General features: G+C 36.8%; 40 protein-coding genes and 1 tRNA gene (1 of these 41 cut by a window edge). 21 read left to right on the forward strand and 20 right to left on the reverse strand.

Annotated elements, in window-relative coordinates:
• The 5 genes from ACFS6I_RS04200 to ACFS6I_RS04220 form a co-directional block, all read right to left on the reverse strand.
• Positions 1–593 carry the 5' portion of a M20/M25/M40 family metallo-hydrolase gene (locus ACFS6I_RS04200; protein WP_380918371.1) on the reverse strand. It extends 1,012 nt beyond the left edge of the window, so only the first 593 of its 1,605 coding nucleotides appear in the window; the start codon lies at positions 591–593; the stop codon falls past the left edge of the window.
• Between the two features lie 263 nt (positions 594–856).
• The gene (gene typA, locus ACFS6I_RS04205) at positions 857–2,656 is read right to left on the reverse strand and encodes a translational GTPase TypA (protein WP_132843429.1); all 1,800 of its coding nucleotides are present in this window, start codon (positions 2,654–2,656) and stop codon (positions 857–859) included.
• Positions 2,657–2,734: 78 nt separating this feature from the next.
• The gene (gene kbl, locus ACFS6I_RS04210; RefSeq protein ID WP_183916417.1) at positions 2,735–3,925 is read right to left on the reverse strand and encodes a glycine C-acetyltransferase; all 1,191 of its coding nucleotides are present in this window, start codon (positions 3,923–3,925) and stop codon (positions 2,735–2,737) included.
• A gap of 115 nt (positions 3,926–4,040) precedes the next feature.
• The gene (locus ACFS6I_RS04215) at positions 4,041–5,288 is read right to left on the reverse strand and encodes an ABC transporter permease (RefSeq protein ID WP_132771686.1); all 1,248 of its coding nucleotides are present in this window, start codon (positions 5,286–5,288) and stop codon (positions 4,041–4,043) included.
• A gap of 137 nt (positions 5,289–5,425) precedes the next feature.
• On the reverse strand, positions 5,426–5,854 hold the full coding sequence (locus tag ACFS6I_RS04220; RefSeq protein ID WP_132843423.1) for a DUF2147 domain-containing protein: 429 nt from the start codon (positions 5,852–5,854) through the stop codon (positions 5,426–5,428).
• Positions 5,855–6,057: 203 nt separating this feature from the next.
• Between ACFS6I_RS04220 and ACFS6I_RS04225 the strand changes: the two genes are divergently transcribed.
• Positions 6,058–6,405 carry a phage holin family protein gene (locus tag ACFS6I_RS04225; protein WP_021190846.1) on the forward strand — a complete coding sequence of 116 codons (348 nt, stop codon included), beginning with the start codon at positions 6,058–6,060 and terminating at the stop codon, positions 6,403–6,405.
• Positions 6,406–6,551: 146 nt separating this feature from the next.
• Here the strand turns inward: ACFS6I_RS04225 and ACFS6I_RS04230 are convergent, their stop codons facing one another.
• The 3 genes from ACFS6I_RS04230 to ACFS6I_RS04240 form a co-directional block, all read right to left on the reverse strand.
• On the reverse strand, positions 6,552–7,895 hold the full coding sequence (locus ACFS6I_RS04230) for a PepSY-associated TM helix domain-containing protein (RefSeq protein ID WP_380918375.1): 1,344 nt from the start codon (positions 7,893–7,895) through the stop codon (positions 6,552–6,554).
• A gap of 88 nt (positions 7,896–7,983) precedes the next feature.
• Positions 7,984–9,393: a hypothetical protein gene (locus ACFS6I_RS04235; protein WP_183916422.1), complete on the reverse strand. Its 1,410-nt coding sequence runs from the start codon at positions 9,391–9,393 to the stop codon at positions 7,984–7,986.
• 14 nt (positions 9,394–9,407) lie between these two features.
• Positions 9,408–11,849, reverse strand: coding sequence for a TonB-dependent receptor (locus tag ACFS6I_RS04240; RefSeq protein ID WP_380918377.1), 2,442 nt, complete (start codon positions 11,847–11,849; stop codon positions 9,408–9,410).
• A gap of 153 nt (positions 11,850–12,002) precedes the next feature.
• Here ACFS6I_RS04240 and ACFS6I_RS04245 point away from each other — a divergent pair, with 153 nt between their 5' ends.
• Positions 12,003–12,902, forward strand: a complete 900-nt coding sequence (locus tag ACFS6I_RS04245) for a helix-turn-helix transcriptional regulator (RefSeq protein ID WP_380918378.1) — start codon at positions 12,003–12,005, stop codon at positions 12,900–12,902.
• 300 nt (positions 12,903–13,202) lie between these two features.
• Here the strand turns inward: ACFS6I_RS04245 and nagB are convergent, their stop codons facing one another.
• From nagB to ACFS6I_RS04260, 3 genes are all read right to left on the reverse strand, one after another.
• Positions 13,203–15,122 (reverse strand): glucosamine-6-phosphate deaminase, encoded by a 1,920-nt coding sequence (gene nagB, locus ACFS6I_RS04250; RefSeq protein ID WP_132771692.1) that lies wholly within the window; start codon positions 15,120–15,122, stop codon positions 13,203–13,205.
• 136 nt (positions 15,123–15,258) lie between these two features.
• Positions 15,259–16,410 (reverse strand): methionine aminotransferase, encoded by a 1,152-nt coding sequence (locus tag ACFS6I_RS04255; RefSeq protein ID WP_380918380.1) that lies wholly within the window; start codon positions 16,408–16,410, stop codon positions 15,259–15,261.
• Between the two features lie 285 nt (positions 16,411–16,695).
• Complete coding sequence (locus ACFS6I_RS04260; protein ID WP_380918382.1) at positions 16,696–17,448, reverse strand: DUF2490 domain-containing protein; 753 nt, start codon at positions 17,446–17,448, stop codon at positions 16,696–16,698.
• A gap of 571 nt (positions 17,449–18,019) precedes the next feature.
• Between ACFS6I_RS04260 and ACFS6I_RS04265 the strand changes: the two genes are divergently transcribed.
• Entirely contained in the window at positions 18,020–18,703 is a 684-nt protein-coding gene (locus ACFS6I_RS04265; protein WP_380918384.1) for a peroxiredoxin family protein, read from the forward strand.
• Between the two features lie 51 nt (positions 18,704–18,754).
• On the opposite strand, the gene radA is transcribed toward ACFS6I_RS04265, so the two are convergent.
• On the reverse strand, positions 18,755–20,140 hold the full coding sequence (radA, locus tag ACFS6I_RS04270) for a DNA repair protein RadA (RefSeq protein WP_380918386.1): 1,386 nt from the start codon (positions 20,138–20,140) through the stop codon (positions 18,755–18,757).
• A 97-nt stretch (positions 20,141–20,237) separates the two neighbouring features.
• Here radA and ACFS6I_RS04275 point away from each other — a divergent pair, with 97 nt between their 5' ends.
• From ACFS6I_RS04275 to ACFS6I_RS04285, 3 genes are read left to right on the forward strand one after another with little or no spacing between them, the layout of a single operon-like run.
• Positions 20,238–20,738 (forward strand): RNA polymerase sigma factor, encoded by a 501-nt coding sequence (locus ACFS6I_RS04275; RefSeq protein WP_132844881.1) that lies wholly within the window; start codon positions 20,238–20,240, stop codon positions 20,736–20,738.
• Complete coding sequence (locus ACFS6I_RS04280) at positions 20,738–21,355, forward strand: hypothetical protein (RefSeq protein ID WP_380918388.1); 618 nt, start codon at positions 20,738–20,740, stop codon at positions 21,353–21,355. Before ACFS6I_RS04275 ends, ACFS6I_RS04280 begins: the two co-directional genes overlap by 1 nt.
• Positions 21,356–21,387: 32 nt before the next feature.
• Positions 21,388–21,666, forward strand: a complete 279-nt coding sequence (locus ACFS6I_RS04285) for a DUF1294 domain-containing protein (RefSeq protein ID WP_380918390.1) — start codon at positions 21,388–21,390, stop codon at positions 21,664–21,666.
• Here the strand turns inward: ACFS6I_RS04285 and ACFS6I_RS04290 are convergent.
• Both ACFS6I_RS04290 and ACFS6I_RS04295 read right to left on the reverse strand, forming a co-directional pair.
• Positions 21,663–22,820, reverse strand: a complete 1,158-nt coding sequence (locus ACFS6I_RS04290) for a dipeptidase (protein WP_380918392.1) — start codon at positions 22,818–22,820, stop codon at positions 21,663–21,665. The two genes, ACFS6I_RS04285 and ACFS6I_RS04290, sit on opposite strands and share 4 nt — an antisense overlap.
• 5 nt (positions 22,821–22,825) lie before the next feature.
• Complete coding sequence (locus tag ACFS6I_RS04295) at positions 22,826–24,595, reverse strand: serine hydrolase domain-containing protein (protein ID WP_380918394.1); 1,770 nt, start codon at positions 24,593–24,595, stop codon at positions 22,826–22,828.
• Between the two features lie 105 nt (positions 24,596–24,700).
• Between ACFS6I_RS04295 and xseA the strand changes: the two genes are divergently transcribed.
• Positions 24,701–25,969: an exodeoxyribonuclease VII large subunit gene (xseA, locus tag ACFS6I_RS04300; protein WP_380918396.1), complete on the forward strand. Its 1,269-nt coding sequence runs from the start codon at positions 24,701–24,703 to the stop codon at positions 25,967–25,969.
• Positions 25,959–26,174, forward strand: coding sequence for an exodeoxyribonuclease VII small subunit (gene xseB, locus ACFS6I_RS04305; RefSeq protein WP_132771700.1), 216 nt, complete (start codon positions 25,959–25,961; stop codon positions 26,172–26,174). Before xseA ends, xseB begins: the two co-directional genes overlap by 11 nt.
• On the opposite strand, the gene ACFS6I_RS04310 is transcribed toward xseB, so the two are convergent.
• A complete protein-coding gene (locus ACFS6I_RS04310) occupies positions 26,175–26,870 on the reverse strand; it encodes a FadR/GntR family transcriptional regulator (protein ID WP_380918398.1) in 696 nt (231 codons plus the stop codon).
• A 303-nt stretch (positions 26,871–27,173) separates the two neighbouring features.
• Between ACFS6I_RS04310 and ACFS6I_RS04315 the strand changes: the two genes are divergently transcribed.
• Genes ACFS6I_RS04315 through ACFS6I_RS04345 form a run of 7 tightly spaced genes read left to right on the forward strand, consistent with a single transcriptional unit; the run spans position 27,174 to position 36,835 of the window.
• Positions 27,174–28,097 carry a dihydrodipicolinate synthase family protein gene (locus ACFS6I_RS04315; RefSeq protein WP_380918400.1) on the forward strand — a complete coding sequence of 308 codons (924 nt, stop codon included), beginning with the start codon at positions 27,174–27,176 and terminating at the stop codon, positions 28,095–28,097.
• Between the two features lies 1 nt (position 28,098).
• Positions 28,099–29,214 (forward strand): kelch repeat-containing protein, encoded by a 1,116-nt coding sequence (locus ACFS6I_RS04320; RefSeq protein ID WP_380918402.1) that lies wholly within the window; start codon positions 28,099–28,101, stop codon positions 29,212–29,214.
• A 21-nt stretch (positions 29,215–29,235) separates the two neighbouring features.
• On the forward strand, positions 29,236–30,465 hold the full coding sequence (locus ACFS6I_RS04325; RefSeq protein ID WP_380918404.1) for an MFS transporter: 1,230 nt from the start codon (positions 29,236–29,238) through the stop codon (positions 30,463–30,465).
• A 10-nt stretch (positions 30,466–30,475) separates the two neighbouring features.
• Entirely contained in the window at positions 30,476–32,521 is a 2,046-nt protein-coding gene (locus tag ACFS6I_RS04330) for a GDSL-type esterase/lipase family protein (protein ID WP_380918406.1), read from the forward strand.
• Between the two features lie 5 nt (positions 32,522–32,526).
• Complete coding sequence (locus ACFS6I_RS04335) at positions 32,527–33,720, forward strand: AGE family epimerase/isomerase (RefSeq protein WP_380918408.1); 1,194 nt, start codon at positions 32,527–32,529, stop codon at positions 33,718–33,720.
• Positions 33,710–35,659 (forward strand): family 20 glycosylhydrolase, encoded by a 1,950-nt coding sequence (locus tag ACFS6I_RS04340; protein ID WP_380918410.1) that lies wholly within the window; start codon positions 33,710–33,712, stop codon positions 35,657–35,659. Before ACFS6I_RS04335 ends, ACFS6I_RS04340 begins: the two co-directional genes overlap by 11 nt.
• Before the next feature lie 18 nt (positions 35,660–35,677).
• A complete protein-coding gene (locus ACFS6I_RS04345) occupies positions 35,678–36,835 on the forward strand; it encodes a sialidase family protein (protein ID WP_380918412.1) in 1,158 nt (385 codons plus the stop codon).
• A gap of 74 nt (positions 36,836–36,909) precedes the next feature.
• Here the strand turns inward: ACFS6I_RS04345 and ACFS6I_RS04350 are convergent, their stop codons facing one another.
• From ACFS6I_RS04350 to purD, 4 genes are all read right to left on the reverse strand, one after another.
• Complete coding sequence (locus tag ACFS6I_RS04350; protein WP_380918414.1) at positions 36,910–37,623, reverse strand: pirin family protein; 714 nt, start codon at positions 37,621–37,623, stop codon at positions 36,910–36,912.
• A gap of 153 nt (positions 37,624–37,776) precedes the next feature.
• Complete coding sequence (locus ACFS6I_RS04355; protein ID WP_380918416.1) at positions 37,777–38,517, reverse strand: aspartate/glutamate racemase family protein; 741 nt, start codon at positions 38,515–38,517, stop codon at positions 37,777–37,779.
• 439 nt (positions 38,518–38,956) lie between these two features.
• Positions 38,957–39,028 (reverse strand) — tRNA-Glu (locus ACFS6I_RS04360).
• Positions 39,029–39,117: 89 nt separating this feature from the next.
• The gene (gene purD / locus ACFS6I_RS04365) at positions 39,118–40,392 is read right to left on the reverse strand and encodes a phosphoribosylamine--glycine ligase (RefSeq protein WP_132771710.1); all 1,275 of its coding nucleotides are present in this window, start codon (positions 40,390–40,392) and stop codon (positions 39,118–39,120) included.
• 174 nt (positions 40,393–40,566) lie between these two features.
• Here purD and ACFS6I_RS04370 point away from each other — a divergent pair, with 174 nt between their 5' ends.
• The 6 genes from ACFS6I_RS04370 (at position 40,567) to ACFS6I_RS04395 (ending at position 48,675) form a co-directional block, all read left to right on the forward strand.
• Complete coding sequence (locus ACFS6I_RS04370; protein ID WP_380918418.1) at positions 40,567–43,182, forward strand: carboxypeptidase-like regulatory domain-containing protein; 2,616 nt, start codon at positions 40,567–40,569, stop codon at positions 43,180–43,182.
• Positions 43,183–43,292: 110 nt separating this feature from the next.
• Positions 43,293–44,060, forward strand: coding sequence for an enoyl-CoA hydratase/isomerase family protein (locus ACFS6I_RS04375; RefSeq protein WP_380918420.1), 768 nt, complete (start codon positions 43,293–43,295; stop codon positions 44,058–44,060).
• A 110-nt stretch (positions 44,061–44,170) separates the two neighbouring features.
• Entirely contained in the window at positions 44,171–44,854 is a 684-nt protein-coding gene (locus ACFS6I_RS04380) for a hypothetical protein (protein ID WP_380918422.1), read from the forward strand.
• Positions 44,855–44,932: 78 nt separating this feature from the next.
• The gene (locus tag ACFS6I_RS04385) at positions 44,933–46,666 is read left to right on the forward strand and encodes a phospho-sugar mutase (protein WP_380918424.1); all 1,734 of its coding nucleotides are present in this window, start codon (positions 44,933–44,935) and stop codon (positions 46,664–46,666) included.
• 8 nt (positions 46,667–46,674) lie between these two features.
• The gene (locus tag ACFS6I_RS04390) at positions 46,675–47,217 is read left to right on the forward strand and encodes an NUDIX hydrolase (protein WP_380918426.1); all 543 of its coding nucleotides are present in this window, start codon (positions 46,675–46,677) and stop codon (positions 47,215–47,217) included.
• A gap of 144 nt (positions 47,218–47,361) precedes the next feature.
• Positions 47,362–48,675: a hypothetical protein gene (locus ACFS6I_RS04395; protein WP_021189151.1), complete on the forward strand. Its 1,314-nt coding sequence runs from the start codon at positions 47,362–47,364 to the stop codon at positions 48,673–48,675.
• Positions 48,676–48,722: 47 nt separating this feature from the next.
• Here ACFS6I_RS04395 and ACFS6I_RS04400 read toward each other — a convergent pair whose 3' ends face one another.
• Complete coding sequence (locus ACFS6I_RS04400; RefSeq protein ID WP_380918428.1) at positions 48,723–49,553, reverse strand: N-acetylmuramoyl-L-alanine amidase; 831 nt, start codon at positions 49,551–49,553, stop codon at positions 48,723–48,725.
• Positions 49,554–50,071: the final 518 nt, after the last annotated feature.

The following is a 50,071-nucleotide window of genomic DNA, read 5'->3' on the forward strand; positions in this document are numbered from 1 at the left end:
TTCATCCGATCAATAGATTCCTTGGTCCCATACTCTTCCCAGTTATGATCCGGACGACCGGTTGGCTGTGGCATTGAAATCATCACAAATTTACCTTTAACAGAAGGGAGCCACTTATGAAATGATAAGGAATCCTTTACATCTGGTAGGCTAATAACTTCCGCTTGTATACTTTTCCCTTTTGTACTCGGGCTCCATGCAAGTTGTGTTCCCGCCAATGATTTGACACGGGGTGTGATCATATCGATATGTGAAATACCGCGCTCCCATCCTCTCCATTCTCCAAATTTTTGATTTTGAGCTGTAATTCCCCAACTTTCAAATTTGGCAAGTGCCCATTCATTTGCACGGGTCATGCCTGGAGTCCCCACTAAGCGGGGGCCAACTACATCTAACAGTTCAAACGCAAGCGATTCTAGCTGAGAATTATGATTGGCTTCTGCTACGATTTTTTGCACAATAGGCTCTAATACCTGCGACCCCTGCTGCGATCGATTTTGTGCAAATCCATGATCTAGAGCAAAAAAGGTAAAAAATAAGGCGTAACCTAAGACTCTTTTTGATAAAATATACGTGAGATTAGTTCTTTTCATAAAAATACAATATGTAGGGATTTTTAATAAGGCTGATTAAAAATCGAAATTTATATTGACATTAGCTACTTTGCATTGATTTTATTACAAAAAAGATAGATTATTGCCGAGCTAATTGATCTAGAAAATCTAAAAAGAATTCCAGTAAGACTTCTTCAAAACAGATAAAGGAGGATTTACAACCACTTTATGAAAAAGGGATATTACAAAAAAAGCCTCCGATTTCTCGAAGGCTTTTCAATTATTTTGATTCTAAGATAAGCTTAGAATTTTTTGTTCACTTTACGTTCACCTTCTGTTAAGTAGATCTTACGTAAACGGATAGACTGAGGAGTAACCTCAATATATTCGTCACCTTGGATATACTCCATTGATTCCTCTAAAGAGAATTTGATAGCTGGTGCGATACGCGTATTATCATCAGTACCAGAAGCACGCATATTCGTTAATTGTTTCGCTTTAACGATATTGATTGTTAAATCATTATCACGGATATGCTCTCCTAAAATTTGTCCTTCATAGATATCTACTCCTGGATCAACGAAGAATTTACCACGATCTTGTAATTTATCGATAGAATAAGCTGTTGTAGTACCTTTATCTAAAGAGATCAATACACCATGTTGACGTCCAGGGATTGTACCTTTCCAAGGCTCGTAACCTTTCAAACGGTGAGCCATAACAGCTTCACCAGCAGTAGCAGTCAATACGTTGTTACGTAAACCGATGATACCACGAGAAGGGATTTCGAACTCTAAGTGTTGCATTTCACCTTTAGTCTCCATAATCAATAACTCACCTTTACGTTGTGTTACCAATTCGATTACTTTACCAGAAACTTCAGCAGGAACATCTACTACCAATACTTCGACTGGCTCACATTTCTTACCATCAATTTCTTTCAAGATAACTTGTGGCTGACCTACTTGCAATTCGTAACCTTCGCGACGCATTGTTTCGATCAATACAGATAAATGGAGAATACCACGACCATATACTAACCATGCATCAGGAGATTCAGTAGGAACTACACGTAATGCTAAGTTTTTCTCTAATTCTTTTTGTAAACGATCATGGATGTGACGAGAAGTAACTAATTTACCTTCTTTACCAAAGAAAGGAGAGTTATTAATCGTGAACAACATGTTCATTGTAGGCTCATCAATATGAATAACCTCTAATTGCTCTGGGTTTTCGAAATCCGCAATAGTATCACCGATATCAAAACCTTCGATACCAACTACAGCACAGATATCACCACAAGCAACTTCTGTAACACGACGACGACCTAAACCTTCAAACGTATGTAACTCTTTTACACGAGATTTAACGATTTTACCATCGCGTTTCATCAATGAAATAGGTTGGTTTTCTTTAATTGTTCCACGTGCAACACGACCAATAGCGATACGACCTACGAAAGTAGAGTAATCTAAAGATGTGATTTGCATTTGCAAAGTACCTTCATTAAAAGGAGATGGTGGGAAGTGAGAGATGATTGCATCTAACAATTCAGATACATCTTCTTTAGGCTCTTTCCAATCTGTTGACATCCAACCATTTTTAGAAGAACCGTATAATACTGGAAACGCCAATTGCTCTTCAGTAGCATCTAAGCTAAAGAATAAATCAAATACATTTTCATATACTTCTTCAGGACGACAGTTTTCTTTGTCTACTTTATTAACAACTACTAAAGGTTTCAAGCCTAAAGCTAAAGCTTTTTGTGTAACGAAACGAGTTTGAGGCATAGGACCTTCAAAAGCATCTACTAATAACACAACACCATCAGCCATCTTCAAGACACGCTCAACCTCACCACCGAAATCGGCGTGACCAGGAGTGTCAATAACGTTGATTTTCACACCTTTGTATTGAACAGAAACGTTTTTAGCAACGATTGTAATACCGCGTTCACGCTCTAGATCGTTATTATCTAGAATTAAATCACCTGTACCATCATTATCTCTAAAAAGATTTGTGAAGTGTAAGATTTTGTCTACCAACGTAGTTTTACCGTGATCGACGTGAGCGATAATCGCTATATTTCTAATATTTTGCATCCAGCAAGTAAATTTGTTTTAAATTCAGGGTGCAAAGATAAGTATTTTGCATCATAAATTCATATAACTATGTGTATTTTATTTGATTACAGCTAAATCTTTTCCAACTTTTATGAATGCTGCTATTGCTTTATCCAAATGACTGATCTCATGACCTGCCGAAATCTGAACACGGATACGTGCTTTTCCTTGTGGAACAACAGGGTAATAGAAACCAATTACATAGATTCCTTCTGCCAACATTCTGGTTGCAAATTCTTGTGCTAATTTTGCATCATACAGCATAACAGGTACAATAGGGTGAAATCCCGGCTTAATATCAAAACCTGCCGCTGTCATTTTTTCGCGGAAATAAGCTGTATTTGCTTCTAATTTGTCACGCAAGTCTGTTGTCTCACTTAGCATGTCTAAAACTGCCACAGAAGCTCCTGCAATAGCTGGCGCTAAAGTATTAGAGAACAAGTATGGACGAGAACGCTGACGTAACATATCAATAATTTCTTTACGACCAGAAGTAAAACCACCAGATGCACCACCTAATGCTTTACCTAATGTTCCAGTAATGATATCAACGCGATCAATTACATTATATAATTCATGCGTACCACGTCCAGTTTTACCAATAAAACCTGTACAGTGTGACTCATCGATCATCACTAATGCTTCATATTTATCTGCTAGATCACAGATCTGATCTAATGGGGCTACCGAACCGTCCATAGAGAATGCTCCATCTGTAACGATAATACGGTGACGCGCGCCAGAAGCCGCTTGTAACTGAGCTTCTAAATCTGCCATATCCGCGTTTTTATAACGGAAACGTTGTGCTTTACACAAACGGACACCATCGATAATAGATGCATGATTCAATTCATCTGAAATGATCGCATCTTCTGCACCTAATAAAGGTTCGAATACGCCGCCATTGGCATCAAATGCAGCCGCATATAAAATAGTATCTTCTGTCCCTAAAAATTTAGAAATTTTTGCTTCCAACTCTTTGTGAATATCCTGTGTTCCACAAATAAAACGTACTGATGACATTCCATATCCATGTGAATCAATTGCTTTTTTTGCTGCTTCAGTTACTTTAGGATGTGATGATAATCCTAAATAGTTATTTGCACAAAAATTGATGACTTCTTCACCAGTGCTTACTTTAATATCAGCACCTTGAGGCGTAGTAATTACGCGTTCTTCTTTATACAAACCAGCTTCTTTGATAGCTGCTAATTCTTTCTGCAATGCAGGTTGAAGAGTTTTATACATAATAATTCAAAATTTTCTACAATAATAAGATTTTATAAGAGCATTTACTCCACTTATAAATGAAGTTTATGTTATTAATGCCTCAAAAGTATGTGAAACCGTTTGCACAATTTTACTATTCATAACGCAATGCCTCTACAGGATCTAATTTTGAAGCTTTTGATGCAGGATAATAGCCTGAGAGCATACCCACCAGAACACAAACAGTAAAACCTAATATGATCCAATTCCAAGGAACAATAAATGATGCACCCAATTGTAATGCTAGCAGGTTGCCGATGACGATGCCCAATATAATTCCTGCGGCCCCACCAATTAAACAGATAACAACTGCTTCTATTAAGAACTGTTTACGTATCACCGAAGGGGTTGCTCCAATTGCCTTACGAATTCCAATCTCACGTGTCCGCTCTGTTACAGAAACCAGCATAATATTCATTAAACCGATGGAAGCTCCTATTAATGTGATTAATGCAATCACGATTGCTCCCATTGTAATGATAACCATATTTTGAAGTAAGATCTGTGCAACCGCATCAGATTTCGTGATTTCAAAATCAGATGTTTGTTTAGCTGTCAACCCACGTATATTACGGAACACAATAGTAGCCTCTCCTACTGCGGCTTCTAAGCGGACCGGATCATTAACCGATATCGTAATGGTATAAGAAGGCTCAACACCACCCATTACTGTTCTTGCTTTTACCAAAGGTATCAAACAGGCCTTATCAGCGCCCATACCAGCGCTTGATCCCTTATTTTTTAATACTCCGATTACTTGATAGCGCACCCCACCGATTGTCATAAATTCACCTATCGGATTGATGGTGCCTTTAAATAATTTTTGATATATCTCATCACCGATAATGACAACAGGACTTCCTTTATAAACTTCCTGATTCGTAAAATTACGACCAATAGACAAGTTATATCCGGATGTTTTTAAATAGGATTCATCAGATCCGATGACACCGATATTAGGATTTGTTTTTTCTGATTTATATTTTGCTGTTGCTGCCCATGAAACATTCACATTGAGCGAGGTGACCGCGTCAAACTTATATTGTTCCTTAAAGCTGACCGCTTCTCGGTATGTAATGGACGAATATACCTTCGACTGCTCACCGCTATTTCCAATACGGACATTCAGACCGCGATTTCGAATATTAAATGAATTGGACCCCATTGAAGAAAAGGAGTCTGTTAAAGACGATTTAATCGCATCTATAGATGTTAAAACACCTATAAGTGCCGTAATGCCTATTGCGATAATCAGTGCTGTCAGAAATGTGCGCAACTTATTGCCTACAATGGATTGGAGAGCAAGTTTTATATTCTCTGAATAGGACATTTTAACAGCCATAGCAATTCTATCGTTAATATTTAGATTGCTGAAATTACTGCTATTAAATTAATTTTACAATGTTTTTAATAATTAAAGCCCCTAAAATAAAAAGCGCCCTTATAAATAAGTAGCGCTTTTTATTTTTAACCACAGCTTTAGTTCACCCTTTTCCATGATTCGGTACGTCCAAATAAACTGACGCCCACATAGCCCCTGATATCTAACTTATCTGTTCCTTGTAAGGTCATTTTACAGCTATAGGTTTTTCCTGTTTTTGGATCATATATTTTACCGTCTTGATAGACATTACCATCTTTTGAAAAGTTGGTCAAAATCTCTAAGCCCTGAACCTGTCTGCTTTGCAAACTTTTATCTGGATTTTTAATATCCTTTTTAATATTTCCCTGTGCATCATTTGGCTCTTTCAACCAATATAGTTTACCAAAATACTTTTCACCCTTTTTGTAGATTTCTATTCTACCCTCTCCACTGGGATTCTGCCATTTTCCAATAATTGGGTCAGATTGTGCAAAAATTAATACTGACGTAAATACCAGCATCAGTGTCATGATCATCTTTTTCATATTGTCTCTGTTATAATTGTTTATGTGAATTTACAAAATTTATATTATGCAAGCATAACATATATGCAATTAATTATATTAAACACATTAAAGTACCAAAAGTTTAATTTGGGAGAGACGAATAGCAAACGATCGTTTGGGAGTACAATTTGGCACCGCATTTGATGATAATTTTGTAAGATTAACTTAAAATTATAAATATCATGAAATTCATTATTAGCCTACTTATTACAGGTGTAGTGATTGCGTTAGCAGCCTACATATCTCCAGGAGTACATGTTGCCAGCTTTCTTTGGGCTATCATAACAGGTCTTGTTATTGGATTTGTTAATGCCACTGTTGGTTCAATTTTAAGATTGTTCACTTTTCCATTAAATTGGTTAACACTGGGACTAGTTTCTTTTATCATTACCGTACTTATGATATTATTAACAGATTCATTACTCGGATCTAAATTTGATGTTTCGGGCTTCTGGACAGCAGCGCTCTTTGCAATTGTAGTAGCGGTGCTAGAAATGATCATTGGAAAAATGTTTCCTAGCAAAGATTAAAAAAATATAGGATCATGTGCCACTATTCACAATTCTACATTTAGAAGTAAGAAAGTTACAATAGTCACAAATGCGATATGTATCTAAAATACGAATAAAGGCCAATCGATATCGATTGGCCTTTACTATGAATACCTAAATAATAGCTATTTGCGTTTAGGTTTTTTCTTCATCTTATTAATCCAAATAAATACACCTGTTACTGGTAATGAGGTGGCGATTAAGCAGGAAATAAAATAAATTATTTTTGTAAAAGGTCCGTATATATCGCCGATATGTAATGCTTTTACAGATGCCGATGCCCTTTGTGAAAAAGTTTTTTCAACGAAAATTTCTTTTTCCAAAATTTCACCCGTATACTGATCCAAAGTAAGTTTATCGCCTGCTGATGGTGCAAAAAATCCCACTTTATTCTTCAATACACTAATTGTTCCTGTGCTATCTTTAGGAAAGTTAATCGTCACATCGCCATCGTAAGGAAGAACTTTATTGATAGCAATCAAAGTTTCATCAATCGTCATTACTCTTTTCCCCGTTATTGGATAGATAGAGACAAGCTTAGTCTTTTCCTCCTTCTTTTCGGAAGACGCTTCATAAGTCCCCCAAGTTTTTTGCCAGCCTGTGCGGTACCAGTCAAATGACCAAAATGGTCCGGTGACACTCATCAAAAACAAAATGATACAGCTATAAAAACCTAGTGTATTGTGAATATCATGGTTGATTCGCTTCCAGTTTCCTGACCATTTTATCGATAAGCCATTTTTCCATCCCCTTAACTTATTTGGAAACCAGATGATCATTCCACTAATGACGCCCAATAGAAATAATAAAGTAGCAGTTCCTGTGATCCAGCTACCTAATTTTCTATTCTCAATCCCATCAAAAATTGGTTCTTTGATCTCATTTAAGAGCAACCAGCGGTGTAATCCGAACATAACCTGCATCATGTCATTGGTGCCATTTTTAATCTCTCCGACATCACCAATTAATTCACCTGTATAAGGATTAACCATCATTTGATTTGCTCTTGGTTTACGTCCAGCCTCTTTCTTCGGTTCTTCCTTTTTGGAGTCCGCCAACTTATCATTAGCTTTTCCTTCTCCTGATTTCTTATCAACAGAAATAGACGGTCCATTGTCCTTTGCAGAAGACTCTTTACCTTCAAAATCTTTTTTTGGTTTATTATATAAAATTGCTACAGTTCGCTCCTGATCAAATGGTATTTTAATACCAACAACTTTACCCTTGATATTATCTTTAGAAATACGCAATAATGAATCAGTGTTTATCTTTTGCTTTCCAGCTGAAGCAACCTGATAATACTGTGGTGCTGCTGCCTCTCGAATCTCCGTATTGTAGACATATACAGTTCCTGTTAAACACACGACAAAAACGACGATACCGCTAATAAGCCCAAACCAAAGATGTAGATCGTTAAAGAGTTTTCTGATTTTCTGCCAATTAGATTTTTCCGTTCTTGTTGCTTTCATATTTTACTGTTTAGGGTATGGTTTTAAAATAAAAAATTAGGAAAGGTTATATAACCTTTCCTAATTCATAACTAAAATACAATTTATACTAGTAAGCTCCTAAATAGAAACTACCTGATTGATTCTTTAATTTAGCTCCTTTTGTGATCTGTTTTGTTTTTGTATCAATGATATAAATATGACCATCGACACCATTTGGAGTCATCGGAACATATGCCAGATCCCCGATCACACCGATATTCTGGAATTGACCAAAAGTTCCTGTTATAGCTGTTACACCAGTTACTTTATCAGCCGATCTACCAGAGAATCCGATATTAGTTTGGTTTTCAGTAGCCAATTTCACTGCTGTATTAGCCGTTAAATCAATTAAAGCCAAGTAACCACCATCAACACCTGTTTCTGTATACAAAACCAGACCGATATTATTTTTCACATGTCTCCATGCACGGATAGCAACATTATTACTTGTTCCTAAAGCTGTTTTTAAATCAAAATTATAAGCATTATCATAAGTTCCTGTAGAGCCGTTTATTCTTAAAATTTGTGATCCGGAAGTAGCCGTTGCTTGGTAAATATTTCCATCAGTACCCAAGTATTGCGTCATAGTACGGTATGAGTGATTGTTCGCTTTACCATTAGCAGCATAAATCAATTTTGGATTGTTTAAAGAAGGATAATCCACAACTAAAGTTGCAGTACCCAATTCATTTTTTCCTGACGTCCATACCTGATTTCCGTCGCCATTAACCGTAGATTGTTTAGTTACATCTGTTCTTGTTAAATTACAGCCGATAAAGATTTTTGTTTTTGAGGCATTCAAAATTGGCACATCGATACGACCGATTTGATAACCTGCTTTTGTTTGCTCTGCAGTAAACGGAATTGTAAATTCTGTCTGACGGGTAATCTGAGGATCATTCAAATTCAACACAGCAATTTTTGCAGTACTTGCAACATTAACAAAATCTGCACCTGCGCCCTCTTTCGAACCTGTAACTTTAGAAGATGCATATACACCAACGCCAATACCTTCTGCTGCAACTACCCAACGAGGTGCTGTACCCAAAATAGGTTCAGTATTCACTTCTTCACGTGTATCAACAAAGCTCTTACCTCCTTCAACTTTGTATTTATTAAAAATTCCTCCGTCATTACCTGTGTATTGAATATTGTATAAGAAATTTCCATTGACAGAGCCCTGCACCCGCGCCGTACGCTGCGATCTTAAGCCATATCCATTGGCAAAGACATTCACTTCAAAATTTGCATCTTTTGCTTGTTCCGGCGTGATCGCAAATGCCATCGTACCACCATTTCCTGCTGTTCCTTCAGCATCTGGAAATGCACCTGTTAATGTAATATATTTACGGTCTGCCACATCTGGTCCTGATGCCTGTTGACCAGCATCAACACCGTCACTTTTTTTACAAGAGGTTAAAGCACCGATTGCGATTGCAGTACCAAGTACCGCTGTCTTAAAAAATTTCGTTTTCATGTGAATTTTTGTATTTAAAATTTATTGATCGTATAATTTAATTTAATATAAAAAGCTCTTCCAGGTTTTTGAACACCAAAGTTGTCATACAGCTCAGCATTCAATACATTTTTACAGTCTAAACTCGCAACCAGCTTACCGCTAGGAAAACGGTAACTTGCTCCTAAATCATGCGCGAGTTGAGTTGGTGTTGTAAACCACTCCGATTCAATCCAAATGGTACTAAACGGAGCTACATAGCCCACATTGTAATATAAATTAACCACTGATTTCTTTTGAAGGATATTGTTCATGCGATACTGCACATTACCATTTACAGTGAAAAATGGTTCATTAGGAATTTGTTTGTCATACAAACTATGTGGATTGCCCATTTCATCCGACTTCACTTTAAATAATGAATTGAATTTGGAGAAATTTACCATAGCATTTAACCGATTATCGAAAACATAGTTAACCTCTGCCTCATATCCAATTGATTGCGTTTTAGAAAGATTAACAAATTGCGTTACCTGAATATCCTCGACCTGTCCTTCTCTTCCCTCTACGACTTCCTCTGTTCGAGTCTGCTGAATAATTTTATCATAACCGTTGCGCCAGAACATATTTCCATATAATGACAACTTATGTTTACCTACTTCAAGTGCTCCATATCGAGCGCCAAGATTATAATTAATGGCACGTTCAGGCAAAATATCCGGATTAGCCAAAACGTTGCTCTCAGGTTCTCCATAAACATGACGGTCTGTAGGCATAATGAAAGATTTTTCGGCCGAGACAATAATAAAACCTCTTTTTACAGCCTCATATGATAGGGTCCCGCCAAAACCTTTATTGTTTCTCTTTATTTTGTTATGTTCATATACCATTGTTCCATCCTTTTCACCAGTTGGTGTACGCTGATCGGTGTGATATAAGGCATATTTACCAAATATATTGGTTCTTAATTTACCATCTAAGAGCTCAGATTCGTAATTCAGGCCCCAGATATTAGTTGTTGTATTATTATTCGTGATCCAGCGGCTACGTGCTGGATTTAACAAATCCTTATCTTCTCTATTCGTTTTTTCAAATTTATGGTTCAATGAGATCCGTTGCCCTGAAAAGATGGTATAGGCTAAATTTGAACGAACATTAGAAATAGTCCGATCGATATCAGAGATAACAGCGTCGCCCTGTTGTCCCTTGCCGGGTTCATATCCATAAGTTTCCGGTGGACCTTCTGAATTCTTCACCAATAAAGTTCCGTCCCAGTTATATCTCAAACTCACCGTATCCTGCAAATATGTATTTCGTTTACTATGAACAGCATTCACATTCAGCGATAGTCCATCAATAAATAGATTTTTCTTATTGTAGTTTAAACTAAATACGTGAGCTTGATAGTCATTAAAACGACCAAAGTAGGGTTTGGTCATCGTAATACCATGTGGAACCTCCTTATGGGAATCGGAAATATTATACCCTAAGAAAAATTGATCTGCCCACTTGACATTTGTAAAACCGAATTCAAAACGTCCGCCTACAGTTTTAAATTCATCATTTGCACGTTTAACTCGATAATAACGGTCTACTCTTCCACCGGGTCTGGTATATTTCGAAAATTTGCCCCACATTTCGTAGTTATTATCTGAATGACTGTAAAAACCCGATACTCTAGCTGTAAATCCATTTTTCTGATTTCTATATAATCCACCAATATCTGCCCTGTAGGTATTAAATGAACCATAAGAAACTGCGGCTGTAATATTATTTGAAGAGGCATCTTTTTTCATGATAACATTGATGGCACCTCCGATATAGTTCCCTGTTAAATGTGAAGGTAACACGCCTTTGTATACCTCAATACGCTCAATCATGGAAGGTGGGATATTATTCAAATTGAATGAGGATCCGTAAGTGGAGATCTCTATACCATCCAAGAATAGTCCAATAGTACTTCCCGACATGCCATTGAGGTTATATTCAATTGGCGAACCTTCTCCTCCATTCTGGCGAACACGAACTCCCACTGCTCTATCCAGTAATTCATTGGTTGTTAGATTTCGTAAAGAAGCTTCCTTAGTTTCAATCACCGCAACGGCAAAACCACTTGTCTCAATCTCCTTTTTTACTGACTTTTTTTCTATTCGGACTTCATCTAAAGAACGATCACCTTTAGGGTCAACATAGATATGAAGATTCTGTAGTTTTTTATGAACATTGATCTTAACTCTTTTCGAGTGGAATTCAACAGAACTTACAGATATTGTTTGCTCACCATAAGGAACATTTTTAAATTCATAATCTCCCTTAACAGACGATACTGCCACAATGTTGCTGTTTTCTATACGAATAGTAGCATGTGAAACGACAGTGCTGTCGGCTAGATAAATAATTCCTTTAATTGTACCTGTTTGTGCTGAGGCAGATAATGCTAGGATAAAAAGCACAAAGGTTGTGTAAAAAATTTTCATTAATTGAGATTAATTCTTAACTTCGAATATTCGCTTAGAACGAGTCTAAATAAATACAGCGTCGCAAATATAAAGCTCTTCTAAATACAGAAAAGACGTTATTGGAAATAACGATGACGCATTCCGAAAAATCATAGCACTATTGAATTAAAAATGATTAGTACTGTACTAGATAATAATTACAATCTTCAAAAAATATCAGAACATATCCATTTTGATGAGTTAAGTCCCTACAAAGGCTGTAAATTCAAGATTCATGAGGATGTCTATGTAAGTATAATTGCAACAAAAGAAACGAGCTTTTATACCACGTCAGCTACTGAATCATTTAAGCTACAGGAAGGATACAGCTTTTTGAAATACTTGCCCAAGGATACATTGATCGAAATTAAATCATTAGCAATAAATAGTAAGTGCCTATTTATTATCTACAGTAAAGACTTTATTGATCGTTTAGGGACTGAAGAGCACAGGTTTTTCCAGTTAATTCAAATCTACACGCCGCATACAATACAAGATGTGGCGATCCATTCTTCCGTTGTTGAACTGTTGCAAGTCAATGGCCCTGCTTACTTAAGGAATATTCAACAGAAATCGAAAGTACTTGAAATATTTTTCAAACAGCTTACTTTCATTTCCAATCTCCAAGAAAAAGATACCGTTAATCTTCGATTAGAAGAGATAAAGAAGGTTGAAAAAGCAAAAAAGCTGATTGATGATAACATATCCAATACGTATACCATTCCAGAATTATCAAGAATCATTGGCACCAATGAACAATATCTTAAACAGCATTTCAAACAACAGTATGGAATGACGATTCGAAGCTACATCTTGAAAAATAAGATGAACCACGCGAAAGAACTATTGCTGAAAGGAGATTATAAAGTGGCTGTCATTGCAAATAAAATCGGCTATAAACACGCCACTCATTTTACAACTGCTTTTAAAAGATATTTTGGCTTTTTACCAAATTCAATCAGATTCAATTGGATAGCCTACTTATCACCTTACTATCTAGATTTAGAATTAGAATTGCTCTGTATTCTTTAAGCAATCTCAATTAGATGCACTAAAAATTTTCAATGATCATGGGCTTTTTCCTGTGCAGGATAACCATAGGATCCCGATTTGTATCTTGACCACTATAAGTCCAGCATAATAGTATCTATACCTACCTAAGCCCCATCTGGAAACTAGCAAATTATAAGCTCAGTACAACTAAAGCTATATCATCAATACAATTTGCAAATACGAATGAAGAGGCTGAATCAGCTTTGATGAAAAAGTGTATATATAGAACAAAAAAGGCTCTCCTAAAACGGAGAGCCTTTTATTAGTTATTTAATATAATTAGAATTCCCATCTTACGAAAGCTTCGATTGCCTCGTAATTAGCTAATCCCAATTGATCATATAATTCTGCAGTTTCGCTGGTACGATCTTCTGCACGTACCCAAAATTCACGAGGATCATCTCCAGGGAAAACTGGAAGATCTTTCTGTGATTGGTGCTTAAAGATAGCCAAACGCTTGCGGTATACCTCTTGTGGCGATAATGGAACAGCCATTTCAATTTCATGAATTGGGTATTCATGCCACGCTCCACGGTACAACCATAACCAACAATCTTTAGTCCACTCATCAGTCGCTTTTAAACGTCTTAATGCTTCAAACAAAATATTAAAACATACTTTGTGTGTTCCATGTGGATCCGCAAAATCGCCAGCGGCAAATACCTGATGTGGCTTTACCTGACGTAATAATTCCATTGTTTGCTGGATATCATCTTCGAAAGAAACATCTTTTGAGAATTTCTGTCTATCGTAAAAAGGTAAGTCTTGGAAATGGATATTTGTATCTGGTAAACCTACAAAACGAGCGCCAGCAATAGCCTCTCCTTTACGGATTAATGCTTTGATCTTACGAACAATCTCTGTATCGATCTGGTTTGGTTTTTTAGTTTCAAAAATCTCACGGCTTTCTTTATACAACGTTGAAATTTTTGATGCATCAATTCCCATCTCTTTTGCAAAATCTTCTGCAAATTCTAAATAGCGGATAACATCATCATCCCAAACAGCTGTATTACCACACGTTTGATAAGCAACATGAACATCATGTCCTTGATCTGCTAAACGAATAAATGTACCACCCATAGAGATTACATCATCATCAGGGTGCGGAGAGAATACAATTGAAGTTTTCTTAGCCGGATTAGCACGCTCAGGTCTTTGTGAATCATCAACATTTGGTTTACCACCTGGCCAGCCAGTAATGGTATGTTGCAATTCATTAAAAATACGGATATTGATATTGTAAGCAGGACCTGATTGGGTTACCAACTTAGCCATACCATGATTATTATAATCTTCTTCTGTCAGTTTCAGAATAGGCTTCTTAATTTCTAAAGACAACCAAACAACTGCTTTTTTAATTAAAACAGGTGTCCATTCAATATCTTCAGCCAACCAAGGCAAATCGAATCTTGTTAATAACGAAGCTGATTCTGTGTCTAAAATGAATTCTACATTATCAGACAGTTGCAAATAAGTTGCTGGAATCTCTGATGAGATTTCACCTTCTACAGCTTTCTTAATGATTTCAGCTTTGTTACCACTCCAGGCCATCAAAATGATCTCCCGCGCTTTAAAAATAGTACCGACACCCATCGTAATTGCTTTACGAGGTACATTTTCTTTACCACCAAAATCACGAGAAGCATCACGACGTGTCAAATCATCTAATGTGACAACACGTGTACCCGAATTAGGAGCAGATCCCGGCTCATTGAAACCGATATGACCTGTACGACCAATTCCTAAAATTTGAATATCTAAACCACCTAAGTCAGTAATTTTTTGCTCATAAGCTTCACAAGCGGCATTGATCGCATCTACTGCTAATGTTCCGTCAGGAATATTAACGTTTGCTCTCTCAATATCAACATGATCAAATAGATTCTTATTCATGAATGTCACATAACTCTGTGCGGCATCTGGCTGCATCGGATAATATTCATCCAAGTTAAACGTGATGACATTTTTGAAACTTAAACCTTCTTCTTTATGTAAACGGATTAATTCAGCGTAAACTTTAACGGGTGTTGCACCAGTAGCAAGACCTAAAATTGCATTTTCGCCATTCTCTTGCTTTTTGCGAATGATGTCCGCAATACGCTTTGCAACAACTTTGGAAGCTGTGCTTGGATCAGGATACACACTTACAGGAACTTTTTCAAAGCGTGTTTCTTCCAATAAATTTAATCTAGCCATTATTAGAATTAGTATTGATAGGGTGAATTACAAATTTATAAAATATTGTAGCTTATTCACCATATTTTATAAGATTTTAAATCGTTTATAGCAAAAATGCAAATGCACACGATTGCTAAAACGTTTATTTGAAGTATTATCTAATATTATTAAGTAAATCAATGGCTTGAATGAGCGTTTCAGATCTTTTAGCAAAACAAATCCGCAAAATATACTGATTTGGATCTGCCGTATAAAACGCTGAAATCGGAATTAATCCGATCTTATTTTCGACGATCATACGTTCCGCAAATAAGAGGTCTTGTTCCTGCGAAATTGAACTGTAATCAACATTCAAAAAATAAGTACCGTTGCTCGGTAATACGGTAAATTTGGAAGATGATATTCCAGCAATCAGGAAGTTTCTTTTCTGTTCAAAGAAATCTCCTAAACCTAAATAACTTTGTGAATCTTCCAGATACTTGGCAATAGCCATTTGAACTGCACCATTGACACTAAAGACATTGTATTGATGGATTTTTCGAAATTCTCTCGTTAATTCAAGGGGTGCTATACAGTATCCCACCTTCCAGCCAGTTACATGCAGTAGTTTTCCAAAAGATGCAATGACAAAGCTTCTTTGCCTTAGCAAGGGATGCGCTAATAAAGAATAGGGCTTTTTGCCATCATATACGAGGTGTTCATACACTTCGTCGCTCAATACAAATACTTGTGACGACGCTACAATCTGAGCTAATGCTTCGATATCATCCAGTTCCAGTTGTCGACCAGTTGGATTATTAGGGTTGTTAATAATAATCAGTTTCGTTCTGGCATTCACTAGACTTTTGACATAATCCCAGTCAATAGTAAAATCAGGTGCCAAAAGAACAACAGGTATAACCTTTCCTCCAAATAATTCAACAGTTGGGGCATAACAATCATATGCTGGTTCAAATATAATGACCTCATCATCTTTATGAACAACTGTAGCTATAGCAGTGAAAATAGCTTGAGTCCCTCCCGCTGTTACAGTAATTTCATCCTGAACGTCGACCTCTATCTGATGGGTATTCATAACTTTCAAGGCTATTTTTTCACGTAAGGGTAAGGCTCCCGGCATTAATGCGTATTGATTAAACCCATCGTTCATATAATCCTTTACAAGATTGATTAAATGTGGATCAGTATCATAATCAGGAAAACCCTGTGCCAGATTTAGTGCACCATACTGTTGCGCGAGCGCAGACATTTTACTGAAAATTGTTGTTCCCACACGTGGAAGCTTAGATTGAAAGGTTGAATTCATTATAGTCAGAATAAACAAATGCTAAGATAATATTTTGGAATAGTTCACAATCAATTGCTCAAATTAATGTACAACAAATATAATCTACAAAAGCAATAGATTATATTTTTTATAATCTAAATGTTCAAAATAACCCTAAGAAAATTTTGAGACACGAACCTATCCGACTGACAGGAACAACAGATCATCGTCAGATAAGAGTATAAAGTTTGCGAAAGCCATTCCAATGGATAATTCCGTTACGTTATTCAAATGGGTACATCGCATGTCATACTAAACATAATACTATTTGAGCAATGTATTCTTTAAGTTTTTAAGCCAGTTGTAGCAACTCAAGTTTACCTGTACAGTGTGGTAGGAAAGCTGATGATTCTTATTGGGATAGTAATCATTAGAATAATCCATTTCAACTAAAAAATCATTCGTAAAGGCATATCCACAACCAATTGTTAACCTATTGCTTCCAAACCTTGGATACTTAAAAACGTCCGTGGCCGTCTGGGTAAAAACTTCTTCAGAAGCCACGAGATAAACTGATCCTTTTGCAATCTCCGTTGCATTTAGTGTTTTTGTCAATTTCACCTGACTTCTTACCCGGAAACTTTCGTCAAATCCCTGTTCAATCCTTCTATCAAGATGATCTTCTATCCTAAGCCGCCCTGATAATGTAAATGGAGTCTTTTTAAAATAATAAATCCCTTGCACTGCAGACCTGATTTCCGGAAGTCCATCCTGCCCCATAAGCTTAATCTCCGGATTATGGTTATAACCAGTAAATACCGAAAGCTTAAACTTTGAAAGCGAGTAATGAAGCCAGACCCTGGCATATAGCTGGGCATTGGAGTGAAAAGGATCATCATCTCCTGATAGGCTAGTCCATACCTGTCCAATATTTATTTCATTACTCCACTTTCCCTTTATTGGTGTCACAAATTGAAAATCGTTCCAAAACTGATTATAACTTTTAGTTTGGCCGTAAACAGCGACTGGCAATGCAATGATATGGAACGTAACCGAAACAAATAGTAATCCCATCATGTAAGACATTGCATTTTTGATAAACCTATTAAAGCTTTCAACAGCTATGCGATGCAGGCTTTTATTAATCTTTGACTTTAAAACATTTAAATTACAAACTGCTGTACGTTCACCATATCGCTGTCTATAATGGAATACATATATGTTTTTTATGAATAAGCAAGGTAACATAATACTGTGCAGAATTTGATGGATTAAGGTTCTAATTAGTGAAAGCAAATATATATAATTGCTAAACAATGTTTAACTTAATTAAACATTGTTTGTATATAAATTTAGTTACAAAAGCTTCCGGATTATTAAAACACTAGCAACCTCACCATTAATAAATTAACTGACAGCCTTTATAAGCAACGCATTAGGCAAAAAGTATTTAGCTCGTAAAGAACGTTTTTCCGAAAAGATCTTACTGGTAATTTAATTATATAGGATACTGAATATGAAAATTCAGCAATTATTATGACAAGATTTGGATAGCTAAGCAATCAATTGTAAAAAGAATGTATAAAAAACAAATATAATCTACCTAAATGATAGATTATATTATATTTGTATTCAAAACGCTCAAATAATGATGAAAAAATTTTTTATATACTTCTTATTTTGCTTACCCCTTATAGTGGTCGCACAGAAGAAAGAGTTAACTAAAGAGGATTATATCGCTCGTGTAAAAGCCAATCCAGATTCTATTTCTACATTGGTAGATTTAAGAAGAGTTGGTGGCTATACGCCAGAATATCAAGAATTACAAAGCTTATATAACACCTTAGGCAAAAACGTTAAAAATTCACAAGAAGGTCAGGAATTTAAAACTTATCTTGAAGCACTTTCGAGAGTCGAAATCGGAAAACTAGCTCCCGAGTTTACACAGAATGATACCACAGGAAATCCTATTAAATTAACCGATTTCAGAGGGAAGTTTGTGCTATTAGATTTTTGGGCTTCATGGTGTCCTGATTGTCGGGTGCAAAGTCCTGACTTAGTCAAAACTTACGCGACCTTTAAAGATAAAAACTTCGAAATATTAGGAATTTCTTTTGATAGAGACAGAAACTCTTGGATAAAGGCCATTCATACCGATAAGTTACATTGGAAACATGTTTCGGACCTAAAGCGTTGGCAAAATGATGTTGGAACATTATACGGCGTCAAAGCTATCCCACAAAATGTGCTGATTGATCCTTCTGGAAAAATCATAGCCAGAAATATACATGGTGAGGAGTTGAATAAGAAACTGAAAGAAGTATTAAAATAAATAGAAAAGGGAGCGATTATATATCGTTCCCTTTTCTATTTATAGCTCATGTTAACCAAAAAGAGCTCGGAATACATCCTCTAGAGTTGCAACCGGACGAATAGCGATATTATACTTTTTAGGATCTAACCCCTTTGTATTAAACTTAGAAATAAAGATTCCTTCAAAACCTAATTTCTCAGCTTCAGCGATGCGCTGCTCGATTCGATTTACAGCACGAATTTCTCCAGAAAGCCCGACTTCACCAGCAAAAGTGATGCTTGTTTTTACAGCAATATCCTGTTGTGACGAAATAATAGCGACGATGACTGCTAGATCTATAGCAGGATCTTCCACTCTTAGTCCTCCTGCAATATTTAAGAAGACATCTTGCGCACTCAATCTAAAACCAAAACGTTTCTCCAAGACAGCAAGTAACATACTTAATCTTTTAGTATCAAATCCAGTGGATGTACGTTGTGGATTTCCAAAAGCAGAATTACTAACCAAGGCCTGCACCTCAATCATCATAGGACGTGCTCCCTCCAGCATTGCTGCTATAGACACCCCACTAACCGGAGCATCGCGTTGCGAAATCATAATTTCAGAGGGATTGGAAACCTCTCTCAGACCTGATCCCTGCATTTCATAGATACCCAGCTCTGAGGCCGAACCAAACCGATTCTTCACAGCTCTCAAAATACGATATACGTGATGCCGATCGCCCTCAAACTGTAAAACAGTATCGACCATATGCTCTAAAACTTTAGGTCCCGCAATAGATCCATCTTTAGTAATGTGACCAACAATTAAAACTGGAGTACTCGTTTCTTTGGCAAACCGCAACAACTCTGCTGTACACTCCCGAACCTGAGACACAGAACCCGGCGCAGATTCTATCTGCGAAGAATGCAAGGTCTGAATGGAATCGATAACGATTACATTGGGTTGCACAACTTCTATCTGTTTAAAAATATTTTGTGTAGACGTTTCTGTTAAGATATAACAATTCGCATTAGATGATTGCGACAACCGTTCCGCCCGCATTTTAATCTGTTGCTCACTCTCTTCTCCTGAAATATACAGCGTCTTTACCTGCGGAATGGATAATGCCAGTTGCAACATGAGCGTAGATTTCCCAATACCCGGTTCTCCACCGATTAAAACCAAAGAACCTGGAACAATCCCTCCCCCCAAGACACGGTTAAACTCCTGATCGGGCGTCAGGATACGTGATTCATCCTGATAGACGATTTCATGAATAACAGCCGCTTTATTTGCGCGCTTGGGTGACGATGTTACCGATGTACTGCGCCATTCAGGGACTTTAGATCCTGATTTCTCTACCACTTCTTCTACGAGAGAATTCCATTGCTTACATGAAGGACATTGCCCAAGCCATTTTGCGGATTCAAATCCACAACTTTGACAGAAATATGCTGATTTTGTCTTTGCCATTGTACGAATTTACCACTTTTTAAACGGCAACATTTAGGTTATTAAAAAATCTTACAATATTTTGTAACAAGAATCAGAAGTTATCGACTTATCGAATATGAATTTGGAACAGGAGTTTATCATCCTTTTAGAAAAAAATCAAAATATCGTACATAAAATCTGTAAAATATATACGGATCAAGAGGATATGCATAAAGATCTTTTTCAAGAAATAACGATTCAGCTTTGGCATTCTTATCCTAAATTCCGAGGCGAGGCAAAATTTAGCACTTGGGCATATCGAATTGGGCTAAATACAGCGATATCCCTATTTAGAAACAAAAAAAGGACTTTACCAATTATTCCCTGGGACCAAAATTTAGAAAAAATATCATACGAGGAATACGATCCAGAAAAAGATGATCAGCTCCAATATTTATATGAAGCGATCCACCATTTGAATGATATTGAAAAAGCACTCATATACCTTTATCTGGAAGATAGGGATTATACAGAAATCGCTGAGACACTTGGCATCAGCGAAGTGAATGCTCGCGTTAAAATGAACAGAACAAAAACAAAATTGAAAGAGATTTTAAAAAAGAAAGGGGCTTTGTAATGGATGAGTTAGATCAATTAAAAAAACAGTGGAAGGAAAACGAAAATTTCATGAAACTCAATCAATCTGAGATCAAAGCTATTCTCCATAGAAGTTCTACATCCATTGTTAAATGGATATTTATTATCAGTCTCATCGAATTGAGCTTAGGCATTATTTTATCTTTTATGTTACCAAGTTCTGAAAGAGAGGAATCGGTCTTTTTTCAATATTTAGGGTATGTGTCAGAACTGGTATTTTATATTGGTATAGGATATTTTATATATAGTTTTTTTACTTCGTACTCCAACATATCCAATAAAAGCAGTACTAAAGAATTATTAATTAATATCATTACCACGAGAAAACACGTCGAGAATTATATAAAATTTAATATATATTTCATTATATATGCTTTTGTAATTGCTTTCTTAGAAATAATTATAAGAAAAATCGATGCAGATGTATATTGGGGGGCTAACTTTGTAATGATAATTCTCCTAGCGGTAATAATTGCTCTAATTACTCTAATATTTATTACCGTTATAAAATTTTACTATAAAATCGTTTACAGAAGATTGCTCAAAAAACTGAATCATAACTACGAAGAGTTAACACGCTTAGAAGAGGAATCTTAGAAAAAAGAAATCTATTATTACCTTTACAAACTATGCAGCAGACAATTATTTTCTATCTAATATTCGTTAATCTTCTTACTTTTTTGCTTTTTTATCTAGATAAACGAAAAGCGATAAATAAAGCCAATAGAATCTCGGAGAAAACACTGCTAAGCTTTTGTGCCATTGGGGGTAGTTTAGGAGGATTTCTTGCCATGCAATTTTTTCGCCATAAAACAAAAAAGAGAAGCTTTCTGCTTCCCTTTTTTAGTATTGTCATTCTACAGGTAGGGGGTGTCTATGGATATGCAAACTACCATCATTTGATCTAGTTTTCATTTTCTTTTAGTACTCTTAAAAAGTTTAATCCCATAAGCTTTTCAAGGTCCGACTGATTGTAGCCCTTTTTCAGTAAAGCCTTTGTCAAATTCGGTAATTTACTTACATCTTCTAATCCTCTAGGGGTTGACTCTATCCCGTCATAGTCAGATCCGATGGCAACATGATCAATACCAATTTTTTGCACCAGATAATCAATATGATCCAAAAGTAAAGATAAAGGCACATCAGCAATATGTTTATTTTCCACAGACAATATCCCATATTGATCAGAAGCAGAGAGGGTATAATCGCCTTGAAGACCAAATTGCTTCTTGTACAATTTTTTGACACGCTTTTCATAATTTTTATCTAGAAAACCAGAGTAAAAATTAACACCTACCACTCCCCCATTTTTCTTCAGAGCTTCCAACTGGGCATCTTTCAAATTTCGGAAATGAGGAGTTAATTTGTAAGCATTACTGTGCGACACCAGTACCGGTTTGGTCGCGATGTCCAGTACATCATAAAAAGTCTTTTCACCAACATGAGATAAATCTACCATCATGCCCAGTTTATTCATTTTTCTAACAATATCCTTGCCTAAGGATGATAAACCCTTACCATCCTGTGATGTCGTCTTGGACTCTTGAGCGGCCGCAGTAGCCCAAGATAAATTATAATTCCAAGTGAGCGTCATGTATCGGGCCCCTCGATGATAAAGAGCTTCTAAATAGTCAATATTAGCCTCTATCATATTTCCCCCTTCTATACCGATAAGCGCTGCTACTTTTCCAGTTTTTGTAATACGCTCAATGTCATCACTATTTTTAGCAAGCTCAATCTTATCGGGGTTTCTGTTTAGCACTTTTTCAAGAGCATCAATTTGATCATTAGCATGTTTAAATGCTCCCGATTTCCATTTTTTATCATCCGACCATACCGCAAAAACCTGTACATCGATACCACCTTCAATCAATCTTGGAATATCAGTATGGTTTACCGTTAATCGCTGACTGATATCAAGACCGGGTAAGATAGATGTAATAATCACATCATTATGGCCGTCAACAACGATCATCTTCCGATGAATAGCTTCATAATCTTGCGCCTTCACAATTTCAATCCCTGATAACATGATTACCAATGGTAAAATGTAATTTTTCATAAGAACTATTTTTTACCTGCTGCTATAGCTTCATAAATAGCATCTTGAATCCTGCTTCTGATATTGAGGTTAAGTAATTTAGTCGAAACCTGAGGGTGAACTCGATTTGACAGAAATATATAGACCAGCTGATTAGCAGGATCAATCCAAATACAAGTACCTGTATAGCCCGTATGTCCATAAACAGTTGCATTTGAAAGTTTTGACGGGTACTCATTTTTCAGATTCGGGTCCCAACGGTCAAAACCTAAGCCTCTACGACTTGTTAAGGATTGTTTTGAAGTGAACAGATCCACTGTCTTTGCCTCAAAATAACGTTCTCCGCCATATTCACCTCTATTTAATAACAGCTGTCCGTAAATAGCCAAATCATTTGCAGTCGCAAATAGACCTGCATGTCCCGCTACCCCACCGGCCATTGCCGCTCCCTGATCATGAACATATCCCTGCAAAAGCACTTTTCTAAAGGAAGTATCCTGTTCCGTCGGAATAATATCCTGTTTTGCAAAACGATCCCTTGGGTTATAACCAGCGGTCTTCATTCCTAATGGGCGATAGAAATTATCCTGCACATAATTTTGCATCGGTATAGCAGTTTGATGCTCCGCAACCTCTTTCATCACGTACATACTGATATCACTATAAACATAATTTCCTTCAGGCTTCACCTCCGATTGTAACATTTCAGGCCACATGACATCCCGGTAATAATTATTGAGCAGATAACAGCTATCAGCCACTTTCACATGATGAGTCGGTGAATCATAAGATTGTAAATCGCCAGGTTTTAAATTTCTATAAAAAGGAATAAAAGGTGTAAATCCGGCTTCATGTAACATCACACTCTTTAATCGGATATCCTTTTTATTTGTAGACTTAGCCTGCCAAAGGTAGTCCCCGATAGGCTTATCCAAGTCAACAATCCCTTGTTCGGTCAAACGCATAATTACCGGAGTAGTACCTGCAATTTTACTTACTGAAGCCAAGTCAAAGATATTGTGAATAGTTGTTGGTTCTTTTTTACTATAAGTATGATATCCGTAGCCTTTTTCAAATATGACCTGACCATTCTTAATGACCATGACCACAGCACCAGGTGTTGCCTTTTCAGCGATTGCTTCCGCTGCTATTTCATCAATTTTTTTACTTAATCGATCGATGTTGATCTCATCATTCGCGGGTACTCCATATTGGATACGAGTCTGACTCGTCGCTTCACCCATACCTTTCATAAAACTGCTGGAATAAGTTTTTTGTAGTTTATTAAAAGCAGATAGCCCTCCGAAAATTGTCATAGCTGCATTATTCTGCGTTTCGCGAGAAAAATGATCATTCCACAAAATTGGGACTTTCACATTATTCAACAAAGACAATACATCCCCCTTTCCAAACACAGCAAGAATAATCTTCTTATTATTCATTTTTGCTTGAACAAGCTGTTCTATAAATGGAAATGTTAATGCTTCAGCCTTAACAGCCACAATAACAAGGTTGCTATATTTAACTTGTTCATCAAAACTCCCCAAACCTGCATAAGTTACAGCAGCATAACGGGATATCTGATCATTAAAATCACGGAATAAGCTAGAATCCTGTGTACAAACAGTAATCGTATACTTGTCCAATTTACCTAAAGGAAGTACAGCATCGATATTATTAAAAAGAACGGTTTCATTTTTAATAGTCGATTTATATTGCGCATTTACAAGATTCATTTGGAGAAATCCTACTGCAAAAATCCCTGCAATTAGAAATTTTATTCTACTTATCATCATCTGTTTAAAAAGGGTTTATATGTAAATGTACAAATAAAAGAAATACAATCATGCACAAAAACGCATGATCAAAATATTTACATTTAATAATCTTATCTTTGATATATGCCGGAGGTAGTAGAAAACAGAACCATTTTTTCATTGTTAGAAGTAACGCGTAGCATCCAAAAAACTATTGCTGAGCGTTATAAGAGTTTGTATTGGATCAAAGCAGAAATGAATAAACTCAATCATTACTCTCATTCTGGACACTGCTACCCGGAGCTTGTCGAAAAGACAGAAGGAAAGATTGTGGCCGAGATCCGATCCATTTTATGGAAAGCAGACTACCAAAGAATCAACACGCAGTTTCTCAAAATTGCGCAGGAACCTTTGCGAGAAGGAATCACGATGTTATTTCAAGCTAGTATTTCTTATGATCCGATGTATGGTTTAAGTTTACGAATTGTCGATATCGATCCCACTTTCACTTTAGGAGAACTAGAAAAAGAAAGAATAAATAGTATCAATAAGCTAAAAGAAGAAGGGATTTTTGATTCAAATAGAAATCTACCTTTCCCCACTTTACCCAAAAGGTTGGCAATTATTTCTGTTGAAACCAGTAAAGGATTATCCGATTTTTATAAAATTATCAATCAAAACCCGTGGGGGTATAAAATAGAACAGACCCTTTATCCAGCCTTATTACAGGGGGACAAGTCCGTTCCGTCAATCATCAAACAATTATCAGTCATTGCTGAGCATTACGATGCTTACGATGCGGTTGCCATTATTCGTGGTGGCGGCGGGGAAGTTGGCCTCTCCAGTTACAATAACTATTTATTAGCAAAAGCGATTGCAATATTTCCACTCCCAGTTTTAACCGGCATCGGTCATTCAACAAATCTAACTGTGAGCGAGATGGTTGCTTATAAAAACGCCATTACACCAAGTGAATTAGCTGATTTTCTAATTCAGAAATTTCATAATTTCGCCATTCCTTTAGATCAACTGACAACACGGATACTGCAAAACACCACAACGATTTTTAAAGGTGAAAATGAAAAATTAAAATCACTTGCATCAGATATTAAATGGTCTTCACAGCGATCAATTCAGCAATCGAAAGTCGATTTAAACTCATTTGAAAAGGATTTAAAAATAAATATTGCCTACATCTTCCGTCAAAAATTTACCACTCTGGATCATCTTGAAAAAATGATCCAATTGGCAGATCCAGTCAGACTTCTAAAAAAAGGATATTCCATTACACAGGTGAATGGAGAACTTCTTGTATCAGTCGATCAGATTAAAGATAACGATATATTGACAACGCAAGTTTGGGATGGTGAGATTATCAGTGTAACTCAAAAAATTAACAAAAATGGAAAATAAATATACATATACCGACGCATTTGAAGAATTAGAAAAAATCGTCCAGGAAATTGAAACAGGTAATACAAATATTGATGCGCTTTCCGAAAAAATTAAAAGAGCATCAATATTGATTCAAATTTGTAGAGCACAGTTAACATCCACTGAAGAAGAGGTCAATCTTTTATTAAAGAACCTGACCCCTATCGAAAATGAAGAAGAATAACTAGTGTTTCAATAAGCGATGATAATGATTATCGAGATGTTTTCGCATCCCATCTCTAAAGGAGGAAACATCTCCTTCTTTCAGCAATACAATCAATTGCTTATGCGAAATAAAATCATTGGAAAAAAATTGTTGATTCAATAAACCACCATCGTGCACATATTGAAAAATTGGCAGTAACAACTCCTGGAATTCCATGAGCATCTTATTGCCTGAAATCTTATACAGCTTTCCATGAAAAGCGACTTCTTCCTGTATAAGGAATGATCGTCCGTCACTATTTCTCATCTCCATTTCAACAATTTCTTCCAGCTCAGCAATATCAGTTGCCGTTACTCTGTCAAAAATTAATTCCGCCATTCCGACCTCCAAAGCGAGCCGCATTTCAAAAATATCTTTCAACGTATCATCATCCATCATAGCCGGATGAAAAACTTTTTTTAAAGGAGTCAATAAGTTAGGATTCGTCAAAACTGCTCCCTTATTTTTTCGTGACTCAATTAACCCCATCATACGTAACCGTAAAAGAGCCTCTCTAATAACAGTTCTAGATACACCAAAACTTTCAGAAAGCTCCAATTCCTTTGGCAATGACTCTCCAATCTGAATATTACGAGCTCTAATTAAATCAATAATATGATTTTCTACTTTGTCTACTAAACTTGAAGTATCAATGCTCTCAAATTTCTCTAACATCGGACTTTTTATTATAATTTCTCACCATCTATCTTAGTCTGTACAAATGTTACACTTTTTTTTATCATTTACTTGCTATAGTAGAGATAAAAGAATAATTTTAATCATTCAAATGTATGACATAATGCTTTATTGTATTTTTAATCAAAATAGCATATGTTGCTAACAACGTCAAGAGTAACAATATCGTGCGTAAACTCATAAATAAATTAAAATACGTTATTAATTGAGCCTATGGAATATGTCACACAAATGATAAAAGGAAATAATTTAAAGACCAATTATAAAAAAATATTTACACGCATGAATAATCACAAATTACAGGGCTTAATTGCGGCGCCTTTCACACCAATGCTAGCAAATGGTGATTTAAATCTTGAATCTATCCCTGCTTATTATCAGTTACTGAAACAAAATCAGGTAGCTGGTGCATTTATCTGTGGGTCAACGGGCGAAGGTGTTTCATTAACCTTTGATGAAAGAGTAGCTATTATGCAAGCTTGGGCAGATACAACTGCCGGTGATAAAGAGTTTAAAGTACTTACCCTAGTAGGTGGAACAAATATTAGAGAATGTTGTTTACTTGCCACAAAAGCTGAACAGATCGGTTTGTTTGGCATTTCATTTACTTCACCTTTCTATTTTAAACCTGCCAATGTAGAACAGTTAGCGAAATGTTGTGAGGAAATTGCGGCGGCTGCGCCTAAAACAGCATTCTATTACTATCATATTCCAGTATTAACAGGAGGAAATTTTGCAATGATCGATTTACTGAAAGCAATTGATGGTAAAATTCCCAATTTTGTAGGAATAAAATATACACATGAGGACTTTATGGATTATCTCTCATGTCTAAATTTTGCCAATCGCAAATATGATATGCTATGGGGCAGAGATGAAAACATGTTATCAGCACTAGTCCTTGGTGCCAAAGGAGCTGTAGGAAGCACCTATAATTATGCTGCTCCTCTTTATCGAGCATTAATTGATGCATTTGATCAGGGAGATTTTGAAAAAGCAAATGCCTTACAGCAACAGTCAATTGATATGATCACTTTATTAGGAAAGTATGGTGGTATTGCTGTCGGAAAATCTTACATGAAACTCATAGGTTTAGATTGTGGAGCGTTTAGATTACCTGTCCGCAATATGACAGAAAAAGATTTTGAAAGATTTAAAGCCGATGTTGCATCGCTAAATTTTTCAAGTTTCAAATCAACTTTATAACATGATGAAAACTATTCCTCTTATCTTAAGCACACTCTTATTTATGCAATGTAGCACAACAAAAAATGTAGAAGAGATCAATTGGTCTGTTTCGGACTCTCTACCCAAAACGATTACCGGTCAAGTGCAACTTGGTGTTGCAGGACCTGTTGTAGGAATCCACAGCGATCATTTACTGATCGCTGGTGGCGCAAACTTTCCAGAAAAGATGCCTTGGGAAGGAGGAATAAAAAAATACCAGCATACAGCATATATTTATGCCATAAAGGATCATCATTTAGAGTTAACAAACACATACTCACTTAATACTTCCACTGCATATGCCTCAAATTGTAGTCAAGAAGAGGGAATCTATACCGCAGGTGGAGAAAATGAAATGGGCGCTTCGTCACAGTTTCAGATCTATGCCTGGAACGCACAACGGAATAGCTTCCAAGTAAATCAACTCCCCGATCTTCCAGTTCCTTTAAGCAACGCAAGTCTGGTGGCAAACGACAACAAACTCTATTTAATAGGTGGAGAAAATGCAACGCTTGTTTCAGATAAAATATACCTATACGATCAAAAATGGCAGGAATATATGCAACTTCCATATCCATTAACACATACGGTAGCCCTTGTTAAAGATCACTTTCTTTATCTATTTGGAGGGCGTACCAGACAGGTTAATGCGATCAGTACATTATATAAAACCTGTTATAAAATTAACTTAAAAACAAAAGAGATTATCCAAATCGCCGATTTGCCAGAAGCGCTTTCCGCAGGCACAGGATTCACAGATGATCAAGGTCACCTTTTCTTAATTGGAGGTGATAATGGTTCAACTTTTCACAAAGTTGAACAGTTAATCCTAGATATAGCACAAGAAACAAATCCAGATCGAAAAGAAAAATTGATACAAGATAAAGCAATCGTACAATCCAATCATCCAGGTTTTACCAAAAATGTATTGCAATATGACGACCATCTAAACAAATGGCATATCGCCAGCACTTTACCGACAGGATCACCTGTTACCACAACTGCTGTCTTTCATGACCAACAAGTATATATTCCATCGGGGGAAATTAAAGCAGGTATTCGATCTGCAGGAATATTAACAGGTACCATTAGATAACATCTAAATATAAACCAAATTATGATACAAAATAAAAAATATTATCCTTGGATTGTTGTTGGCCTACTTTGGGTGGTCGCATTACTCAATTACATGGACAGGCAGATTCTATCGACCATGCGTCCCACTATGCAGGTCGATATCACTGAACTACAGTCAGCAACTGTCTTTGGACAATTAATGGCCATATTCTTATGGATCTATGGACTGATGAGTCCTGTTTCAGGAATACTGGCTGATAGACTCAATCGCAAATGGCTTATCGTCGGCTCTTTATTTGTTTGGTCATTAGTCACCTCATTAATGGGATATGCTACAACCTATCCAGAATTAATGATATTGCGTGGTATTATGGGAGTTTCCGAAGCTATCTATATTCCAGCTGGTTTATCACTCATCTCAGATTTTCATTCTGATAAATCACGTTCACTAGCAATTGGTATCCACATGACTGGTTTATATACAGGACAGGCACTGGGTGGATTCGGGGCGACATTAGCAAGTTCTTATTCGTGGCACAGTACGTTCAAAATATTCGGTTTAATAGGAGTATTGTATGCTGTTGTACTGATGTTCTTTCTAGCAGAAGCTCCGGTAAGAACAAAAAAATCAGAACAAACAGAAAAACCCATCAATAGCTTCAAAGCGATAGGGATGTTGTTGAGCAATATCTCGTTTTGGGTCATCTTGTTTTATTTTGCGATACCAAGCTTACCAGGCTGGGCGACAAAAAACTGGTTACCGACTTTATTTTCGGAAAACCTCAATATATCAATGTCGCAAGCAGGTCCATTATCAACAATCACAATCGCGATATCCTCTTTCTTAGGAGTTATTTTTGGAGGGATATTATCTGACCGTTGGATCCAAAAGAATGTAAAAGGCCGTATCTATACTTCTGCAATTGGTTTATTACTCACAATTCCGGCTATGTTCTTAATCGGTTATGGGCAGCATATCTACCATGTTGTAGGAGCAGGATTGATGTTCGGTTTTGGCTTCGGCATGTTCGACGCCAATAATATGCCCATTCTTTGCCAATTTGTTCCCAGTAAATTTCGTGCAACAGCATATGGCATCATGAATATGCTTGGCGTTATGGCTGGTGCATTTATTACTAAAGTCTTGGGCGCATCTGCTGATGAAGGTAAACTAGGAAAAGATTTTGCGCTTTTGGCTGTCATTGTATTTGTCGTTGTCATCATTCAACTTGTTGTATTAAAGCCAAAATCAAATGCTTCGCTGGACTAAAAATATAATTTTGATCACATCTATTTTGGTGTATTCCTCCATAGCATTGTACGCTCAGAAAAGAGTGGCATGCATTGGCGATTCAATCACCAAAGGATTAGGTTTAAAAAAGGACAATAAAACATATCCCCAACAACTTCAAGAGTTATTAGGATCAAATTTTAACGTCCAAAATTTCGGATTTAGTGGAGCCACACTATTGAGCAAGGGACATAAGCCCTATGTCGAAACCCAGGAATATAAACAAGCACTGGCATTTCAACCTGACATTGCAATTATAGCGTTGGGCGTAAATGACACTGATCCTCGAAATTGGCCCAACTATGGCGATGAATTTGAACAGGATTACAGTACACTTATCAATAATCTCAGAAAATCAAATCCCGGTGTCTCCATATATATTTGTACCCTTACTCCTATTTTCAGCGGTCATACACGTTTCTTATCAGGTACAAGGGATTGGTACCGAGCCATCACTGTGTTGATACCAAAAATTGCCAAAAAGAATCAAGTTAAACTGATCAACATCAATGAACAATTAAAAAATAGAATTGATTTATTTGAAGATAATGTACATCCAAATATTGAAGGAGCGACCATAATTGCCAAACAAGTAAACCAAGCGATACAGGGAATCGCGCAGCCGCTTTCGGTTAAGGCCAACTTTGGAGATCATATGGTTTTACAACGAAACCAGGAAAATGCAATTATAGGAAAAGCATCATCCAACAAAAAGGTAACGTTAACATTCAATCACAAAACCTATCAAACTCAGTCCGACGACAATGGTGATTGGTCAATTCTACTTCCCAAAAGGAGTGCCGGAGGTCCATTTGATATTCAAATCCAAGCGGAAGATGAAGAGTTAAAAATAAACGATATACTTTTTGGCGATGTATATCTAGCATCTGGGCAATCCAATATGGCATTTGAGCTAAAAAATGCACGCGGAGGAGACAGTTTAATACAAATGAATGCCCCAAAAGTAAGGTTGTTTAAAAATACCAATTTAGTTCAGACCAATCCAACATCCTGGGACTTAAATACACTTGAAAAGATTAATAAATTAGATTTTTTCAGTGGAAACTGGACTTTACCAACACAAGAAAATAAGGCAAATTTCTCTGCAATAGCTTATGCCTTTGCGCTCGAGGTATCTTCTAGAACCAATATTCCAATTGGCATAGTCGAACTGGATGTCCCTGGATCCAATACCGAATCATGGATAGACCGTACAACATTAGAGCAAGATAATCTACTAGCAAGCTACATCCATAATTGGAGGAAATCAGATTTTATACAGGATTTTTGCCGTACTAGATCTGATCAAAATCTGGCACTGTCCTCCGCAAAATATCAACGTCACCCTTATGAACCCGCGTACAATTTTGAAGCCGGTATATCGCATTGGTTACATACGCAATTCACAGCTATTTTGTGGTACCAAGGAGAAAGCAATGCCCATAATATTGAGCTACACGAGCTATTATTTAAAACGCTCGTCAGTTCATGGCGCCAAAATTTTAAGCAAGACCTTCCTTTCTATTATGTGCAACTATCAAGTATAGAACGTCCTTCATGGCCGAGATTCAGAGACAGTCAGCGCAAATTGAATACAGAACTTGAAAACACCCATATGGTTGTTTCTTCAGATGTCGGCGATCGTTCGGATGTCCATCCTAAAAATAAGATCATTATCGGAAATCGATTGGCAAATCTAGCCCTTGCCCACGAATACAAATTCAAAATCAATGCAGATTATCCAACATTCGACCATTATACCATAAAAAACAGTAGGATCAAGGTCTATTTTAAAAACTGTAAATCACTTAAAACGAATAATAATCAACCTTTACAAGGATTTACACTGATCGATGAAAAGGGATATTCCTTACAGCCTGGAAAAATATCGATTCAAAAAAATTGTGTATCGATTGATATGCCAAGCGATAAAATCATAACAGAAATCCGATACGCATATTCACCTTATAGCACTGCAAATTTGGAAAATGAAGCAAACGTACCAGCTTCAACATGCAGTTTTAAAATTGACTAAAAACGATGTATACTTTAACACAACTCGAAGAACTCGAAAAATTTTATAAAACACAGCTTCTAGAAGATACTGTTCCATTTTGGTTTCCAAAATCATTTGACCATGAAAACGGTGGATTTTTACTCATGCGTGATCAGGACGGAAGTTTAATTGATGATGACAAAGCAGTTTGGATTCAAGGACGAGCAACTTGGTTACTGGCAACACTATACAACACAGTAGAACCCAAACAAGAATGGTTAGACGGAGCTAAATTAGGCTACGATTTTATCCAAAAACATTGCTTTGATACCGACGGACAAATGTTTTTCCATGTCACGAAAGATGGTCAGGCGATCCGTAAAAGAAGATACTATTTCTCCGAGACTTTTGCGGTTATTGCCTTTGCTGCCTATGCAAAGGCCTCAGGCAGTCAAGAAGCAGCCGAACAGGCTCGTGCTATTTTTGGGAAATGTATCCAATATGCTTCCGGAGAAATCAAATTAGCTCCTAAGTTTACAGATACAAGGCCTTCAAAAGGTATCGGAACGCCGATGATTATGATCAATACAGCACAACAACTACGTGACACAATCGGTGACCCCCGCTGTGATGAAGCCATCGCTAATTGGATAAATGAAATTGAAACCAACTTCGTGAAACACGACCTCAAAGTAGTCATGGAACAAGTGTCGCCGACAGGAGAAATCATCGATCATATTGATGGCAGAACCTTAAATCCCGGCCATGCCATAGAAGGAGCCTGGTTTATTCTACATGAAGCCCAATACCGCAACAACGATCCAAAGCTTATCGAATTAGGCTGTAAAATGCTTGACTATATGTGGGAAAGAGGTTGGGATAAAGAATTTGGAGGTATTTTATACTTTAGAGATCTATACAATAAGCCTGTACAAGAATATTGGCAGGATATGAAATTCTGGTGGCCTCAAAACGAAACTATCATTGCCACGCTGCTCGCGTATTTATTGACAGGAAACGAAAAGTATGCCGACATGCATCAAAAAATACATCAGTATGGCTATGAAAAATTTCACGATCAGAAGCATGGCGAATGGTTTGGATATCTCCATCGGGATGGTTCAATTGCACAGACTGCGAAAGGAAATCTATTCAAAGGACCATTCCATCTTCCACGTCAGGAATGGTATTGTTGTACAATTCTTAAAAACTTCTTAAAAGATAAAAATGAATCTTAAGCTCAAATACCTTAGCATTTTACTTGTTAGCATCAGTTTTTTTTCAATCTCGTCTGCACAAGAAAACTTAATTCCATTACCGATCAACATGGAATTGGGGGAAGCTATGCTTGATCTGAAGAAGGGGATTGTTGTAAATGAAAATAATACAGCACTAACGAATGAATATCAACTGGCCAACACCATTCTTGCAGATTGGAAAATAGGAACTAAAAAAGCTGGTCATAACAACAGTCTGCCGCTCCTAACACTTGAGCTATTAGGTGGTTTATCCGAAAATAAGGAAGCTTATCATTTAAAAATTGATGAGAAAGGAATCCACATAAAAGCACAAAATAGTGCAGGCATTTATTACGGACTACAAACATTAAGACAATTTTCAATTCAGCAAAAAAAGCTTTCATTTTGTGAGATCAATGACAAACCGGCATTCTCATGGCGGTCCTTCCTCGTTGATGTCGGACGAAATTATCAACCTCTTGCTATGCTAAAAGAACAGGTTGATATCATGGCACGTTATAAATTAAATGTTTTACACTTTCATTTTACAGAAGATATCGCTTGGCGTTTAGCCAGTAAAAAATACCCGGATCTTACCGATCCATCTTACATTACCAGAGGTAAAGGTGAACATTATACAGAACAAGAGTTCAAAGAACTCATAAATTATTGCAAATTACGCCATATCTTGCTTTTACCTGAAATTGATATGCCAGGACACAGTGATGCTTTCAAAAGATATTTTGGAGTAGGCATGCAAACGGACTCTGGTATGGTATATATTAAAGAGCTTTTAAAAGAATTCTCAGAAACCTATACCGATCTCCCCTATCTGCACATTGGAGGTGATGAAGTAAAAATCAGCAACAAAAACTTCATCCCTGAAATCACAAAATACGTTGAAGAATTAGGTTATAAAACAATTGGTTGGGATCCGGGCAGTAATCTTATGCCACAGACCATTCGCCAACTGTGGATGGGTGGTCCTAAAAAAATTCTAGATCAGGGGGACCATGTATTTATCGATTCCAAACATCTCTATATAAATCATATGGATCCTTTGGAAACTGTAACGACCTTATTTCATAGAAAAATTGGCGAACAAGATAAGGAGCATAAAAATCTGATCGGAGCAACCTTGTGTTCATGGCCAGATCGTGCAGTAGCCGAACCTCAGGATATGTTTGTCCAAAGCGCCGTATATCCCGCTCTTATCACTTTTGCAGAACGCAGTTGGCGAGGTGGTGGCCTAGCTGGCTGGACATGTAATATTGTGCAAGAAAGCCTTACTGGTTATCAAGAATTTAAAGCCTTTGAAACTAGACTGCTCCATCATAAAAACAGCTATTTTTCAGATAAACCATTTCCTTATGTCAAGCAAATAGGATTAAAATGGGAACTGATCGGACCTTTTCAAAATGAAGGCAATCTAGCAAAAACATTTCCAATAGAAACGAAACCATTTGCACCTGATATAACAGTTAAAAAAACAATAGAAGGTGGTACCGTGATATTGAGACATTGGTGGGCAGATATTGTACCAGGTACCCTTAATGATCCACAAGAGAACACAACTTGGTACGCACGTACGAAGATATGGAGTGAAAAAAGCGAGCATAAATTATTCTGGATCGGATTCAACAATCTATCCCGGTCATATGCAAGCAATACACCCCAATTACACACTTGGGATGATCTTGGAAGCCAAGTCTGGGTCAATAATAAAACGGTCGAACCACCTATTTGGAAGCATGCTGGTGCAAAAGGAGATTTAGAAACTCCTCTAGTAGACGAAGGTTACACTTATAGAGCACCGACAAAGATTTCATTAAAAAAAGGTTGGAATGAAGTTTTAATCAAATTACCGGTCAGCGATTTTAAAGGAGCCGATTGGCAAAATCCAGTAAAATGGATGTTTACATTTATACAGAGTAATTAATAACCAAAACATTATATCATGCAAAAATTATTTTTAACGTTTTCTATCCTGCTATCATCGACGATGCTCCAAGCACAAGAAACGACTGTTTTTAAATCGGGAGATGACGGTTACAAAAGTTACCGTATTCCAGCGATTGTCAAAGATAAAAGTAACAATCTGATTGCATTCTCCGAAGGCCGTGTTGAACATGCCGGAGACTATGGGAATGTCGATATCGTTTATAAAATCAGTTCTGACAATGGAAAAACATGGGGACCTTTACAGATAGCTGTAGATCAAGATAAATTACAGGCCGGTAACCCCGCGCCTATTGTTGATCTATTAGATCCACAATATCCAAAAGGACGAATTTTCTTGTTCTACAATACAGGAAATAATCACGAAGGAGATGTGAGAAAAGGAAATGGAATTCGCGAATGCTGGTACATCACTTCTACAGATGGAGGAAAAACGTGGGCTGCACCGACAAACATTACAACTTCAGTGCACCGTCCAAACCAACCTGCGTTCAACCCCAGTTATACTTTTAAGGAAGATTGGAGAACCTACGCAAATACTCCTGGCCATGCCTTACAATTTGATTCCGGAAAATATAAAGGCCGTATATACATTCCTGCAAACCATTCAGAAGGAGATCCAAAACCTGCAGGAAAAGATTATTTTGCCCATAGTTATTATTCCGACGATCATGGTAAAACTTTCAAAATCGGAAATACAATAAGTTTTGAAGGTGGAAATGAAACGATGGCCGCACAGATCTCCGAAACAGGATTGTATATGAATACCAGAAACCAACAGGGAAATGTACGAAACCGTATTGTTTCTTACTCCAATGATGGTGGAGCAACATGGGATACCACTTTCTATGATAAAAACCTGCCGGATCCTGTTAACCAAGGTTCTACCCTATCTTGGAAAAAAGGTAAAAATTATATCCTAGCTGTTTGCAATGCTGCTTCTCAAAAAGACCGAGATAATTTAACATTACGTATCAGTAAAGATCAAGGAAAGACCTGGTATTTTAACCATGTAGTAGCAAAAGCACCGGCAGGCTATAAAGATTCTTATGCTGCCTATTCAGATATCATTCTGATCAACAATAAAAAAATAGGTGTGCTTTATGAAAAGGATAATTATGAAACGATTGTTTTTGACACGGTGTCAATCAAATAGCAACCTGTTGCATGGAACTAAAAAAGTGTCAGTATCTTTAGATACTGACACTTTTTTACTATGTATCTAGAAATTTAAAACATGGGTACTTCAATCAATAAAACTTGAGCATCCGCTGTAGCACGCATATCAATTTCGTTTATTTCCCAAATTCCAACCGCATCTCTGCGATTTAACTTTTCTCCTGCTATTTCGATAGCCCCCTCTAAAACAAATACGTAAACACCATTTGCTTCGCTATGCAATTGATAATTAACGGTAGTATCCACCTCAATATCTGCTAAATTAAAATAAGCATCTTGATTAATAAATACCGCTTGAGTATCTGCTTTATTAGGAGAAACGATCGTCGCAAACTTATTTTTTCGATCTAAATCCAAGTACGACTTCTGATCATAACTTGGAGTCAATTGTCTTTCACTCGGGATAACCCAAATTTGAAGAAATTTAACAGGATCTACTTTGCTACCATTAAATTCAGAATGCGTAACGCCAGTTCCTGCGGACATAATCTGCACATCACCGGTCTGGATATCACGACTAGTTCCCATACTGTCCTGATGTGCCAAAACACCCGCTAACGGGATACTGACAATCTCCATATTATCATGAGGATGACGTCCAAAACCATTTCCTGCTTCAACAAAATCATCATTCAAAACACGTAATGCTCCGAAATTAACCTTATCCTGATCGAAATAATTTCCGAAACTAAAAGAGTGGGCACTTTTCAACCATCCAAAGTCAACATGACCACGTTTTTCTGATTTATGTATTATCTTTTGCATTTGATTATAATTATATGTTCAAACATACAAATAGCATACCAAGCTAGAAATCAATAAAATAATGGACTATTTAACATGACAGATTGACAAATCAGCTCCTAGAATTTATTTAAAAGACGCGGGGAAAACTTCCATACTTAAAATAATGAAGGATTATTTTAATTTATCAGGTGAAAAAGCATAAATAAGTGCTCTTGCTAATATCCGATTGGGATCAATTAAGGTCATGCCATTATGATCATTTTCTGGAAGAGCGAGTGGCAGTTCAGTACATCCCAAGACAATAATTTCTGCCCCTCCTTTTTTCAACTCGTCCATCGCGCTATGCAATTCCAGACGTACCTTGTTGGTAACAGGAGTTGACTGCGCTTTGATTCCATATTCCTTATCATATATAGCAGCATGTATCCGTTCTTGCCAATCTTCACTTGGTTCTACGATTTCGAAACCTTCTTTCAGTAACAAATCTCGATAAAGCCCGCTGTTACGCGTACCTGTAGTGGAAAGGATACCAACTTTTGCTTTTGAATATAATGCCTTCATGTAAGAAATCGTCTCATTAACGAGATGCAGTATTTTAATCTTTTGGTTCGTTTTGGCTAATTCCTGTTCGTACACACCATATATAGGATCTGCATGAGCAGTATTACACGGAATACCAACAATATTAACACCCGCACTTTCCATCTGTCGTGTGATTGCTGCTAAAGCTAGAGCAGGATTAACAGTGGAATGTCCCTTTAAATATTCCGATCGATCACCAATTAAGTTCGGAAATGAGTAAAGCATAACGGGTAAATGTTCCTGATCTGACAGCGCTATAGTTTCCTCAATAATTTTCTTATACAAGTCAAGCCCTCCTAAAGGACCAACACCTCCTACAATACCTATCATATTTCCTCCTTATCTAATCTAACTACCCCTTTCGCCATTTGCATGACCAAAAAGTTTGATTTTATTCCAAAAATAATTCCATTAAATATTTCATAGCATCGATTCCCAAATACGAATTCTAAAATGCTATGACACTTTTTCTTGACGCCTTATAATGGCTCTAAATCCAGAATCTGAACCTGTAGACCATAGCACATTCACACTTTTAAATACGCAAACCAAGTGCCAAAGGAACATGTCGATCTAGCACCTGAACATCCGCATTATTTTTTGTTAATGCACACGCTTTGAGCATGAATTTATGTGTTGATTTATTAAGTTTTTACTATTCATTTTGCGCTTTGCAAAATTGCATTTATACAGATAGAAAAAATCATACAGGTTTTTTTAGAAAAACATGGACATAAAAAAAGCGACTTAATTTCTTAAGTCGCTTTCGTAGCCCGTAGGGGAATCGAACCCCTGTTTCTAGAATGAAAATCTAACGTCCTAACCCCTAGACGAACGGGCCATTTGGCATCTCCAATAGGATACTTCCCTGTTTGGAGATGCAAATATAGATATTTTTATTAATCTTCCAAAAAAGAATTGAAAAATTTTTTAAATCAAATCAAAACCGATGTCTCTGCGGAAATATTTACCATCGAAATAGATTCTTCCAGCATCAGCAGTTGCCTGTTGAAGAGCATCAAATAACGTATCTTGCAATGTCGTTACTGCGATAACACGACCTCCTGCAGTCACAACATTACCGTCTTGCATGCTGGTACCTGCGTGAAATACAATCGACTCTTTTACATTTTCAATATTTGAAATCACCTTACCAGACTCATAGTTTCCAGGATATCCTCCAGCAACCAGCATAACAGTTACTGCCGTTTTTGGAGTAACAGTATAAGAGCGTGTTTCTAGATTACCTTGAGCAACACCTTCTAATAAGTCAATTAAATCGGACTCAATACGTGGCAAAACAGATTCTGTTTCCGGATCACCCATACGCACATTATATTCGATCACTAATGGTTCGCCGTCAACATTCATCAAGCCAATGAAAATAAATCCTTTATATGGAATATTATCTTTCTTTAATCCTTCAACAGTTGGCTTGATAATACGCTCCTCAACCTTACTTATAAAAGCCTCATCCGCAAAAGGAACTGGAGATATTGATCCCATTCCCCCTGTATTTAAGCCTGTATCCCCTTCTCCAATACGCTTATAATCTTTAGCTGAAGGCAATACTTTGTACGAGTTACCATCTGTTAAAACAAAAACGGACAATTCAATACCTTTCAAAAACTCTTCTACAACAACAACATCACTCGCTGCACCAAATTTAGAATCAGCGATCATCGCCTTCAGTTCCAACTTGGCATCTTCCAATGTTTCACAGATCAGCACCCCTTTTCCAGCAGCTAAACCATCAGCTTTCAATACAATTGGTAACTTTTGAGTTTCCAGATATGCAAGACCCTCCTCCAAATTTGTTTTATCAAAAGAACGTGAAGCGGCAGTAGGAATACCATGACGGTCCATAAATTGCTTAGAAAAATCTTTCGATCCTTCTAGTTGCGCACCTTCTTGCTGTGGACCGATAACAGGTATATGTTTTAAATCGGCACGGTTCAAGAAATAGTCATGAATACCTTTTACTAGAGGCTCCTCAGGGCCTACCAAAACCATGTTGACATCATTTTCAAGAACAAAACTTGCGATACCGTCAAAGTCAGTAACTTTTAATGCTACATTTTTACCATACGCACCTGTACCTGCATTTCCAGGAGCAATAAACAAATTTTGAAGACGCTTACTTTGCGAAAGTTTGTAGGCGAAGGCTGATTCACGACCGCCAGAACCAATGATTAGGATATTCATAGCACAAAGATATTTGTTTTAAGCTAATATTGATAGAAAATTTCTAATTGCATTGATATCAAATTCGAAACAACGGATTATTTAATAATTTTTCGTAATTTATTCCAAATTATTGACCCTCAATGTATGAATCTTAAGGCAAGCTTCTTTAGTTTATTATTCATAATTCCTTTTATGTCATTCGGACAAACGGATATCCGACAGTTCATCGATAAATTAGGAAATTATGCTGCAAGAAATCCAAAAGAAAAAATCCATGTTCATATGGACAAAGAAAGCTATTCCGCTGGCGAAAATATTTGGATGAAGCTTTACTGCACACTTACACCAGACAACCTCTTATCCGGAGTAAGCCAAGTTGCTTACATTGATTTAATATCTCCAGATAATAAAACAGTCAATACCTTAAAAATTCCCTTAACCGCTGGTTTAGGTATTGCGGATCTGGCATTATCAGACACCCTCATAGAGGGCTCCTATCGTATACGAGCATATACACAATGGATGAGAAATGATAGTACAGCCTACTTCTTTGACAAAACGGTGCCCATCTATAACGGCCGTTCGGATAATATTATGACCGGTGATGAAATCATCTTCGATGGAGAGAAAAAATACTATGCAATAAAACTAAAAACATTATCAGGAGTTCCCCTGCCAGAAATTAATATTAACTACAAAACCCATCTCAAGAATGGAAAACAAAGAGCCTCACGCGAAAAAACAGATCAGCAGGGTCAGCTATTGATTGATCTTAAAGATATACCTGCAGGTGAAATCATCAATTTGTCTTTTAAATCAATAGACGGAATAATAATTCGTAAAACATTTACCGTTCCAGCAGATAAATCAAGTAACAGCTTGCAAATATTACCCGAATCTGGCAACATTATAAACCAACTACACACTAAAATAGGCTTTAAAGCCCTTAATAGTAAAGGATTGGGAGAAAAGTGCGCCATCATCATTATGGACAGCAACAAGGAGAAGATAGTCGAGATGGAAACCAATCCGCTCGGTATGGTCAGCTATCCTTTTGTTTTGGATGCAAAATTAAAATATACAGCCATAGCGACATTTACCGACGGCACTAAAACAGAAACACCTTTTCCGACAATCAGGATGTCAGGACTAAACATGAATGTGGGCAATCTTACTGATGACAGGGTCTTTGTACAGGTTAATGCTAGCCCTGATCAAATCAATCAGCAAGAAATCTATCTTATCGCCCAATATAATGGAAACACCTTTCATGTTTCCAAGCAAAAATTGAATAAAAACGAAGTCCTTTTTTCCATCCCCAGACAAAATCTGCCTCAGGGAGTTATACAGTTATCCATATTGGATGCAACCCTAAAGCCTTTACTAGAAAGAATGATTTTCAACTATCGGTCTGATAAGATTCTTCCTATCGAAGCAACCGCTGATAAACCCACCTATGGAACCCGTCAAAAAGTAAACATTACCGTTTTAAGCGGAAACACCACAGATTCCATTCGAGTTGGTTCATTATCAGCATCAGTTGTTAATAGCAATAAAACCCAGATTGATACTCCTTATAAATCCAGCATATATACGTCCTTGCTCTTAAGTTCGGAAATAAATGGATTTATAGAAAACCCCAACTATTATTTTTCAGATAGCAAAGACATTAAAAAAAGTGATCTGGATAATCTGATGCTGATACAAGGATGGAGAAAATTAGACTGGACAAAAATAGATGATGTGTCTGATCCAAAATATAATTTTGAAAAAAATATATCCATATCAGGAACAATAAAAAAACTTGGTAGAAAAGCGGTTGTCCCAAAAGCAACAGTTACCCTGATCCCTACAACCAACATGACTGCCGCCATTGATACGCTGACGAACGAAGCTGGAAAATTTTCTTTTGATGACCTGTTATTTACTGACAGTATCAAATTCATTATGACGGCAAAATCCGATAAAGATAAAAATAGACTGGACATTGAGCTTGATGAAATCGAGGAACCAGAAAATGGTATCAATAAAAATTTACCTGAAGTACTGAACAATATAAACACCAAATACTTAGGAAATATCAAAAGTGCACAAGCCTACTTTGCACAGCTAGAAGCCGCTGGACTCAAACAGCGCTCCATACAACTCGAAGAAGTTAAAATTACCCGCACAGCAATAAAAAAGGCCGTTGCCAATTCAAGTAACTTAAATGGACCAGGCAATGCCGATCAAGTACTTACAGAAGAGGATCTATCAAACTGCAGTACTTTAGAACAATGTCTAGTCGGACGACTCACAGGTGTGATGTGGAGGAACGGTGTACCTTACAATACCCGGGGCAACGGTCCTATGCAGGTTGTCCTTGACGGCATGTACATCGAAGGTGATCAGATCTCGATGTTAAGTGCCGCGGATGTAGGGAGTATTGAGGTCCTGAGAAACATTAATCATACTGCAATCTATGGTTCATTTGGAGGCAATGGTTTAATTGTAATCACAACAAAAAGAGGCAATGGTGCTACAACTGCATTTAAACCAACAGGCATTCGTACCATTATACCTAAAGGCTTTAACCTGAGTCGGACATTTTATAAACCGAGCTATGAAGCAAAAGATGTATCAAGAATAGTTTCAGATTTAAGAACGACAATACACTGGGAACCCAACATCATTACCGATCAAGTTGGAAAAGCAAGCTTCGATTTTTATACTTCGGACGAAAAAGGTCCATATACAATAATTTTGGAAGGTATTGACTTCAATGGAAAGGTAGGCCGGAAAGAACTTAATATAAATGTGGTTGAATAAATTTACAAGAACAGAAATCTTATGAAATATCCATGTAGTACAACTGCACAAACATGCTTAAATGTACTTTGGATATTCCATATGACAGCTGAAAATCAAATTATTTACATATGAAACATATACAAATCAAAACGGAAGACCGTATCGCGAACATATTTTTAGACCGAGGAAAATCCAATGCCATGGATACCGTGCTGCTTGAAGAACTAAATGCTTGTATAAACGATTTAAAAGTCGACCCAGCTATTGAAGGTGTTATCATTCATGGCAAAGAAGGTTTTTTCAGCGCCGGTTTAGATCTGATCACATTATATGAATACAATGAAACCGAAATCAGAGCCTTCTGGTCGCTCTTTTTCAAAACAACGCGTGATCTGGCTTCGTTCCCAAAACCAATTGTATCCGCAATTTCGGGTCATAGCCCTGCAGGAGGATGTGTTATCGCAATCTGTTGCGATTATAGGATCATGGCAGAAGGAAATTTTATTATCGGCCTAAACGAAATTCCAGTTGGATTAATTGTACCAGAAAGTATATTTCACCTCTACAGTTTTTGGCTGGGGAAAGGGAATGCCTATCGCTTTTTACTCGAAGGGAAATTACTGTCTCCACAAGAAGCCCTTGCAGTCGGTCTTGTTGATGAAGTCGTGCCGGCAAATGCGATTCACACAGCCGCTTTACGCAAGATCAAATCAGTAACACAGTTTGATAAAGAGACCTGGAAAACCTGTAAATTGAACTTCAGAAAAAAACTTCTAGAAAACCTCGGCGCAAAAGAGGAAGAAACGATTGAAAAAATATTAGAGCAATGGTGGAAGCCCTCAACTCGTAGTATTCTAAAAACAATCATACACAATTTAACGAACAAAACTAAATAAGTCAATTAATTTAAGATTAACGTACAACGTATTTGAATAAAGCAACCGTTGTTCTATTTTTGTAATTAACTCGGATTAATAAAAATCCGCTCAAGTAGATGATAATAACCATGGTGAAAAAAATATTGGGAGTCTGGCTCATTGCAGTTTTTCTTTTCAGCAGTTGCAATAGAACTGCTGAAAAAAAGGAAAGTCAACTGGATTCTATCGATACGATAGCAAAAGATACACTGCCGATCCCATCAGATTCAACAGATACGATCCAAGAACAAGCACCACAGGGCGAATCATTAGACGCGGCCATAATGAATATTATTCAAGCATTTAACAAACAAGATTCCAAGGCTTTAAACAATTATATTGACAAAACGGTCGGTTATTACACCATCTATAGACCTGGAGTGCAAGCCATCTATACACATGCTGTGGCTTTTGATTTCAATCATCCAATACCCGATTATTACCCTTATCCGCATACCAATTTCTTAGGAAAGATTACTATAGGGCAATTGCCGGTATATGACTGCGGAAAAGAAGCCTGGAATAAAAAGGGGTTATTTTGTAATAACAAACAACATCCAACAGAACTATCGCATACCGCAAAATTCATGAACGAGATCTCGGATGCTAAAATATCAAATGCTGAAATTCAAAAACTAAAAGCTTTAGAAGCTAAAAGTTACCGCGTCATACTAACCGATAAAAACGCTCCACTTATTTTCCACATCACAAATAAAAATGGTAAGTGGATATTTACGGTACTTGATCGTGCTTATGGTGGATGTGATGCCTAACAATAATGATTTATTTCACATTAAAAGCATTACATTCCTAAAAAATATTTAATTTGACAGTTTAAATTCACAATAACAATGAATAGTCTGGATCAGGAATTACAAGCAAAAGTCAACCAATGGCTTAGCTCAGAATACGATGAAGCAACAAGAGCTGCTTTACAAATTTTAATTGATAACAACGAAGTAACTGAACTAACAGATTCATTCTATAAAGATTTAGAATTTGGTACAGGAGGTTTACGTGGCATCATGGGTGTAGGATCCAATAGGATAAATAAGTATACCATCGGTAAAGCAACTCAGGGGTTGGCAAACTATCTAAAAAAGCAATTTCCAAATCAGGTCATTAAAGTAGCTGTAGCTTACGACAGCCGCAACAACTCGCAAAGCCTAGGAACGCTGGTGGCTGATGTATTTGCGGCAAATGGAATCCAAGTATATTTATTTAATGAACTGCGTCCAACACCTGTACTATCATTTGCAATCCGTCACTTTGGCTGCCAAAGTGGTGTCATGCTTACCGCCTCACATAATCCAAAAGAATATAATGGCTACAAGGCCTATTGGAACGACGGATGCCAATTAACAGCTCCGCACGATACAAATGTCATTACAGAAGTTAATGCTATCCATAGCGTTTCGCAAATATCATTTCAGCCAATTCCAGAAAATATTATACCTGTAGGTGATGAAATTGATAAAATTTACATTAATGAAAATAAAAAATTAAGTATCCACCCGGAGGCTGTAGAAGCTCAGAAAGATCTTAAAATCGTATTTTCTCCCATTCATGGAACAGGAATTACAATTGTTCCAAAATTATTGGAAGCGTGGGGATTTAACAATGTTTCCATTGTAGAAGAACAAGCCACTCCCGATGGTAATTTTCCAACGGTTATTTATCCTAATCCAGAAGAAGAAGATGCAATGGCATTGGCCAAGAAAAAAGGTGAAGAGCTGGATGCTGATCTCGTACTAGCGACAGATCCTGATGCTGATCGCGTTGGAATCGCAGTTAAAAACGATAAAGGTAGTTTTCAATTACTGAACGGTAACCAGATCGGTAGTCTACTTGTTTATTATGTATTAAGTTCTAAAAAAGAACAAAATCAACTTAATAACAATCCCTATGTTGTAAAAACAATCGTCACAACAAATCTTCAAGCTGAAATTGCCAATCATTTTAATGTACCTTACTACGAGACCTTAACTGGATTCAAATATATTGGCGAACTAATGACCAAATTAGGCGATTCAGCAACATATTTAGTTGGCGGAGAAGAAAGCTATGGTTACTTAGTAGGAAGCCTTGTACGTGATAAGGATGCCCCAAATGCATGCGCATTCTTAGCAGAGATGACAGCCTATTACAAATCGAAAGGCAAATCTTTGTATGAAGTTCTGCTTGACCTGTATCAAGAATTTGGATGCTACCAAGAAAAATTAGTTTCATTAACTAAAAAAGGTAAAGCAGGTGCAGAAGAAATCAAAGCGATGATGAGTAACCTGCGTGCCAATTTGCCTAAATCTTTAGGAGGCATCGCAGTTGTAGAAGTTCGTGATTATGAAAATTCGGTCGCCATAGATATAGCCACCGGTACTAAAAAAGTCATTGATCTCCCGAAATCGGACGTCTTACAATTTATCACAGTAGATGGTGATGTTATTTCTGCGAGACCATCAGGAACAGAACCTAAAATAAAATTTTATTGCTCAGTAAAAGCACCATTAACAGCTAAATCGCACTATGAACAGCTGCAAAAAGAGTTAGCCACAAAAGTGGACCGAATGATGGCCGATATTATTTAATCGTACGAATGGAAAAGTGGAAATTACTATCATCAGAATATATCTCAAAAGCACCTTGGGCTACCTTACGGAGGGATACCTGTCAGTTGCCTAACGGCAGTATTAATGATCATTATTATGTGCTAGAATATCCAAACTGGGTCAATATGGTCGGTATAACGGAAGACAATAAGTTGATCGTCATCAAACAATATAGGCACGCTGCAGGCGAGGTTATTCTTGAAATACCGGCAGGAACGATGGAAGAAGGAGAAGATCCACAATTTACAGCGGAGCGAGAAATGCTTGAAGAGACAGGTTATTCCTTTACCAAGATTGAAAAAATTGCGGAACTTTATGCCAACCCTGCTACAAGTAAAAATATTACACATACTTACCTCATGCAGGGAGGAAAGAAGACCCAGGAGCAAGACCTGGATGAAAGTGAGCAAATAGATGTTTATTTGATTTCTATCGAGGAAGCAAAAGAATTGCTGTTGCAAAATAAATTTGGTCAGGCACTTCAAAGTTCAGCCTTATTTTATGCCTTTCACAAATTGAAAATATTTTAAGCATAATTGAGTTAAAATTTTATGCAGACCGGCCACAAAAGGGTTATTTTGATATCAAAATAACCCTTTTGTTATAAATTGATCAAATATCATCTTCCCTCCTATTCCTTTTCTGCAGGCTATCATTTTTTGTACCTTTGTACCATGGTAAGAGAAATATTTGAAACCAAAAGAAAAGCACTGAAAATAAATCTGAATCCGGAGATTTACGGCACCTTTGCTGAAATTGGAGCGGGTCAAGAAGTTGCACGTAACTTTTTCAATGCAGGGGCGGCATCTGGAACAATCGCCAAAACAATGTCGGCTTACGACATGACTTTTAGCGATGCCATCTACGGAGAAGAAGAGGATGGCAGATATGTAAGCCGCACGCGTTTAACGAAAATGCTAAAACACGAGTTCGATTTATTAACCAAGCGCTTACATGGTGAAAAATACTGTAACAAAAAGTTCTTCGCTTTTGCCGACACCGTTACTACGCTAAACTTTACAAAAACAAATGAACCTCATGGTTGGATTGGTGTCAGATTTCAACACGAAGTCGACGGCCCTACCAACGATATCATTATACACGTAAGACTGCTCGATAGCGACAACCAGCTACAACAAAAAGTATTGGGTATCATTGGAGTCAACCTCCTTTTCGCAGCCTATTATTATACCGATAACGTGCAGACGATGATTGAGTCGTTAGTCGACAATCTATCTGTAGGCTCTGTAGAAATTGATCTTGTAAAAGTAACTGGCCCGTTGTTTGAAAATGTCAATGAAAGATTGATCAATTTATACCTCATTGCTAAAGGTTTTGCAAAAGCCGCAATCTTTAAACCAGATGGCAAAGCCGCACAGATCAAAGATTACCTTTACAAAAAGAATATCATTCTTCTAAGAACGAAATATAGACAAAAATCTCTGCCTAACTTTGATCTATTCAATCTTGCTGTAGATCAATTTAAGAAAAACACAGGCGCAACATCAGAAAACACGGTAGTCCTGATAGAGGTACTAATGGGTAATGTACTTGAAGAGGATCATATCATTACCGATAAAGATCTCGAAGAATTTGCACACCGTGCCGAAGAGCTATGTTCAACAGGCAATAATATCATCGTCAGCAATTTTAGAAGAAATAATCATCTTGCTGAGTTTATCAATAATTTCAAACCAAAAAATATTGGTATTGCGACCAACGTTTCCAATTTAAGAAATATCTTTAATTCGGATAATTACAACAAGGAGCATTACACCAATGAACTTCTATCCTATATTTCGGGAATGTTCAATAAGAATATCAAGCTATATGCATACCCATACTTATTGAAAAAAGAAAATAAGATTATCACCACAAAAAATATGGCCGTTTCTGAAGAAGCCAAACCATTATTTGATTTCTTAATTAAAAATGGCTACATCATAGACATTGAAAATTACGATATCAAATATGTGAAGACGGTATAGATGTCACAATAACAATAAAGAGCTCCAAAATTTGGAGCTCTTTATTGTTATAAGAACTTCTTATAGATCGAATATAATATTTTCAGATCATTTTCCTTCAGCGTAGCGACATTAGCATTCGTCTGGATGTAATGCTGTTTAAAAGCCTTAATAGCTGCATCCAAATTCTTCACATCGTATCCAATAATTCTCAAAGCCAGTTTTGGATTAAAGTCAATTGGGGGAGTTTCCAGATATTCTTCGTACCAGTAACCGAAACCCTTATCTGCTAATACCTTCCAGGGAAATCGTGATGGATCATTTTTACGAGTTGGAGCTAAGTCCATATGACCAATGAAGTTTGCTTGAGGGATGTTATATTTCACTTTAAGATACGAAAGTAACTCGGTCAGCGCATTAATCTGTGCATCTGTCCAAGGATCTGTTGTTCCATTATTATCTAATTCAATTCCAATAGAAGAAGAATTTAGATCCGTATCATTACCCCATTTACCAATTCCTGCATGATGTGCACGATAATAATCATTGACCATCTGCACCACTTTACCGGTACGGCCAACAACATAATGAGCACTTACACCCGCCTTTTCAGAATGAAAGGTACGTATGGTCTGTCCCAGTGAATCCTGAGCAGTATGATGAATGACAACATAGTTTGGTTTGCGAATCCCAAAGTTTATCGATGCGATCCATTCTTTTTCAACCGATAGCGGTAATTTACCGATAGCTTGGTTGATAACAGGACTTGTAGCATATTCTTTGGCAAGTAACTTTGCTTTTTTCTTATAGACTTTCTCAGTTACGGCATACCTACCTGTCGAACAGGAAGCAAATAGCGCTGTCATCACTAAAAAAGTTATTGTTGATTTTACTTTCATTATTAATATAATTACTTCAGGAGCACTTCATCTCATTTATGCATGATTTAATACGAATTCCAACATCTTGCTTTTCCGTCCAGTAAATATTCCTTCAGCAAGCTATTCACAAAAAAGACAATCCGCGTCGTTAGTTAAGTCATGTAAACTTGAACTTGGATTTTCATTAAAACACAAAACAAACTTAGATAAATTTGTTTTATTTACAATTATAATTGCATCATATATAAGACATCTTCTTTCTTTTACCTTTTTTGAGATTCATCATTTAGCTATGACAATCCTCTCTCTACTGCCGCTACAAATGAATTATATTTAATCTTACTTCCTCAAAAAGTTAAGGTATTGAGCTGTCCACCATCCATCATGAGCAACATCCTAAAGATGACATGCTCAATATTATCTTTTACAAAAAAAGCCTTCATCTGTATAAGATGAAGGCTTTTTTATTTTATTTGTCCCGTCCTGAAATAAGTTGACATCTAACTCAGCTTATTATGAAAAAAGAACTAAAGAAC

It is taken from the genome of Sphingobacterium anhuiense (assembly GCF_042686355.1).
Lineage (GTDB): Bacteria > Bacteroidota > Bacteroidia > Sphingobacteriales > Sphingobacteriaceae > Sphingobacterium > Sphingobacterium anhuiense.

What these genes read in the sequence shown, in the direction of transcription:
- typA (WP_132843429.1), bottom strand. Translation starts at nt 2,656, where the DNA reads ATGCAAAATATTAGAAATATAGCGATTATCGCTCACGTCGATCACGGT.
- kbl (WP_183916417.1), bottom strand. Translation starts at nt 3,925, where the DNA reads ATGTATAAAACTCTTCAACCTGCATTGCAGAAAGAATTAGCAGCTATC.
- ACFS6I_RS04215 (WP_132771686.1), bottom strand. Translation starts at nt 5,288, where the DNA reads ATGGCTGTTAAAATGTCCTATTCAGAGAATATAAAACTTGCTCTCCAA.
- ACFS6I_RS04220 (WP_132843423.1), bottom strand. Translation starts at nt 5,854, where the DNA reads ATGAAAAAGATGATCATGACACTGATGCTGGTATTTACGTCAGTATTA.
- ACFS6I_RS04225 (WP_021190846.1), top strand. Translation starts at nt 6,058, where the DNA reads ATGAAATTCATTATTAGCCTACTTATTACAGGTGTAGTGATTGCGTTA.
- ACFS6I_RS04230 (WP_380918375.1), bottom strand. Translation starts at nt 7,895, where the DNA reads ATGAAAGCAACAAGAACGGAAAAATCTAATTGGCAGAAAATCAGAAAA.
- ACFS6I_RS04235 (WP_183916422.1), bottom strand. Translation starts at nt 9,393, where the DNA reads ATGAAAACGAAATTTTTTAAGACAGCGGTACTTGGTACTGCAATCGCA.
- ACFS6I_RS04240 (WP_380918377.1), bottom strand. Translation starts at nt 11,849, where the DNA reads ATGAAAATTTTTTACACAACCTTTGTGCTTTTTATCCTAGCATTATCT.
- ACFS6I_RS04245 (WP_380918378.1), top strand. Translation starts at nt 12,003, where the DNA reads ATGATTAGTACTGTACTAGATAATAATTACAATCTTCAAAAAATATCA.
- nagB (WP_132771692.1), bottom strand. Translation starts at nt 15,122, where the DNA reads ATGGCTAGATTAAATTTATTGGAAGAAACACGCTTTGAAAAAGTTCCT.
- ACFS6I_RS04255 (WP_380918380.1), bottom strand. Translation starts at nt 16,410, where the DNA reads ATGAATTCAACCTTTCAATCTAAGCTTCCACGTGTGGGAACAACAATT.
- ACFS6I_RS04260 (WP_380918382.1), bottom strand. Translation starts at nt 17,448, where the DNA reads ATGATGGGATTACTATTTGTTTCGGTTACGTTCCATATCATTGCATTG.
- ACFS6I_RS04265 (WP_380918384.1), top strand. Translation starts at nt 18,020, where the DNA reads ATGATGAAAAAATTTTTTATATACTTCTTATTTTGCTTACCCCTTATA.
- radA (WP_380918386.1), bottom strand. Translation starts at nt 20,140, where the DNA reads ATGGCAAAGACAAAATCAGCATATTTCTGTCAAAGTTGTGGATTTGAA.
- ACFS6I_RS04275 (WP_132844881.1), top strand. Translation starts at nt 20,238, where the DNA reads ATGAATTTGGAACAGGAGTTTATCATCCTTTTAGAAAAAAATCAAAAT.
- ACFS6I_RS04280 (WP_380918388.1), top strand. Translation starts at nt 20,738, where the DNA reads ATGGATGAGTTAGATCAATTAAAAAAACAGTGGAAGGAAAACGAAAAT.
- ACFS6I_RS04285 (WP_380918390.1), top strand. Translation starts at nt 21,388, where the DNA reads ATGCAGCAGACAATTATTTTCTATCTAATATTCGTTAATCTTCTTACT.
- ACFS6I_RS04290 (WP_380918392.1), bottom strand. Translation starts at nt 22,820, where the DNA reads ATGAAAAATTACATTTTACCATTGGTAATCATGTTATCAGGGATTGAA.
- ACFS6I_RS04295 (WP_380918394.1), bottom strand. Translation starts at nt 24,595, where the DNA reads ATGATGATAAGTAGAATAAAATTTCTAATTGCAGGGATTTTTGCAGTA.
- xseA (WP_380918396.1), top strand. Translation starts at nt 24,701, where the DNA reads ATGCCGGAGGTAGTAGAAAACAGAACCATTTTTTCATTGTTAGAAGTA.
- xseB (WP_132771700.1), top strand. Translation starts at nt 25,959, where the DNA reads ATGGAAAATAAATATACATATACCGACGCATTTGAAGAATTAGAAAAA.
- ACFS6I_RS04310 (WP_380918398.1), bottom strand. Translation starts at nt 26,870, where the DNA reads ATGTTAGAGAAATTTGAGAGCATTGATACTTCAAGTTTAGTAGACAAA.
- ACFS6I_RS04315 (WP_380918400.1), top strand. Translation starts at nt 27,174, where the DNA reads ATGAATAATCACAAATTACAGGGCTTAATTGCGGCGCCTTTCACACCA.
- ACFS6I_RS04320 (WP_380918402.1), top strand. Translation starts at nt 28,099, where the DNA reads ATGATGAAAACTATTCCTCTTATCTTAAGCACACTCTTATTTATGCAA.
- ACFS6I_RS04325 (WP_380918404.1), top strand. Translation starts at nt 29,236, where the DNA reads ATGATACAAAATAAAAAATATTATCCTTGGATTGTTGTTGGCCTACTT.
- ACFS6I_RS04335 (WP_380918408.1), top strand. Translation starts at nt 32,527, where the DNA reads ATGTATACTTTAACACAACTCGAAGAACTCGAAAAATTTTATAAAACA.
- ACFS6I_RS04340 (WP_380918410.1), top strand. Translation starts at nt 33,710, where the DNA reads ATGAATCTTAAGCTCAAATACCTTAGCATTTTACTTGTTAGCATCAGT.
- ACFS6I_RS04345 (WP_380918412.1), top strand. Translation starts at nt 35,678, where the DNA reads ATGCAAAAATTATTTTTAACGTTTTCTATCCTGCTATCATCGACGATG.
- ACFS6I_RS04350 (WP_380918414.1), bottom strand. Translation starts at nt 37,623, where the DNA reads ATGCAAAAGATAATACATAAATCAGAAAAACGTGGTCATGTTGACTTT.
- ACFS6I_RS04355 (WP_380918416.1), bottom strand. Translation starts at nt 38,517, where the DNA reads ATGATAGGTATTGTAGGAGGTGTTGGTCCTTTAGGAGGGCTTGACTTG.
- purD (WP_132771710.1), bottom strand. Translation starts at nt 40,392, where the DNA reads ATGAATATCCTAATCATTGGTTCTGGCGGTCGTGAATCAGCCTTCGCC.
- ACFS6I_RS04370 (WP_380918418.1), top strand. Translation starts at nt 40,567, where the DNA reads ATGTCATTCGGACAAACGGATATCCGACAGTTCATCGATAAATTAGGA.
- ACFS6I_RS04375 (WP_380918420.1), top strand. Translation starts at nt 43,293, where the DNA reads ATGAAACATATACAAATCAAAACGGAAGACCGTATCGCGAACATATTT.
- ACFS6I_RS04380 (WP_380918422.1), top strand. Translation starts at nt 44,171, where the DNA reads ATGGTGAAAAAAATATTGGGAGTCTGGCTCATTGCAGTTTTTCTTTTC.
- ACFS6I_RS04385 (WP_380918424.1), top strand. Translation starts at nt 44,933, where the DNA reads ATGAATAGTCTGGATCAGGAATTACAAGCAAAAGTCAACCAATGGCTT.
- ACFS6I_RS04390 (WP_380918426.1), top strand. Translation starts at nt 46,675, where the DNA reads ATGGAAAAGTGGAAATTACTATCATCAGAATATATCTCAAAAGCACCT.
- ACFS6I_RS04395 (WP_021189151.1), top strand. Translation starts at nt 47,362, where the DNA reads ATGGTAAGAGAAATATTTGAAACCAAAAGAAAAGCACTGAAAATAAAT.
- ACFS6I_RS04400 (WP_380918428.1), bottom strand. Translation starts at nt 49,553, where the DNA reads ATGAAAGTAAAATCAACAATAACTTTTTTAGTGATGACAGCGCTATTT.